Below are 47,386 nucleotides of genomic sequence, written 5' to 3' on the forward strand. Positions count from 1 at the left end.
ACTCGACCCAACTATGGAGTCAACCGCTGGGTTGATCCTGCTGGCTTGACTGAGACAGCACCGCTGTATTACTCGCTGGATTTTTGGCGTAAGCAGCGGACTCGCCCGCTGGTCATGGTGGAAAAGGCAGGTCAGATCCCTTTTTATCTCCACCACGCTCATGAACGATGCCTTCAGCTTTTTGAAGGTGGCCTGGATGCTGTCGATTGGATCGAGCTGTACGGGCAGCAGTAGTGGCAGGCAGGCAATCAAAAACCCCACTCACGAGAGCGGGGCATTGTCTTCTGACTCTACCGATGGTCAATACCAGACATTCGGACCAGGATTTTCTTCACCAGGAGGCTGGTGGACGTTGCCACCATTGCCACCACCAGAGCCAGCAACGATCGTAATGACCTTGATGACTTCATCGACATAGTCAGAGCCTTCATGCTCCCCGTCGCCATCGCCGAAAGTTTTTTCAATCCACTTTCCTACTTTTGTCTTGGCTTTTTTGCCACCACCGCACACAGTCGTGAGATCAGTGAGTTGAAGCTCTTGGTCAATGGTTTCGTTGATAAAAGAAGTATTCGTCATGGTTTTGTTTAAGTGAGGAAGTGGAGGTCATCCCTCCAACACACTCACCATCTCTGAATTCACGGGATGACTCGATGACCTGCCTCAGTCGTCGCTGTGATGTTGCTCACAGGGTCAGATCGTCGGTGGTGAACAGCATCGCCAACCAATCTTCTGGAGGTTGATCCACATCTAGATCCCGAGGTAAGTAAGCATCCGCTGCCGACGGATGGGCTGGCCCAGTCGGGAGGATCGCCGGTAAGTGCTCACCAGAACGAATTGCGCGTGCTGCGTTGGTGAGTCGGGCCGGATCTGGACCAGCAATCCCTCCTGCTGATTCACCAGCCAACCCTCACCATGGGGCTTCTCCTGGAACTGCTTGTAATACGGATGTTCCTTAAACATCGGAGGAGTCTGGTCATCGCCCTCGGCAAACTGAGAGCCGCAATAAGTTACTCATGCCAGAGACCACCAAGACCTGCGTTGAGATGACGTGTTTGCAAGGGTTGGCGGATCTGGAACGACTCTAGGGACCATCGCTGGATTTCTTACCCACCAACGACCCTGAGGCAGCACCGCCGCCGCTCCCTCAGGGTCGCTGGCTCATATGGCCGTGACGAGCAAGCGGCTGCCAGGAGCGATGGTGCTCGATCGGCTGGATGTGGAAGCCAATGCTGTGGACCGAGCAACTGCCTTTCAGGCAATCAATCATGGAGGGATTGCAAGGTGCTGCACAGGGGTGAAGACCTGTTGCAAAAGGGTGAGAGCACTGCTCTCAGTTTTACTTCAAATCACTTTTGCAGAGGATTGCGGACGCAAGCACCGATTAACAAGAATCAATTCCCTCACACAAAAAAGCCCATCACCACTGGGCTTAATTACTGCCTTCTAAGCAGTCGGTCGATGGTTCGAATCCATCAGGGGGCGTGCAGCCAGAGAAAACGAGTTAAGGAATTCTCCAACCGCACCTCGGCCTTTTACACTGCGCGAGCTTAATTTTTACTTTAGGCAAAAGCTATGCGTCATTTAGTAGATAATTTTTACTATATCGTTTCAGCACTAATTAGCCCCGCAGCGGTGCAATTTAAAGAGGTTCTATACTTCAGCGGACAATGACCAGAGGAGCTGTTCTTTTGAGTCAGGGAAAGCCTTGCAGGCATGCTCCTTTATTCTGTTCGCAACAATTAAAATTACTTGGCCAAATAAATTCATTCATCCTCTTACGCTCGCCAGGGATGTTAGCCATCAATCCAAAATTAAAGAATCAATAGTAAGTCAAGTAAAAAAATTCCCACAAGTGAGTTCATGGGCAGCAGGTATCGCACAAAATCACAAAGGAATACCAATAAAAGGCCAAGGTATTTCCGGAGAGATCAACATGAAATTGTTGCTGAGTTGATTAAAGAGTAGCCGCATAAGAACGCATTACAATCTATACAAAAATAGCTTTCAATTCTTGAACACATTAATCTAACTGACCATTGCTAAGACTGATCATTATTGCCTGCGTCTTCAACAATGCATTCATCAATGGCGGCTTCGTCGATTTCGCTGACTACTGCAACAGAAGTCACGTCTTCAACTTTTGCAGCTTCATCAATTCCCTCTGGTTCACGCCGAACTAGCTCTTTAATAAACGCCTCAAGAAGATTATATAATCTTACAAATCGAACTGAAAGATCTTTAAGATCAATCCACATGCCCTCAAGGAGGGCTTTTATCTCCTCAGCCTTTTCACCTTTATTGAGCAGCAGGATTAAAGCTCCAACTCCTAAAACAATTCCCCCAAAAGAAAGAAGAATAAGCACAAAAACAACTAGAGCAGCCATGAACCTCCTTTTGACGCACTTAGACGATCACGCACACATCCATTAACGACAAGCAGCCTTCAATAAAATTCAGGAATCAAAAGCGCTAAGCATTAATGGAGAAATGACTGTGCCATTCGATTCACTCGGCTTGGGCACGTAATGATGGCTCATTGAAGAGTCCTCAAAGCTCTGTCCATATTTCAGAAGCCAGAGGTGATCGCAAAGACTGACTTGCATATGAACCAATATTCAGCGACAAAATAGCTATGCAGCTAATTTCATCACTGACAAGGTTTGGCCCCATGCCTACTGATGAGATCAACACTCTCGAGCTGAATAAGGGTCTCATCACGGTGATGACCGAAGGACCATTGGCCTTTCATCGCATCAGCGAGCCCCTGCAGCAACTTATCGAGAACCACGGTTACAGAGATGGTGCTGTGGTGCTGGCCGGTCTGCACACCACCACAGCCCTGATCGTGAATGAATGGGAAGAACGCCTGCTTGAAGACATCAAGCATTGGCTCAATCAATTGGCCCCAGCAAATCTGACCTGGAAACACAACGACCTTCATCTTCGCCCCAATATCCCTGAGGATGAACCGCGAAATGCCCATGCACACTTACAAGCGTTGCTGCTCGGTAATCACCTCACGGTTTCTGTCCAGGATGCCCAACTCGTGCTAGGTCGATATCAAGACGTCATCCTGGTGGAGTTAGACGGTCCACGACGACGACAGGTTGGCGTGAGCTTTCTGGGTGCTTAAAAGCTTAAAACGATCCCTCAAAATCAACCAATTCCCCAAAGTCTTTACACCATCCTGATCAACACCAACGCGATGAGCTAATCGCCATGAGTTGCTCCCGACCAGTACATAACGAATGCAAGGCAAAGCATGTCAACAGGCCAATCACCTAGCCAAGACAAAAAATCAGATAGGTGCTCCAATGAAAGCGCAGCTGGAATGCCACCACAGTTTTTTGTCGAGGCCAATCACACTCATCACTCGGGCTAATCCTGAATACCCCTGATATCCAGAAGCTGAACAACTTGGCACACTTGATTTAGCAGATTTCCTGTACGCATAAATTGGTTAGCACTTAAAGCCAAACATGCCGGCATACAGACCTATCGACGATGAGGTGCTCCTAAAAACAAATCACTGCTCGCGACGACTGCTCAACCAAAACTGCTAGAAGATGGGGATTCAAATGTTGAGCAGTTCAATCAACATCGTAAAAATATATTCGCCATTGTGAATCCACTATCTACTATCAAGAATCGAGTCAGTCGGGTGATCATGAAGCTCAACAACTCCCTAACGATTGGAGAAGGAAGCCCTCACCGGCAAGGCTAGGAGTTTGCATCCCTCTTGAGGATCTTGTTAACACGAGTTTTCCATCACTGGCAATAGAGTTTGATATCCCTGCTAGAGACAGGTGCTTAGGGAGTATTTCCCCCTGCGCAAGGGGCCACCTGTATTCCTGTATCGAATGGGTTTAAGTTTTTTTCACTCCTACCACGACGAGTTTCATTTGTACGGGATATTAATTATCTAGGTCGCCTTCAGATTGGGAGCAGCCTTGCTAACTAAACCTAGGAAAATAAACACAACTAAGCTGTATCCAAGACAATATTCATTCTAATATCACTTCACTGTAAAGACTCACTATGAACTTGCTCGCCACTGCAGGGCCTTTCGGCATCTCGCCTTCAGCTGATCAGCTCATGGTGATCAACCTTTCCGCAATCTTGGTGGGCACCACATTCAATGCTCACCAGAAGGTCATCAAATGGGGCGGGCTGGTCATCGCTGTCGTGACTGCAACTTGTGCACTCTGGTGCGGACACTAAGGACTCGGCAGCTTTCGGCTTGGGGGCAATATTGACCTCTTTAAAAAGCTAGCCATCAAGCAAGGCAGCAACCTCATGGAGGCTCTCAAGGTGCTCGTCCATCTCTCTGACCCATCGCAGCAGCGAAGATGGCAAGAAGGAATGCTTTATCTGAACACCTGAATACCACCCTGCTTAACCAGGACCACCAAGACTGTGAATGCTCTTGGTGGTCCCTAAAGGTTGGTTTGATCTAGTGCTCATAGCACACACATCTGCTGTTGAAGCCCCAGGTTTAACTGACATCAGCCTGATAGACAGTGAAAGCACTAGAAGCATGTTGAGCAATCAGCCATATGATCAAACTCACCCCTTCACCACTGGCATTAAGCCAGCCCAATACCTCTCTGATGCATGTGCAAAAACCTGCCAAAAGCGGTCGATCACGATGACAAAAAGTCGACACCGCTATAGGGGAAAAACAATAAAAAAAGCCCCGCTTTAAAAGCGGAGCTTTTTAGTGATATCAATGCTAACTAAATCCAGTGATGATACTTCTGAGAGATCGATTGATCAAATCAGCACAAATGAACACAGTGCCAATCAATTTAGATCTAACTGCTCATGCGAGCGGAAAAGAGGAAGATTGGCGAGCAATCAACCACCAGACCTAGAGAGTTGCCGACCCAACTGGTCTAGGACGAGCAATCCAAGGATGAGCATAAATAGGCCAACAGCCAACGAGGGACCAACCAAGCCGCGAGCCACCTCTACCACCGTCACAACGCTAGCCAGTAGCACAATGCCCACCAGCCATGGAGTACCTGTGCCCCAGCCTCTCAGAGAGCCATACACCCCGGAAGAGGGCAAGATATAACCAGTGAGGATAAGGCCAACGATCACGATGACACATACCAAATAGAACTGCCAACCGAGAGTCCCGGTAAGGACGATGACAGGGGAGCCGAAACTGCCAAGAACTGGAGGCATAATTTTTTAGCAGCCTTTACTTGAAGACGCCGAACCTTACCACATTTAGAAAGAATGAAGCTGGGCTCCGCTAAAAATTACAACAGGCGCCATTCCTGCCGGAATTCGTGATCGGACAATCTGATCAGTTTGATGTGATAGCAAGAGATCTACCCAGATTTTCTTTGGCCATCTCTACATCAAAGCAAAAGCCTGCAAATGCTTGACTACGAATTTAGCATGCATTTTGTATCATCAAATCACAAGGTTCGCAGATAAAAAGATATCCCTAAACGACCAAGAGAATGAAGCTGGACCTGCAGTATTCTAGAGAGAATAGATGAATTGAGCAAGAGCAGTAAATCAAACAATCATCAAAATCCCAAGACAATCTCTACTGGCTTATTCATACTTATTTCTTTTTCCAGTCGCGTTAAAAAGTCTCTTGATAAGTCGCCTAAATATTCGACTTACGAAGCAGATTTCTCGCCAATCGATTAAGTAAGAATAGTCGTCTTTACCTGTGAGGGCAGGCGTGGTCAATGGTTGGAAGTCCATTAACCACGCCTGCACCAAAATCTGATTGTTCTCAGGCAGAGCTCGCATGCCAAGCTCTATCAACGACAGATCACGACTCAACAGCATGCGACTTGAACATGATCGCCATGCAGAGCATGATCTCTTTCAAAGGAGATGGCAGCTGCCAGTTAAAAGAATTCCTACCTGCAAGACGGGTGCCTGCAGCAATCGATACCAGATCCCCGATAGGGTCAGATCTCAGAACCTGATCAGATCATGAACCTGGCAGCGACCTATTTTGGTGCCAACGGTTGGTTGCTGGAGTTTGGTGCCTGCAGGGTGTTGGTGGATCCCTGGCTCACCGGTCTTCTCTCCTTCCCACCAGGACCCTGGTTGCTGAATGGCAGGCTGCCCCGCGACTGGGCTGTGCCTGACAACCTTGATCTGCTGCTTTTAAGCCAGGGGTTACCAGATCATGCCCACCCAGAAACGCTGCAGCTTCTTCCCAAGGATCTCAAGATCGTTGGCTCCCCCTCGGCCGCAAAACTGGTTGGCCGCTTGGGGTTTACACAAGTAACGCCATTGCATCCTGGAGAGAGCACCAACATCGCTGGACTCACCATCCGCGCGACCGCTGGAGCCATGGTGCCCTCGATGGAAAACGGTTATCTCATCAGCAATGCTGACGGCAAGATCTACCTTGAACCTCATGGTTTTCTCGACAGCAAAATCGAATCACAATCCGTTGATGCGGTGATCAGCCCGGTGGTTGATCTTGGTTTGCCTCTTGCAGGGGCTTTTGTGAAAGGCCGTCAAGTCCTGCCTGAATTGCTCAAAAGATTTGAGCCAAAAACCGTCCTTGCCAGCACTGCTGGAGGGAATGTTCGCTTCGAGGGGCTGCTGAGCAGCTTTATGCAGATGGAGGGATCAGCAAAAGATGTTGCCGAAATGCTGCCTGCTCAGGTCAAGTTCATTGACCCAGAACCCGGCAAACGCTACGCCCTTAGCTCCAAGCAATCTCTGGTTTAACCATCTGGCTCATGAGCCCCGTCAGCAAGCTCAATAAAATCTCAAGCTGACGCGATTGAGGCCATGACGAAGACAAAAGAAGGTGATGCTCGCAATCAATCGTTCTTTCAGGCCAGAGGCTTCTTAAAGCTGTCTCGACTCCAGCTAAGCAAAGCAGGAATCTCTGAGCGAGTCCTGAAAACGAAGGGGTTATTTTGATCTGAGCTTTAACGCTGCGAAAACTGGCTGAAGCGGAGACTGAGCCTCGGCACAGGGGTAGACATGATTCATCTTATTCAAAATGTTCCCTGCTGTGAAGATCACAATCCACATCAGGATTATGGTGTTAATAGCAAATCATTTTCTAAAAGGATCATCTGCTGTTGCTTAAACGTCAACGCAATTTTGATAGCCCAATTTATTTTTTTGCCCGCACAAAAAAAGACCCGGATCAAAAATCCGGGTCTTGGAATACAAATTGACTATGAAAATCTAGAAACTCAGCCACCGTGGCAAGAGAATGCACCCATTAAGAAGTTGTGAACGCCTGGCACTGTGCGATCCAAGCCATAAATAAAGAGAGTCGACGCAAACAGAGTGGCCAATGTCTTCTGAGCCCAGTTGAGGCCTGAACTTCTTGAGAGTGCAGAATTCATTAATCGCAAAAGCAAGCGTAAATCGACAATAGCGCCTTTTCATGCTCTCGCTGTTGCAAGCATGAATTTGTACAAAAGCCTCATTGCTGAGCCCAGCCCCGCAAAGCGCCAAGGAAACGCAAGGGAACGACTCGACTCAATCCGAGCCAAGCATGGTTGGCGCGATTAGCAAGCAGCGAAGGATCACAAGGCTTAAACGGCGACACTCTCAGCACTTGCATGGAAATACAACAGCTGTGGCTTATTCATTCAGATTGAAAGACCAGTGTTTTCTCCACAAGACTGGTATCCATAAGAGGGATTGAGCTGCTTGCTATTCCGAAAAATTCCAGGTAATCAGCCCAATCGCTGTCAAGAACCAAAGCGCTACCACAAATGCCCCAAAAGCCCAACTCCCTCCCCTGCCGACGGCCCACAGCCAAACAAAGAGGCCGATGAACGCCAACACAATTTGAATCAAAATGTCTTGCTCAACAGGCAACGCAAGGAGCAGATCTCTGAACATGGATCAACAAATAGATCACAGCTTCCATCATTAACAAGTGTCGACGATGGAAGGAGGCAGGAAAAGAGTTTTAACCCTTAAAAACCATTATAGCATCAGCTCGCCAGACTTGAAAGGTCAGAACATTAAGGGGGCTAATGATTATCAGCGGGCCCCGCATGCAAATAGCTTGGAGTTTGCAGGCATACTTTAAGTTATTAATCAACAAAATCATAGTTTTTCATAGAGCTAATCGCGGGCAAGAAGCTCAATACTGAAAGTCAATAGACAAGCGGGAAAGGTTCTTTAAAGCCACTGGCAAACTAGATTAGACGCTGTGAACCAATGCATTGTCTCGATACAGGTCGATTAAAATCCACAAACTTAGACATTAGTCAAGCAGCAGCAAAAGATGTGATTACTCCAAAAGCTGTGTATGAACTGCTTCCTATCTGCAACGAAATAAAAAACAAAGTCTCATGAATTAGAGCTGCAAGAATAGGAATCCCAATGTTTCTATGGCCAGCTTTGCCAAGCCCTGCTGCAAGAATCAGTGAGCAAGGCTTGTGCTGCATCCGCCCTGGGCTATAAAGAAGCATACGAGGGTCAAGACAATATTTACGCTGACGGTCAGGGTTAACGGGGCAACAATAAAGACGATTAAAAGCAATGCAAGAGATCACTAGTTCTGCTCTCTTAGATCACAAACCTCGACAACTGTTGCTGACCTCCTCCAGCATGATCAAAGCATCATCCCCACGTCCAGCTCGAAGCTGACTCATAATCACATCGGATTGCAAACCAAGCAGCAAGGTCTGACAGGGATAGTTGCTCTGAGCTCCTGCTCGTCTCTGCAGGGCTTCGGCCCGCAGCAACGCGGCTTGGCATGCGTTGAACTGACCAGATTGAAAGCATGCGAGTGCTAGCGGCGTGAGGCCTGGAAGCTGAGCCGCTCTTACAGGAATCATCCCTAGTAGTGGAAGAGAACCACAGAGCACAAGCTGCAGCAAGAGGCACCATCTCTGCGACTCCTGCCTTAGAAGCGACATGATTCCTTTGCAAGAACAGTGCTTCTTATTTCAACGCAAATGAATGGTTCTATCGCAAATACTCAAAAGTAATTTGCATGCCGCTCATCCCAAAAATTCACTTTACTGCAGTTGATGTGACCAAAGCACAGACTGATGCAAACGCAAAGGCGCTGCCTGCAGCGCAGAAATGAGGGCCAACATTGCCAACCCAACGACTGCCTCAAGCCCTGCTCGGCAATCCAGTTTTCAAAGGATGCTGAGCTGAGAATTTAGTCAATCCCATGCAGCGTTCCCTTCGCCTTCCTTTATCCGTCGCTAGTGCGGCTGCTCTAGCCCTTGCCAGCACTCCCATCCAACCAGTCGCTGCTCAAGAAGAAGACGGCAGTGCATCAGATCTGGGGGTGATGGAGATCAACCTCAAAGATGCCGTTCAGTTCAACTGGGGTTTTCAAGGCGCATTGCAAGGTGCAGGCACACCCAATCAAGCCGGTATTGGCGCGTTTCTGCCGATTGCCGTTGGTGAGAACAGCGTTTGGTTTATTGATGCTTTAGCCAATGCCAACTTTGCTGATCGCGAGGGCGACAGCAGCATCATCAACACCGATGTGGCTGGCACCACCGTCAGCACCTCAACAAGGCTTGGATACCGCTGGCTCAATGGTGATCGCAGCTGGATGTTCGGGGTGAATGCTGGTTATGACAGCCGCCCGATGAATACCGGTAATGCCGATACCGGGGTGGATGTCACAGACAAGCGTGATGTCTTCTTTCAGCAAGTTGCAGCAGGTCTAGAGGCTGTCAGTAATACATGGAACTTCAATGCCTATGCGTTAGTTCCAGTTGGTGATACAGAACAGCGCTTGAACAACTTTTATCTAGGTGGTGCTTTAGATACCTACGGCTTAGATGTTGGTTACAGCATCACACCAGATCTCAATGCCTCCGTTGGTTATTACTATCAGCAAGGCGATCTAGATGATGCAGATAGCTCTGGTGTTAAAGGAAGACTGGCCTACAACATCAGCAATGGTTTAACTCTTAGCGCCGATCTTTCTTACGACGAAGCTTTTGATACACGTTGTACGGCAGATATTAAATATCGCTTTGGCAATAATGGCTATGGTTCACCAAGCAAGAAGGAGCCAGCCGTAATGTCTGCAATTCAAGCGTTATCTGCAACACCAGCTAATCGTGATGTAAGGGTGCACGATGGCTGGTGCGTCGAGGTTACAAACTATGAGGGGGACACCTTCCATGAGATAAAACATTGCATGCCTTGGTGGTGCGAGTTAGTTTTGGTGTGCACGAGTAATAAGTGTGAAGCACAGTGTGACGGCGGTATGTACACCGGTGGGAAGTACGGGTCGGGGTGGCACCACTTTAACTGGGCTAATGTAGATTAAGGGGTAGCTGAATTACAAGGCCCCCATATCTTTTTATTTGGCAAGCCAATTTTTGCACTGCAATACGAGGCTTGATACCTATATTGTTACAGCCTAGGCAAAACCCTGCAATGAAAGGGGGCTTTTCTTCCTCAAGCACGCACAGAATATCTATAACTAGCTTTCAGCCCCTGACACATTCTTGCCTCTTTAATATTCAAGATTACGTGGATTAGGTCAGCATAGAAACTGATGATGGTTACGTACCGCTACAAATCAAGTCATCAACTTCTTGACTTTAAATAATATCGTTATCCGCTTAAGCAATCCTCGATTTAGGAGAATATCTTAACCCCAAGGAAGACGTTCTTGGCCTGGTGAAGCCCTCTTCTTCTTGCTTCTAGTTCTTGCACTACTCACCAGTCGCTTGAGCATGCGACTACCCCTGTGGCACTTGGAGCCGCCTTTGCTCTTATGGCGACAGTGCTGGCAGAAATGCTCATAGCACTTGGAACATCAATCCAATATTGACGAAAGATTTAAGCAGACTGAGCAACATTAACTGATTCTATCTGTTCTCAGCCTGACGCATCAACTTTATTCAATTCAGTCGATTCTTAAACTCATCAACTTTAGATTGAACGATAGAAGATTTACGAGTCAAAGTATGATAACAAAAAATGAACATGCTTCATACAATCTATTTCTCATTGATTAAGGCCCCAATAGAGGAGTAGCATCGAGACACGACACTCCTCACACAAGTTTGTCGTTATAGGGCGCTGCTCGATGAGGGCGCCTTTTTCATGGTTTTGCCATGCCTAGCCATGTGCCTTAGACGAGGGAGTGGCGTCAGCTGTGTGTTTAGTCTTGCTCTTCCTCTACAGCATCAAGTACACGCGATGCCCATATCGCATCAATAATCGCTAGCAGGGAACCGGATGCATAGAACACACGCCAGAACTGTTCATCAGACATGACCGAGAGGGTGAGCATGAGCACGCACAGAACGACATCGATCACAACCGCGCGCCAGATCATCTTTGGTTCCCAAAAGGGCTTTTTGTCCACTTAGTTCCTGTATTTGTTATCTGGGCTTACGGGGTTAACCACCTTGGCATCACAGGTGAAGCCTCCATCCGCGTTGGCAGTGCAGTTTTCTGGATCAATGCTGGTCTTTTCATTGACCAGCGGCTGGTTGCTCTTGCGCCGAAAGTACACCTCACTCTCTTGAGACTGTGAAACCAATTGCTCAGACTGATTGCTGCATGCCATCGCAGGGGTGCACATCAGAACTGCTGCCGCTGCAGCTGTTGTCAACGAGCGAACCATGTCTTGGTGATTGCGTCAGGCGCAGCCTAGTGACGATTCAACGGAGACGGAAAGGGGTCACAGTGTCAATTTTGGTCAGACAAAAGAACCAAAATCCTGTTAAAGGTCGTGAACCAACAGGCTGCCCCTTTGTTAACGGTGGAGTGCACCCCCCTAATCGCTACGCATCTCAGGGAAACAGCTGGTAATTCGGATCAGTTCCCTTACTTGCTCTTGATCGTATGAAGACAAGGTTGTCCCAGGTACCCCACTGCCTTCTACTAGCCCTGCCGCTTTCATTTTTTTCCTGATCAAAGCTTTCCTCTCAGAGCTCGTCATCGCTTTGAAGCGTGCTCTTCTTTCTTGTTTACCCATAGGGTGTAGACCTCAGCAGTGATGGGAGACAGGTCTTCTCTCTGTATACGGTGGCATTCAAATCAAAAGGCGTCTCCTTCAGGCATCCCACACCAAGCCAGTACCCCCGATAACGAATCGAGCGGGTAAGGGCTGGATTCAGCAGACAGAAGGCAATTGCATTGCTATATCTAGAAGTGCTGTTTAAGCATGAGTGAGCTGGATGATTCTCCACTACATTCTTTTTGATATCCCTCCTTTCTTTTGGAACGTTCTTCTTGCAGGCTCAATAGTGTTATTTGGTGCAACGTGTTCCCGCATCCTGTATGTGAAGACAGCACACCTCTACCCACCAAAAAAGCAAAGGGCTTAAAGCCATTAGAAGAGTAATCGCTGAATACTAAGGTGGGTTGATGCCTAAATCAGGCTTAGCAGCCCACTGCAGCAAAACGAATTTCAAGAAAACACACTAGAGCAGTTCCTTCGGCGCAACGTTTTTGCTTATACGCTGGTGTTCAAAACACATAGAGGACCGTTGCCGGACCTCCTAAGTCACTTTTAACAAGAATGTCGCATCCATCTGAATCATCTGCTGCTCCCTGCATAACGACAGTCGATGAGTTTGAGAAGCTGGCCGATTATTCTCTGATGGATAGCTTAAATACTGACCCTGATGCCAGGGTAGATGGTGATGATCACCTTGCCCGGCAAGTCTTTTCTGGTCATTTCGTACCTGTAACACCAACGCCGCTTAAAAACCCAGAATATGTAACTCATAGCAGCACATTTTTTAATGAACTTGGTTTGAACAACGAGCTGGCGTTTAATGAAAAATTTTGCAAGTTATTTTCAGGTGATCTCTCTACTACGCGTGAGCCTATGCGACAGGTTGGCTGGGCAACTGGTTATGCACTATCGATTTATGGCAGAGAATACACCCAACAATGTCCATTTGGCACTGGTAATGGATATGGCGATGGCCGAGCGATATCTGTATTTGAAGGAATCATTAATGGCAAACGCTGGGAAATGCAATTAAAAGGTGGCGGCCCAACGCCTTACTGCCGTGGCGCCGACGGACGCGCAGTACTACGTTCAAGTGTGCGGGAATTTCTAGCGCAAGAATATATGCAGGCCTTAGGTGTTCCAACATCGCGTTCGTTAACACTCTATGTTTCTAAATCTGAGACAATCACCCGCCCTTGGTATTCTCAAGACTCCCAATCCACCGACCCTGATATTTTGGTGGAGAATCCGGTTGCAATTTCAACTCGCGTAGCACCATCCTTTTTACGAGTTGGTCAACTAGAATTATTTTCGCGTCGTGCTCGCAGCAATACTCATCCAAGAGCATTAGAAGAGTTGCGCATGATTGTGTCGCATTTAATTGAACGAGAGTACAAAAATAACATCAATCAAAACCTTGCTTTTGCAGTTCAATTGGTGGAGTTGGCGCGGCTATTTCGTGATCGCCTTACTTTATTAGTAGCAAATTGGCAACGCGTTGGTTACTGCCAAGGCAATTTCAACAGTGACAATTGCGCCGCTGGTGGCTTCACCCTCGACTATGGACCATTTGGATTTTGTGAAATCTTTGATCCAGCATTTCAGCCTTGGACTGGCGGCGGTGAACACTTTTCATACTTCAATCAACCAATCGCGGCGGAAGCAAATTATCATATGTTTTGGAAAGCTTTAAGGCCGCTACTCGAAGAAGACGCTAAAGCCTTAAAAGAGTTTGACCAAGTGCGTGATGGCTTTGAACAAGCCATGGATAAACAAATCCAAAAAATGTGGGCAGCAAAGCTTGGCTTGAAAGAATACAATTCCAATCTATTGGAGGAATTGTCGCAGTTAATGATCAATTCAAAAGTGGATTACACGATCTTCTTTCGCGAGCTATCTCATATACCCAATGATTTGTCAGCATTAAAAAAGAGCTTCTACATCCAAACTTCACAACAAATCGATGAGCAATGGCAATCTTGGCTGCAAAGCTGGCGCGACATCGTACTTAACAACGGCAATTCAACAGAGACATCAAAAAAAATGAAACTGACCAATCCAAAATATACTTGGCGAGAGTGGTTAATTGCCCCTGCCTATCAGCAGGCCGAAGAGGGCAACTATTCCTTAGTGAAAGAGCTGCAAGAAGTGCTAAGCCATCCTTATGATGAGCAATCAAAAGAAATAGAAGATAAATATTATCGCCTAAAACCTAAGGTATTCTTTAATGCTGGTGGGATATCGCACTATAGCTGTTCATCTTGAGGTGAAATAAAAACTGAACCATTGGAATCATAAATTTCATGCGAGAAAAAGCTTTAGTCATTGACTCACAAAAAAGCAGTGAATTCATTATCAGTGAGCTGATGGATCTCGACCCAGAATTGAAAGTCTATTCAAGTCATTGATAGCTAGCCGCCCACGAGCAGAACATGAAATCTCCTGATCAGTGAATCATCTAGCAGTAATCGGGCCAATCAAGTTGCTATTAGTTCGATTCACATTTCCATCACTTGTAGAAACAGTCAGGACGGCCATCAGAGAACGTCCTAGATCGTCGCTTCCAAGCTGATAGGTGGTTTCAGAAGTGTTCGCTACAAGCTGCCAATGTCCGTTACCTTTGCGGCGATACCAGTGAATGTGAACCGATTCAATGGCGTCACCATCCAGCATCAGGTCCGCCTTCAGCAGTTGTCCTTCAAGAGCATCTCCTTCCAAAACAAAACGACTTAAGCCTTCGATGTTTTGTTCGACCTGCTCTTCAGACTTTTGATCCTCTGAAATGCGACCTTCTAAAACATGAATCTGTTCCTGAGGGGAAGCAGTTAGCCCAGGAACGCACTGAAGACTGCCATTCTCAAGTCGGCATCCGGGCAGCATGCCTTGTGCCTGAGCTCCCTGCCATCCCAGGCTTAAAGCCACCACAGACATAAGGGAAACACACTTGCTTCGAGAGGTTGGGCTCATTGATTCCAACTGAATGTCACTTCACGTTGGCAGCCCCAAGCCGATGGTCAATGCCTTCTCATCAACTGATGCGAGGTGATTGCCTCGTAGCCGCATCACACCAACCAACGCCCTCTGATTGAGCGAAGATCGAAATTCCAATGCCATTGAGACTCGCCTGGCGAGGAACTCTTCTTCTTGCTTCTAGTTCTTTCTTGCAATTACTCACAAGCGTTTTAAAAATCCGGCCAACCTAGTGTCAATTAGAAACACCCTTGGCGTGCATAGAGATACGACTGGCGAAAGCATTTCAAGTGCTTGATAGCTCCACTGAGCGTTGTCGATAACATCAAGGAACTAGAGCTCCATTGACTTCAACTCTCAACTCATACTTGTCTTAATGCACAACATTGATGTATTGATCAACCTTCCTCTTTCTTAAGGGAGCTGCATAGTCTTAATCGCTTGCAAAAGCTTAAATACTCTCGATCAGCTCGCCACAGGAGCAGCAATAGGAGTCTTGATCGTCTGCTCTGCTTGAAGATCTCCACCTGGAGACTGCAACGGGTAACGAGTGTTCAGCTCTTCTATGACGCTCCCCTGGCCAAGACAGTCCAAGCAGGTACGAAACCTCAGGTGACTGATGCGTTGAATGCCACTACCTCCGCAGTTAGGGCAGATCGACATTGATTGTGTGCATTAAGTGACCATTTATTTTCATACATTTTTGCGATTACGATCCCGAAGGATTCGTTAAGAATTAGAGCCGTTGCGCCTTTAAGGTTTCAGCACGCTTTTCAGAACCCCCTCCTTCTTCTTCAACTCACTCAACAACTCCCCTGCCGTGAGTTCAGCACCAAAAGGAACAAGGCTCTGGCTAGCAGCAAGCCAGCCCACCACATGGGAAGGACCAAGTCCCTCGGAACGCAGGCTGTCCAAACCAACATCTCCCTCTCGCTTGGCCAACTTTCTGCCTTGGTCATCACACAACAACGGCACGTGGCGATAGATCACAGGCCGCTCTGAAATCGCATTGATCAAAGCGAGCTGTGCATTCATGGCCTCAAGCAAGTCTTCACCGCGTACCACCTCGCTAATCCCGAGAGTCAGTTCATCAACAACCGTCGCCAAGTGATAAGCGATAAAACCATCAGCGCGCCGCAAAATCACGTCCCCACTGGTATGGGAGAACTCTTTGCTCACCCTTAAACGCCAACTGGGCAGCCTGCCCTCATGCCACCCCCAAAACAGCTCCAGATCTCGACACGTGCCTGGGTAAACCAAGTGCCGCCCAGCTGGTGCTGAGATGTCAGCCAACATTCGCCGGCTACATCGACAGGCATACAACTTCCCCTGGCGCCGCAGAGCCGAGAGGAAAGAGTTGTAAAGCCCACGGCGGCGGCTCTGAAACACCACGGGGCCATCCCAATCAAGGCCTAGCCAGTGCAAATCCTGCTGCAAGCTCTCAACCGCTCCAACGCGATTGCGAGGCTGATCCAGGTCATCCACCCGCAACAGCCAAGCCCCATTAGCCAAGCGCGCTTGCAACCAAGACACCAGAGCCGTACGCAGATTGCCCAGGTGTAATGGTCCCGTCGGAGACGGGGCAAACCGACCCCGATAGCCCTGATCCCTAAGGCGCTGCCCCGCTTCCATCTGCTCATACAGATGATCAGGCAGTTCAGAGGACGTGGCCATTGAATCAATGGGAGGAGCCCTGACTCAGTAGGCCCACAAATAAAAGGCGGCCTTGACGACCGCCCGTCTGCAAACAAGGGCTAAAAAATCAGCCCTGAACGCGATCTTTGAACATCTTGCCTGCGGTAAAGGCAGGAACACGCTTGGCAGGGATCTTGATCTTCTGCCCTGTCTTGGGGTTTAGACCCTGACGAGCGGAACGATCACGAGGCTCGAAGGATCCGAAGCCAAGGATGGAGACCTTCTTCCCCTCCACTACGGAATCGATGATGGTATCGATGGCAGCATCCACCACCAAGGAGACATCTGTTTTCGTTAGCTCAGTGCGGGCTGCGACGAGGTTGACCAGGTCAGCTTTGTTCATAGGAAAGGGGTGATGGTACGGAAACTGTTCAGTGACAGAGCAGAAGACGAAATCCGTCCCTGCTATCCCGATTCGCGCTAATCGTATGGACTCAAGCCGCTGCCGGCAACCGAAAGGGACCGTGGCGCAACGCTTTATACGAAAATTGAACAATTTGATTCACTGATTTGCCTGCAATTTCCAGGCATCCCATGGGGCCAACCTCTCTCCTCGGAGGGCACCAAGGGGAGCACCAGAAGCCAGTACAGGCCTTGAATCTGAAGGAATCCATTGGCGCAATTTTTGCAAGCTTTTGAGCTGGCGAGGCCAATGAAAAGTCCGCCGATGTGCCAATGGAGCCAATTGAACAAACGCGACAGGAATCAACAAACGTCCACAGAAAAGTACGTTCCAAGGATCAGGAGCAAAAACCACACAGCTCCCTGGTGTTGGCCCAGGCGTCCAAAGCAGCCGCAGCCCCGCAGCGGTGGTGTGTTGGTCAATAAAGCTGTCCAGCGAAGTCAGCCCAGGCAGGAGATAAACCTCCTGCTACTGCACCAATACAGGCCATCCAAGTGCATCCTGAAACGCACGCACCCTGCCATGCCCCTCTCGATTAGTCAGCAAGATCCGGGCCGTGCGCCCCGAGGCGAGTTGTTTTAGTGCCTCAAGAGTGGTTGTCGTTAAAGGCGGACAGTCGATTAAGACGGGTTCGGGGTCACATCCCAGCCACCAGGCTGTCCCCCCGTCACAGTCTCGATTGGGTGGGAAAACCCAGAGGGGCCCGCTCAGCTGCTCTGGAGGATTGCCCGACTCCAATGCTTGGGACAACGTCATGACATTGTGAAACGGGCTGAACTTCTTCGCTTGTGCCCAATGCTTTCTGCCTCGCCGCAGGCACAGCTGTAAGCAAGATGCATCTCGGCACTCCTTGGCCCCTGGGCAGCACGATCACGACCAGAGGCGTCAATTTCTCTGTGGCCGCCCCAACTGCAAAGCGCGTGGAGCTGCTGCTGTTTGCCGATGCAAATGACACGCAGCCAGAGCACATCCTCGAGCTCCAGCCTTGCCATCGATCCGGCGACTACTGGCATGTTGAGGTGGAAGGATTGCAAAGTGGCTGCTGTTATGGCTATCGGATCTTCGGCCCCCAAAACCCTGGCAGCCATAGCTTTCACCCCTCCAAGGTGCTTCTTGATCCCTGCACAAGAGCCATCAGTGGCTGGGACATCTATCAAAGAGAACAGGCCAAGGGATCGTCGCCAAATATCCAAGCCTGCCTAAAGGGAGTGGTGTGCGAACGAGAACATTTTGACTTCGCATCCCATCCACGCCCCAGGACCCCATGGAACCGCAGCGTGATCTACGAACTGCATGTAGGGGGATTCAGCAGCGGCCCGAAATCAGAGGTAACACCTCAGCGCCAAGGCACCTTCCTGGGACTCATTGACAAACTTTCCTATCTGCGACAACTGGGTATCACAGCCATAGAGCTGCTACCTATTTTTGCTTTCGATCCCTCTGATGCTCCAACGGGGCGGGACAACTACTGGGGCTACAGCCCTCTGAACTGGTTCACTCCCCATCCCAAATATGTTCATGGTGACGATCCATTGCAGGCTCGCCAACAAGTCCGCGAGCTGGTTGCGGCCTGTCATGACGAGGGTATTGAAGTCATCCTTGACGTGGTCTACAACCACACCACAGAAGGCAGCCTTGATGGCCCCACACTCAGCTGGCGAGGCTTCAGCGATGCTCTTTATTACCACCAAAACGACCGTGGCGAATACCTGGATGTAAGTGGTTGTGGCAACAGCATCGCCGCCAATCGTTCAATCGTGAGGCAGCTGATTCTCGAATCGATGCGTTGCTGGGCCATCGAACTAGGAGTCGATGGCTTCCGCTTCGATCTAGGGATCGCCCTGAGCCGAGGCGAAGGCCTAAAGCCACTCGAACACCCTCCCCTCTTTGAAGAGATTGAAGCTGATCCAGAGCTCAGCGATTTAAAACTGTTTAGCGAGCCATGGGATTGCGGTGGCCTCTATCGACTCAGCGATTTCCCAGCACAACGAATCGGAACATGGAATGGCCATTACCGAGATGATCTACGTGCCTTCTGGAAAGGAGACGAGGACAGCGCCTGGAGGATGGGACAACGCCTAAGAGGAAGTGCTGATCTCTACAAAGGTGAACCAGCTCCGCTGGGACGTTCCCTGAACTTCATCACTGCACACGATGGCTTCACCCTCAATGACTTGGTGAGTTTCAACCGCAAACACAACCTCGCCAATGGAGAGAGCAACCGCGACGGTGAAAATCACAACAACAGCTGGAACAACGGCATTGAAGGCCCCTGCAGTGACCATGCCGTGCAGGCCCTCCGCCATCGCCAGATGCGCAATCTGATCGCCACCCTGCTGCTTTCAAGAGGAGTGCCAATGCTGTTGATGGGAGATGAAGTGGGCCGCAGCCAGGGGGGTAACAACAACAGCTGGTGTCAGGACAACCCTCTCGGCTGGATGCTCTGGAACCCTGAACAATGCGACATGGATTTGCACCTCTTCGTCAGCAGGCTGCTCATGATTCGCCAGCAACTTTCGGAACTCTTTTGTCCCATCAATCACCCCCCTGAAGAGATGCCCGTAGGTCTTCAGCAGAGTCCAGAGGATCTCTGGCTGCAATGGCATGGCGTTGAGATCGACAAGCCCGACTGGGGCAGCTGGTCCCATACCATCTGCTACAGCCTGAATCGAGGCTCCAGCGGTGCCGTGATGTGGATGGGCTTCAACGCCTACAGCAAAGCCATGCACTTTGATCTGCCTGAACCGACTTCTGCGTGGCATCTCCTCCTGGACACAGCATGTCCCAGCCCAGATGATCTACCCGCAAGAGCTAATGCATGGACTCCAGGGGACATTGATCTGCAGGACCGCAGCATGTTGATCTTGCTGGCAGGGGAATACGCCTCAAAGCTCAAGCTCTGAAAGGCAAAATCAAAAAAGCGGGCGGCGGGAATCGAACCCGCGTCATCAGCTTGGAAGGCTGAGGTCTTACCACTACACAACGCCCGCACTAGTACAACAGAACCATCACAATAAGCGAAGTGGGTCTGCGGTTCAGTGCCCCTGCATTATGACCTTGCGCATCCCCCTTTTTGCAGCTTGACGACATCCACAGCGCTTCAAGGGGGATCACGCCGTCGGCTGATGATCTCCTATGGCCTTGGCGATGCAGGAACCGGGCTGGCAGCAACTCTGCTCGGGTTCTACCTATTCGTCTTCTTCACCGGGACCGCCGGGCTGCCTGCAATTGTTGCCGGCTCACTGCTGATGGTGATCAAGCTCTGGGATGGGATCAATGACCCAATGATCGGCTGGCTGAGCGATCACACCCAAACTCGTTGGGGCCCAAGGATTCCCTGGATGCTTGGCGCAGCACTGCCCCTCGGCATCAGCCTGGCCGCCATGTGGTGGGTTCCTCCCGGAGACGTTGCCCAGAAAACGACGTACTACATCGTGATGGCGATTCTGCTGATGACCGCCTACACCGGCGTCAATCTGCCTTACTCCGCCCTTTCCACAGAGCTCACAGAAGACACATCTGTGCGCAACCGTCTTAACGCCGCCAGATTCACCGGATCAATCATCGCTGGTGCAAGCGGCTTAATTGTGACTCCTCTACTGCTGGTCAACGGTGCCAACGGTTACTTGGCCATGGGCCGCATCACCGGCACAATCGCGGCTTTAGCCACCCTCGCCTGCTGCTGGGGGCTGGCCCCTTTCACAAAAACCGCCAGGCGCCCCCGTTGCCATCACGAGCCCCTAAGTCGACAGCTTGTGAGGATCATCAGCAACAGACGCTTCCTCCAAGTTCTGGGGCTTTACCTGTTGCTCTGGTGCGCTTTGCAGTTGATGCAGCCAGTTGCTCTGATCTACCTGGTCCAGTTGATGCGCGTACCCGCAGAACTGGCCACCTGGATGTTGCTGCCCTTCCAGCTCTGCGCCCTGATCGGCCTTCAGGTCTGGAGCATGTATGCCAATCGTCATGGGCGTCTCCGGGCCCTGTTCTGGGGTGGGTGTCTATGGATCGCTGCTTGTGTTGTTTCGATGCTGCTCCACCCCCTCTCCGCTGATGCATCCCTCGCCAACCTCTGGTCTACAGCAGGCACTGATGGTCTGAGATTGATGGCTCTGTTGGCCACCATTGGCACGGTGGGATTTGGAGCCGCAACTGCTTATCTGATCCCTTGGTGTCTGCTACCAGATGCAATTGATGCTGACCCTGACAAGCCAGCAGGCCTCTACACCGCCTGGATGGTGCTGGTTCAGAAAATCGGTATTGGCCTGAGCATCCAACTGCTCGGCGTACTGCTTTCACTATCTGGCTATCGCTCAGTAGCAGAAGCAGGCGGAGCACTGAGCTACACGGTTCAACCAGAATCCGCTCTGATCACCATTCGCATGTGCATGGGATTCATTCCCGCCGTGCTTGTGGCTCTGGGTCTTGTGGTGATGCGAGGCTGGCCCGAAAGGAACTCTCACAACCAAGCAGCCACGTCATGACGACACCTCGCTGGCTGAAGCGACTGGGCAGCAGCCTCATCATCGGAGGCCAGGCAGTTGCCGCCACCGCCCGAGGTCGTATCAACAAGGTCGACCTCTTCGATCAGCTAATGGAGGCCGGTCCAGGCAGCTTCCTGATTGTGCTGATCACAGGCTTAGCTGCAGGAACGGTCTTCAACATCCAGGTCGCCGCAGAACTGAGTAGACAAGGTGCTGGATCCACGGTGGGAGGGATTCTCGCCATTGGTATGGCAAGGGAAATCGCCCCTCTCCTCACCGCAACGCTGCTCACCGGCAAGGTAGCCACGGCCTATGCAGCTCAGCTGGGCACCATGAAGGTCACCGAGCAGATCGATGCCATCACCATGCTGCGAACCGAACCTGTTGAGTACTTGGTGGTTCCAAGAGTGATCGCCATGGTGGTCATGGCACCGGTGCAATGCCTTCTGTTCTTCGGTATAGCCCTCTGGAGCGGCCAGGTCAGCAGCACCAATCTCTATCAAATCCCACCAGAGGTCTTCTGGAATTCCGTACGCACCTGGCTGACTCCGGATGATCTGCCATTCATGCTGATCAAATCATTGGTGTTCGGCCTTCAGATTGCTGTTCTCTCTTGCGGGTGGGGTCTCACAACGCGTGGCGGTCCAAAAGAAGTTGGAACCAGCACCACTGGCGCCGTTGTGATGACTCTGGTCACTGTGTCTTTGATGGATGTGTTGCTCACCCAGATTCTTTTCAGCTGATGTCTTCAAGGTCCACACACAAACGCGCAGCTATTGACAAATCCTGCTTGCCCCCATATCGCTCCAAAATCAGTGATGGGTCCAAACCGGCCCTCTCTCATCAACTCCCCAAACAGACCCAACATCTCTCCTGAGAGCAATAGCACCACTGCCTGCCTGGTTCATGCCTGAAGCCGACCTCCCCCTACGCAAACAGCCTCCCCCTAGGCAGCCTTCTCCTGAACAGCCTGCGCCTGAACAGCTTTCTCCTGAACAGCCTTCCAGAGAACAGCCTTCCAGAGGACAGCCTGCGCCTGAACAACCTTCACCTGGACAACCTTCACCTGGACAGCCCTCGCAAAGACAGCCCTCAAGCAATTCAGCGGACTCTCAATCCGATGACCTAGCTGCTGCTCAAGACAAACCAGATCTTGATCCACTCCTGCAAGTGGCCTTGACGGAGCTGCAGCAACGTCGCGATCAACTCGAAGAAGAAATCAAAGACCTCTCCAACCGCAAATCCCAACTGGAAAAGGAGCTCAGCAGTTCCTTCGCTGGCCAGTCCGATGCTATTGCCAGACGGGTCAAAGGCTTCCAGGACTACCTCACAGGCGCTCTGCAAGATCTGGCCCAATCAGTGGAGCAACTTGAACTGGTTGTGCAGCCTGTTGTGGTCCAACCTTCTCCCCTAGACCAACCCAAGTCAACGCCCGAGGCCGCAGCTCAAGACAACGCCCTAGCTGTTGCTGACACCTTTAAACCAGACGAAAACCTGATCCGTGAATGTCTGGAGCAATTTCTAAGTCAGCCAGACTTCTACGCCGATCCTTGGAAACTGCGACGCAGCCTTGATCCCAGGGATAAAGAACTTCTAGAAGACTGGTTTTTCAATCAGGGTGGGCGAGGAGCACAGCCAAGCCGGAACAGCCGAACACGCAACATCCTTGTGGCTGCAGCCCTGATTGCCATCGTCGGTGAACTCTATGGCGACCGATTCCAAAGCCTGGTGCTTGCCGGCGAACCAGAGCGGCTTGGCGAATGGCGACGTGGCCTTCAAGATGCCCTTGGCCTCGCTCGAGAAGACTTCGGCCCAAGCAGCGGCATTGTTCTTTTTGAACGCGGCGAAGCTCTTGTAGAGCGCGCCGACCGACTTGAGGAACGAGGGGAAGTCCCGCTCATCCTGATTGATGCGGCCCAACGCAGCGTAGAGATCCCCGTGCTTCAGTTCCCGCTCTGGCTAGCCTTTGCAGCTGGGCCGCAAGAACGGTTCGAAGACGAAGAACTGCTCTAATGATTTTCAACTCTGTATTTGGGAGTCTTCTCTCCCTAGTCATGGGATATCTGCTGGGTTCACTGCCCAGCGGATATCTTGCAGCCCATTGGTTGGCAGGAATCGACCTGCGTGAGAAGGGTTCTGGATCAACCGGTGCCACCAATGTGCTGCGCCAGGTGGGTAAAGGTCCTGCCCTGGCCGTTTTCCTTGTCGATGTTGGCAAAGGCACAACCGCCGTACTGGTTGCTAGGGCACTTGAACTTGATGATGGCTGGCAAGTTGCAGCAGGTCTAGCAGCCTTGGCCGGTCACATCTGGCCTGTGTGGCTGAGATGGAAAGGTGGCAAAGCTGTAGCAACAGGTCTGGGGATGCTGCTAGGCATCTCCTGGCCTGTAGGGCTGGCCTGTTTCGGCATCTTCCTCACCGTGCTGAGCTTCAGCAGGATCGTGTCGTTATCGAGCATCATCGCCGCCCTCAGTTTGCCGTTGCTGATGATCTTGCGCTTTCAAGGCAACTCACCACCGGCTTATCTGGCGGTGGCCTTTGCAGCCATGGCAATGGTGGTGTGGCGACACCGCTCCAATCTGCAACGCTTGCTGGCGGGCACCGAACCTCGCATCGGTCAGTCCAGCTAACGCTGACGCTGTTCAAGCTCAAAGCAGCAGCGTGCAAACGCCTCTGCAGGATCAACAGCACGGGTAATCGGCCTGCCAATCACCAAACGTGAAGCTCCTGCATTCAGCGCCGCTGCAGGACTCATGACCCTGACCTGATCCGCCAATTCTGCCCCCGAGGGTCGAATACCAGGAGTCACCAACTCAAATGGCAAGGGATGAAGTCGGCGTAAGCCGCTGACTTCCCAGGGAGAACACACGCAGCCACCCAAACCTGACTCCGCTGCCAACTCAGCCAACCACTCCACCCTGGCCTGAAGAGGCTGAGGAATGCACAGCTCATTCGCTAGACGCTTCTCATCCCAACTGGTGAGCACAGTGACGGCCAACAGCGTGGGTGCTGGCAAGCCAACCTCCGCAGCCCCCTCGCAAGCAGCAGCCTGGGCTTCAGCCAGGGCAGCACGGCCAGCACAGGCATGCACCGTGATCAACTCAGCACCAAAGCTCGCCGCTCGGCGACACGCTCCTGCCATCGTGGCAGGGATATCGTGAAACTTGAGATCAAGAAAAATCCGCAACCCTTGCTCCCGTAGATCAGCCAAAACCTCTGGCCCCGCACTGACAAACAGTTCCAGGCCCACCTTGACCCAACTGACCTCTGGCATCTTTGAGCTGAATGCAAGGGCCTCAGCCCGCTCCATGCCATCAAGGGCAATGATCAGTTGATCGGCAGGAGTCAATGGCAAGGTCATCGCAGCAGGGGTTGGTCCTTCACTCAACGCGTCAAACGACGAAAGGTTTTCTTGCCCACTTGCAGCACCTTGCCCATCAGCATGCTGGAGTCAGTGAATTCCAAATTGGGATCGGTAATTTTTTCGCCATCCAGGCGTACCGCACCACCCTTGATTTGACGCCGAGCCTCGCTACTGCTCGCACAAAGGCCAATCGCACTTAGCAGATAAAAGGCCTTGGCCGGAAAATTCACATCCGCAAGCAACGCTTCTGGCACAGATGCAGCCTCATCTTGAGAGCCGGAAACCAATATGGCTGCATCATTCTGGGCTGCTTCAGCCGCCGCGATGCCATGACGGTTGGCCGTTACCGCAAGGGCCATGGCCTTCTGTCGTTCACGCGGATTGACAGGTAAAACTTCAGGGTCGAGATCGGTAAGCAAAACCACGTAACTGCTTACAAGGGCATCAGGGACCTTCTCCAATTTGGAATACATGGAAAGGGGGTCCTCATTCAGTCCGACTGTGTTAGCGAGGCTCTTGCTCATCTTTTGAACCCCATCCAGGCCAGCCAGAATTGGGAGTAGCAGCCCAAACTGAGGGCGCTGATCGAAATGACGCTGAAGATCCCGCCCCATGGCGACATTGAATTTCTGATCAGTCCCCCCAAGTTCCACATCTGCCTGCACCGCTACCGAGTCGTAACCCTGCAAGAGGGGATAAAGAAACTCATGCAGAGCTATCGGAATACCTGAGCCATAACGATTGCCAAAATCTTCTTTAGCAAGCATTTGCCCAACCGTGGCAGTGCCCAACAAAGCAATCACCTCGGGCAAATCCAAGTCAGCCAACCACTCAGTATTACGACGCACTTCCAGGCGCCCAGGGGTTGTGAAATCGAGCAGGGCCCTTTCCGCTGACTGCCCCTGACCCAGCTGTGCGAGATAGGTCTTCGCATTGGCCTCAACTTGCTCAGAGGTGAGCTGCACTCTGGTGCTGCTCTTGCCTGTGGGGTCACCGATTCGTGCAGTGAAATCGCCAATAATCAACACTGCTGTATGCCCCGCATCCTGAAAAGCTCTGAGTTTGCGAAACAGGATGCTGTGTCCCAGATGGAGATCACTACCAGTGGGATCAATCCCAAGCTTGATCCTCAGGGGTCGGTTTTGTTCTCGAGCCTCATCAAGACGAGTCGCAAGTTGCTGATCAGCATCCCCCCATTGGCCTGAAGGGAATAAGTCAGCCATGCCGCGCTTCAACCAGGCCGGCATGGTGATCGGCGTCTCCGGCATCGGTAGAGGATCTCTAGCTGAGCGGATCGTACGGGTAGCGAGTCAGCGAGTCATCACCTTCATCCAGAGTCTTGCTCAAGCTCTGCCTTCATCCGGGTCAAGGTCTGATTCATCTGCTCAAACATCTGCTCAGGCGTAATCCCGAACTGGCCCAACTGGGTGCGCAGCTGTTCAACAGTCATCTTTGCTTGAAAATCCTCGGAGAGCTCAAAACGCTTCATAAACACTCGATAGCGCTGCATCAACTCCTCCATGGTGTCGATGAACTTTTTTTTACCCTCCCGATCAAACTTTCCATATTCAGAACCGAGCTGCATCAGCTGTTGATAGTCGGTGAACAGCCGCTTGGCCTCCTCCTGAACAATCTCCGATTCAAAGAAGGCCATGAACGCCCTGGGCTTGTTGGTTGGAATTGTGCAAAATTATCGACGTCATAAACAGTGCGGATCAACGTAATCTCCACGATGAGGCTCTAACCGCTCCTGTTACCTGGTTGCAACCAGTGGACATCACTCCCCGGATCTCTTCTCTCCAGAGAACCAGTCAACAAAGCCATCCCCTTCTCCGTCGCAGTCGCACTGTTGTCGCCACAGCCGATCGCGTCTTAATCACAAGTTGGGTGGGCTGGTTTGATTGTCTGGGCCCCCTGGTGGGCGCTGCAACCGGTGAAAACGAGACCCTCAGTTGCTTGAAAAGCTCTGATGCAGATCTCCTGATTTGCACCGATCTACTGGAGAGCGGAAATGGCCCAAGCCTGGTCCGTAAAGCAAAACAGCTCAAGCCTGATCTCAAGGCCCTGATGCTGATTCAACGGCCTGTATTACGCACCCTGCTGGATGCAATCGAAGCCCATTGCGATGGCCTCTGTGCCCATGAGCTCGTAGGCAGTGGCACCCTGCTGGCGGCTCTAAGTGCAATCGAAAGCGATGGGACCTACTTAGACCGTGTGGTTGCAGGAGTTTTACGTCACGGTCGTCTCGGCAATGGCAAGACCAGCAGCCAAATCGACAGCCTCAGCTTGCGAGAGGGAGATGTGCTGCGAGGAATCTGTAAAGGGATGAGCAATCAGAACATTGCTGATGAGCTCTATCTCTCAATCGATACGGTGAAGAGCCATGTGCACAACCTGCTGCAAAAATTGCCAGCACGAGATCGCACCCATGCTGTGGTGGTGGCTTTTCGTGATGGGCTGGTGGAGTTACCTCAAAGACTGCCACGTTGGCAATAACGCTGCCTTCACTGACTCGGTAACGTCCGCCTGAATGAGCGATCTCCAAAGGTTGATTGGCCTCTTGCACTTTGAGCCACCAATCGCAACTCCAAAGCTTCCGCAAGGGTGATCAATCGATGGAAACCACGCGGGGTCAGGGCCACCTATTCCCAAACCAAGTTCTATCCGCAGGGCACGCCCCACGCCAGGAGCTCACTCTTAGTCGCGACCTTTTACAAAGCTGGCAGAGGCGCATTCAAGGTCATCAAGCCGATCTATTCCAAGGAGAGCCAGACATAGCTCGGCAGAACTCGCTGTTTTGTAGCGATCACGAAACAGTCATCGACCAATTGAAGCCCCTGCAGCTCACCCCCCTCCCCCTGAGCTTCTGGCGCTGGCCTAACAGCCCTCACCATGGCCCAGCCGTTTATCTGGTTATGGACCGTCCAGCAGACCTCAACACCCCCTTGTTGCTTTATGTGGGCGAAACGATTGCTGCAGATCGCCGCTGGAAGGGTGAGCATGATTGCAAGGCCTACCTGGCGGCCTATGCCGAAGCGCTTGCCAGGGCAGAACTAACAAGCCAACTCAGTATTCGTTTTTGGAGCGATGTTCCCGAGAGCACCAAAGCACGTCGACAGCTCGAGCAACAACTGATCCAGCGCTGGCTGCCACCGTTCAACAAAGAAACAAGAGCTCGCTGGAGTACCCCGTTCACAGCTGAATGCAGCTAAACGGCACGGCTAACATCGCGCCACCTCATCAACATCCCATGGAGATTTGCCTTTTTCCAGCAACCTTGCAGAGCTGGACTGGCGATGTGCTCATGGTGGGCATGTTTGAGGGAAAGATGGAGGACGGTTTAAACGAGCTGGAAACACTCTGCAAAGGCTCTCTTGTGCAGAGCCTTGAGAAGCAGATGTTCAAAGGTAAATCCGGAGAAATCGCCACCATCCAACTGCTCCAAAACAAGCCAAACCTGCTGGTGCTCGTAGGGCTCGGAGAACCCCAGAAATTGATGCTGGATGACCTTCGTAAGGCGGCTGCCCTGGGAGCGAAAGCAAGCCTCGGATGCAGTGGAACCCTGGGCATGATGCTCCCCTGGGAGCCCTTGGATTCGGCATCTGCCGCAAGGGCCGTCGCAGAAGCCGTTCGCCTTTCCCTTTACAAAGACCTCCGCTTTCGCAGTGCACCTGAGCCCCGCTCTATCCCAACAAAACTGGAGCTCATTGGTCTACCCGACTCAGCCGGCAAAGATCTTCAAGCCGTTCACCCCATCTGTGCGGGAGTGGAGCTAGCGAGGGAGCTGGTTGCGGCTCCCCCCAACAGTCTCACCCCTGCGGCCCTCGCCCAAACGGCGATTCAACTTGCCCACGAACACGGCCTCGAGTGCACTGTGCTGGAGCGGTCCGACTGCGCCGAACGGGGAATGGGTGCCTACTTAGCAGTCTCTCAGGGTTCCGATCTGGAGCCAAAATTCATTCACCTCACCTATCGGCCTCAAGGACCAGTTCAACGACGACTGGCCCTTGTAGGCAAGGGACTGACCTTCGATTCCGGTGGATACAATCTTAAGGTTGGGGCTGCCCAGATCGATCTGATGAAGTTCGACATGGGCGGCAGCGCAGCTGTACTTGGAGCCGCCCGAGCGATTGCAGAACTGCGACCCAAAGGAGTGGAAGTGCATGTGATCGTGGCAGCATGCGAAAACATGGTGAATGGATCCGCTGTCCATCCAGGAGACATCGTGCGTGCTTCGAACGGCACGACCATCGAGATCAACAACACCGATGCCGAAGGCCGTCTGACCCTTGCCGATGCACTGGTGTACGCCTGCGAACTCGAACCAGACGCAATCGTGGATTTAGCCACGCTTACAGGGGCTTGCGTTATCGCACTTGGCGATGAGATTGCTGGCCTTTGGACAGGCAATGATCACCTGGCTGAAGGCCTCACCGCTGCCGCCGAGGCGGCCGGCGAAGGCCTTTGGCGCATGCCGTTGCGTAGCTCCTATCGAGAGGGTCTCAAGTCGATCCTCGCTGACCTCAAAAACACAGGGCCTCGTCCTGGCGGATCAATTACCGCGGCCCTTTTCCTCAAAGAGTTTGTTGAGGCTTCCATCCCATGGGCCCACATCGACATCGCCGGAACGGTCTGGTCTGAAAAGGGCCGTGGCCTCGATCCCTCTGGTGCCACCGGCTATGGGGTTCGCACTTTGGTGAATTGGATTTGTAGTCAGTCTTGAGTCAAGAGGCTTTGCATTCAACTCAGCGAAAAACGAGTTGAGGAAGTCATCACAACACGAGCACAAAGCTGATCGCTAAAGGTCGCGCAGGGTTAGCAATGCTCATGCCTAGCGCTAGCAACCTATGCAGAAAATTGATCAGCAAAGAGTTTTCGCTTGCTTGATCAAAATTGGGCCCCTTGATTTTGATGCGGGACCTTGAACTGGCTTGAATCACTACAGACAGTTACCTGATCTTGGACAGCGATCTCATCAAGGAAGCCGTGGGCATCAAAGCCAGAGGGAAAGACCGCCTAAGTCATGAGGCTGCAACATTCATCGCCCGACTCCTGGCATGAATCCGCACAGGGAGTGAAAGGGTATTGGGGCATTCCAACGCATGAATCTGCCAACGTGCCCGTTCAGAGAAAGACTCCAAAACCCTTTCCAAGTCATCGGAAGCCTGCTTCGGAGAGGGGTACGGGCCAACATGACGAGTCACTAGTCCATCCTTAACCGTCAGCAGATACATACATCACCTACTTAAATCACGAATAGATGGTAAGCAACTTTTTCAGGAGGAGGGATGGGTGGAAACCCGCATCTTCACTGCGAACTACCCAATTCCAAAGGCCATGCTGATTTTATTTTTTCCTTAGATTTGCTTGATCTGTGCGCTGCCATGGCAGGTCGGTTCGTGCGTTGTCTCCCCATAGCTGATCTAGGCGACGGTCGCGGCCACAGCTATATCGATAGAAGTTGTATTTGATGCTATTGAGCTCAGCGTAATTCTGGTGGTAGTCCTCAGCCAACCAGAATTCGCTTAAAGGTTTGATCTCAACTCTCAGATTGCTAATCGGCTGGGCCAGCTCCAAAGCCGCAGCATCAGCACTCTCACGAGCCTCGCTGTCCTGCTGATCATCTCGAGTGAAGATCACAGGTCGATAGGAGTCGCCTTGATCACAAAATTGGCCATCACCATCAAGAGGGTCAACATTGCGCCAATAGCTGCGTAGAAGCTCGGCATAGCTGATTTGAGCGGCATCAAATCGAACCCGTACGGCCTCTTGATGACCTGTGGTCTTAGAACTCACTTGGCGGTAGGTGGGGCGAGGTAAATCACCACCTGTGTAACCACTCTCAGCAGAAATCACACCGGTTAATCCCTCCAGATCATGCTCAAGACACCAGAAGCAGCCCCCGGCAAAAACGGCTTCCTCGACTGACGCCAAAACTTGAAGCGGTAAGCCAAGTAAGGCAACACAAAGAAGGATGGCAATCCACCATCTCCGCAAAGGTCGAAACGTTGTCTTCATGTCTTGGTTAAATCAAGGATTTCCTTGGCTGCCCTATCGGTAACACCTGGAACGCCAAGCGTCTGCCGCAATCGCCGATAGCCCTCGAGCATCTCATTACGCTGGGCAGGATCCTCCAATAAAGGGATAGCTGCCTGCACAAGTGCTTCTGCAGTCAACTCATCCTGCAGTAATTCCGGCACAAGCCGTTCCCTCAGCAACAGATTCACTGGCGAGATATGGTCCACCCGAAAGCGCAAAAAGTGTCGAGCCACAAATGCTGTGATCCGACTCACCTTGTAGCCCACCACCTGGGGAACGCCACGCAAGGCCAGCTCCATATTGACGGTGCCTGATTTGCTGAGGGCAAGATCAGCCGCCGCATAAAGCATTGGTTTGAGCTCATCGGCCTGCTGAGCAGAAAGGACGCGCCCTCGGACTGCCGCTGCCTCAAGAGCCTCCTGCAAAGACTTCTCAAAACTGGCTAATCCTGTAGGAACAATCACCTCAAGGGATGGGTCACGCTGCTGAAGCAGAGCTGCTGCCTTGGCGAGAGTGGGCATCAAGTAACGAAGTTCCTGTTGCCGAGAAGCCGGTAAAAGCAACAACAATCGTTGACCAGGCTTCAAGCCAAGCCGCTCACGCGCCTGCTGACGATCAGGCAGCACGCTCACCGTATCGAGTAACGGATGACCGACCCAAGTCACCTTGGCACCCCGCTGGGAATAGAACTCAGCTTCAACGGGAAAGATCGCCAAAATTCTGTCGGTGAAACTCAACAGCTGAGTGGTGCCGCCATCGCCAAAACGCCAAGCCCATTCCTGAGGAGCGATGTAGTAAATGATCGGCACCTTGGGAAACCAACGCCGCAACTTGTGCCCCAGACGAATGTTGGCCCCCATGTAATCGATCAGCACCACGGCATCGGGTGGTCGCTGCTTGAGCACGTGATCCACTCGAGACTGAAGTCGCAAGGTGGGTAGCACCAGAGGAAGGGCCTCCCAAAGTCCAATCGCCCCCATCGGAGCCGTATCAGCAAGCAGTTCTGCACCAGAAGCCTGCATGCGAGGACCTCCAAGGGCCATCAACTCAAGCGGTAAGCCTCTTGATTCAACCTCCCTTTGGAGAGCTTGAATCAAGAGACTTCCCTGCAAATCACCAGAGACCTCGCCAGTGCTGATCAGCAGGCGCACCATCAGCGACTTAAAGGCGTCGCGGGCATAGGGCCGCGACGTCCCTTCTCAATCGAGGCCTCCAGAAAGGCACAGAGGTGTTCAGCCGCTGGCATCAACTGCTCTTGTCGAGCAAGCCGCAAACCCTCAACAAAGACATGGTCAGATCGAAACAGCAGGTTCCAAATCTCCTGCAACTGGCCAAGGTCTCCTCCCTCTTGAGTCTTAAGACCACTGCGCCGCAGGCCAACGCGATTAAGACCCCTCAATCGGCCTGGATGCCCTTCGGCGAGGCAGTACGGGGGTACATCGCGATCAACCCTTGTCATGCCTCCAACCATGGCAAGACTGCCAATGTGAACGAATTGGTGAATTCCCAAGCAGCCGCCGATCACGGCCCGGTCTTCGACCACGACATGACCAGCTACTTGAATTCCATTCGACATCACAATCCCACTGCCCAGCTCACAGTTGTGACCAAGGTGGCAATAGGCCATCAACAAGTTTTGATCACCGATCCTGGTCTGTTCCCCTTCCTCCGTGGCCCGGTTGATGGTGACGTATTCCCGAATTGTGTTGGCATCGCCAATCACCACCTCTGTGGGTGCGCCGCGATATTTGAGATCCTGTGGCTCAAGACCAAGGCAGGCGCCGGGGAAAACCCGGTTATTGGCGCCAAGGGTCAAACGGCCATCGAGCACCACATGGGGACCAATCCAGGTGTCAGGACCAATCTTGACGTCAGGTCCAATCACTGCTCCCGGCCCAACAATGACACCGGAAGCGAGCTCAGCACGAGGATCCACCACAGCCGCAGGGTGAACCTGAGCCTTTGTTTCGGCAGTGATCGCTGAGAGTTTGCGCACCTCGCTCATGATCCTCAGTCCACCAAGGAAAACATCAACTCACCAGAGCAAACCAGCTGGCCCTCAACCCTGGCTTCCCCCCTGACCTTGCCAAAGCGCTGCCGCTTCAAGCTGAGCAGTTCGCAGCTAATCGTGAGCTGATCTCCTGGCACCACCGGACGGCGGAAACGAACTGCATCGATACCTGCAAACACGAATAACCCCTTGGGCAGATCTGGCATCTGGGCCACGATCAAACCACCCACCTGGGCCATCGCCTCAACAATCAAAACCCCAGGCATCAGAGGACGGCCAGGGAAATGACCCTGGAACTGAGGTTCATTGAGGGTGACATTTTTGATCGCAACAGCCCGCTGGCCAGGTTCATGGAGCACCACACGATCAACCAAAGCAAACGGGTAACGATGAGGCAGCAGCCCCATAATCTGCTCACTTGTCAACACGGCAGCATTAGGAGAGGGATCGGTCAAGAGACAGTGACAGGACAGACGGCAAGGAGAGCATTCGCCAGATCGTTATGGAGTCCATGGGACCCCCGATAGACGAGAACCTGAGCCTGAGGGAATCCCACAAGTGCAAGGTCTCCAATCAAGTCCAAGAGCTTATGGCGCACTGGTTCATCAGCAAATCGCAGTGGAGGATTCAACCAGTGATCACCATCACAAACCAAGGCATTGTCTAGGGCACCCCCCTGGATGAGTCCCGCCGCCAGGAGCTGATCCACCTGTTCGCGAAACCCAAATGTTCTCGCCGGAGCAATCTGTTCAGTAAACCCCTGTGGAGTGAGCTCAATCGCCAGCATCTGATGACCAATAGCAGCTTGTGGGAAATCAATCACGCCAACAACATTGAAGCGCTCGGCAGGTGTCGCTGTGATCACACTGCTACCGCGATGACACACCAAAGCACGCTCAAGCACGAGCGGATCTGGACGAGGGGTTGCAGCAGGAGTAAGGCCCACCTCTGCTATCGCCTCCACCCAGCCCAGAGCTGAACCATCAAGAAGCGGTATTTCCTCACCACCAACCTGGATCTCCACATGGGTCAAACCACAGCCCGCCAAGGCCGCAAGTAGATGTTCCACCGTGCCTAAATGGCGATCGCCCAGTTCCAAAGTGGTGCAAAGCGGACTATCGCGAACCTGATGTGGCCCCAAAGTGACTGGTGGGTCGCTGTTGTCTAGCCAGGAGACATGGAAGCCAACTTGCGCCGAAGGCTGTAAACGCACTTCGGCGACCTCCCCACCATGAAGCCCAATCCCTCGTCTTGAGACAGCTCCGCCTAGGGTCCAAGCACGGTCATAACTCGTGGGCCAAAAAGCCACTAGAACTTCCAGCCGACCCCGAGATTAAAGCGCCACTCATCGGTGAAATCCTGTGTTGCCACCTCAAGGCGCAATGGCCCTACTGGAGTGGTAACAATCAGACCAGAACCGATCGAGAAACCAGAACCAGGCTTGTCGAGAAGTTTGCCTGGCTTACCAGGAACATTCTCTTGGGAACCTAAATCAGTACCGCCATCAATGAAAACCTCACCAGAGACGATATTCCAAATCGGGAATCGATATTCAATCGTCGCTTCAACAAAGCTTCGTCCCACAGATAAATCACAATCACTCCAACCTCTTACGGAATTAGATCCACCAAGACAGAAAGCCTCATAAGGAGGCAGCTCGCCTAAAACTGTGCCTGCCTTAACCTGAAAAGCAAGAGCTTGAGGACAATTTTCTGGTTCCCCTGGCTTTGGACGGCAGCCCTTGGCAAGCTTCAACCAATTGACTGGGATGAAATGTGTATAGCTAGTCCGAAGCCGGTTAAAGGTCGGTGAATGCTCCCCAATAGATACAAATTGCTCTGTGCCAAAACTAAAGAAGTTGCCAGAGGTTGGATTACGAGGGTCATTCAAATTATTGTAAGTAGCCGCGACTCTTACACCAAGAAGATTGTTTTCATCTGCACAATCAAAGGCGATACAAATCACATCATCATCAGGCACACGGCCATGCTTAATGTCATCACTTGCGACGCCATAAGGACGGCTATCACCGGAGAAGTTGATCGGCCGAACCTTTTGAATATTCAAACCAGCCAAGACATTCCATGGCGCCTTCTTGTAAGGGTCGCCTCCATTTAGAGGCCTTGCAAAAACTATATTGCCGCCAATTCTTTGCAAGGCAACAGAATTACCCTCATAGTCAAACCAGCTGTCCTGTGGATATTCACTCTCAGCCTTTGAAACGGAATCAAATTTGCGCCCAGCAGGATTATTGTGCTTATTGATTTGATAAGCGTGGCTTGAATTGCCATCATAGTAATCTTTAACGGTGCGAATATTGCCATTATTTTGGCTCTGAAAAACCTGCGGCACCTCACGACTTAAGAATAAAGAGGTGCGGAATGACGTGCGGTGAGCATCGCCCTTAATCCATGGATCGGTAAATGTAATGCTCCCCAAGCCTCCATACTGACCGTAGGTAATGTTCAATGCCATATTCCAGGCACGACCAAGAAGATTGCTGTCCTGAAGTTGTATCTGGCCAAAAACACCCTGGCTCTGGCTATAACCCAGACCACCTGACAACGAACCGGTGGACTGCTCAACAATGCCAAGAATGATTGTCACATTGCCAGGTTCACCAGCAACCGGTTTCAGGGTGACTTTGACATCACTAAAAAGAGATGTGCCATAGAGACGCTTAATATCAGCCTCAAGCTGATTTCGATTAAACACCTCGCCAGGCTTGATTGATATCTCTCGTGTAATCACCCAGGGCTTGGTCTTGCCATTAATCGGCTCACCCTTGTCATCAGTGGTATCACCTTCCTTATTGAGGAACTGCACTTCCACCCCTGCCACAGTGCCCTGGATCACCTTGAGCTGCACTACTCCCTCTGGAGAAACGCGCGTGGGCCCGGTGACCCGAGCCAGGGAATAGCCCTCGTTTGCGTACCACTGCTGCAACTCCTTCATACGAGCCTGCAGTTCATTGAGATTGAGAGTTCTGCCGTAGTCGGGGCTGAATGTTTCCTCGATGACAGATTCAGAAAGCTCAACATCAGGTGGATCAAGTTCCACTTTGGTGAGCAATGGATTGGGTTGCACTTGCACCACGAGCTGAACCCCCAAAGGGCCGTCACTCGGCTCAATGCGCACATCAGAAAACCAGCCCGTGGAGTAAATCGCATCGAGATCACGTTTGAGCTCATCTCGAGTCACACGACTGCCGGGACGCACAACCATGGCGTCATAAGCGGCGAGTTCTACACGCTCTTGCTCTGGATGGCCTGTGATCCCTTCGATGATCACCTCGGTGATCAAGACACGAGGTTCCTCAGGCAGCTGATCAGATGCGTTGAGAGGCTGCTCTTGCTGCTCAACAGGTGTGACCTGAATCTGCTCCACTTCCAGGCTTTCCTCTACGACACCTTCAGGAGTGGCCTCCACCTGCACATCATCGTTAACCAAGATCTCCGTAGCTGGGGGCTGAGTGTCCTGCTCGGGTGTCTGAGCACGGGCAGGAGCAGCAAGAAGCGGCAAGGCCAGAACCAGGCCAAATGCACCTCGCCGCAATGCATCCGAGGGTCCGCTAGATAGGAAGCTGGCCATGGGAGATAGGAATCCGGCTACAAAGCCGCCAAATGTGCGCTGACATTACCTGCAGTTGAAGGGATTAGCTCACACCCCTTGGACCCGTTTGAGGATCTCCCCGTAGGCTTCAATCACTCCACCAAGGTCCTGGCGGAAGCGATCCTTATCCAGGATGCGGGCCTGGGGATCGCTATTTCGATGGTCCCAAAGCCTGCAGGTATCAGGACTGATTTCATCAGCTACCAGCAGTTGGCCTGCACTGTTAAGTCCAAGTTCGAGCTTGAAGTCCACCAACAAAAGATCCAAGCTCTCAAAAAAAGACAGCAACAGCTGATTCACCCGACGTGCCAACTGTTCGATCTCTAAACGCTGCTGCGAACTGATCAATCCAAGCAGCTGCAGCCTTGATTCGCTCAGCAGGGGATCTCCCAAATTGTCGTCCTTGTAGTAAAGATCCAACAAAGCGGGCGAAAGCTCAGTACCGGCCGCAATCGGCGTTTGTTTACAAAGCGATCCAGTCGCCACGTTGCGAATCACAACCTCCAGGGGAATCACATCAACATGCTGAACAAGCATCCAGGTTTCGGCGGCCAGGCCGAGGTAGTGGGTGGGCACACCCTCTCGCTCAAGCATCTCGAACAGTCGTGCCGAGATCTGACAGTTCAGTCGCCCCTTGCCCTCGAGTTCAGCCCGTTTGAGTGCATTAAACGCCGTGGCGTCATTCTTGAACTCCACCAACACACGATCGGGCTGATCCGCAGCGAAGACCCTTTTGGCCTTGCCCTCATAGAGCAGAGGGCCGTGATCTGGCGTCATTTGAATTCTGATGGAACTGAAACAGCAGGCGCACTTTGATGCGCTTCAACAGCAGCATGGCCGCCAGGCTGACGCGGCGAGCGCAGCTCCTGCTCTAGAAGAGTTGCAGCCTCCTGCTGATCCAGATCACCCCGAACCAACTCCCACAGGGTGTAGCGGTCATCGAGGCGATTAGCGAGACGCTCTAGACGCTGTCGGGGCCTTAAGCCGTCACCACCCGCTGCTAAATCGAGCTTCAATTGCAATCGCAGCAAGTCTTCTGCCAGCCCCCAAGCTTGATCTGCAGCCGCCTGGTCAAGGGCTGATTCCAACAGTGTTGAGTGCTGATCGTTGCCTAGACCCTGAAGCAACTCAGCGGCCAGAGCAAGACGGCGGGCCCCCAATGCGCCACGCTCACGGCCAGCCAACAACACCATGACCGCCTCAGCCGAACGATCCAGGGAAAGCTCATGTTCCACCAAGAGATCAAGAGCAGCGCGGGTCAGCGGGAGGCCATCATCTCCATAGCCAACGGTGAGCTGCTCAAAATTCAAGGCCGTGAGATCACCATTTGCCAGGCGTCGTAGAGCAAGGGCCGCCTGGGCATGATCCAAAGATGCGTTGGCCGCCTGCCAGGAGAGCAGCAACCAAGCGCGGCGCTGACTGCCTGGCGCTGGGCTGATACGACTGAGCACTATCTGCGTGCTATCTGGAGACTTGCAGACCATCAACGCTTCAGCATTGGCGATCACAACCTCAAATGGTTGAGGTGCAGGAGCAATGTCGATCAGGCGATTACGAAGTTCCTGCAGACGCAAGTTCAAGCCAAACAGGGCTGCATCAGTACAAGCTGCCTTGAGCTCTGGTATCGCCCCATCGAGCAACACTTGCCGATAGACCACTTCAGCCATGGGCTCCCTAGCGGGAGCAAGGGGGTCAGTCGCAGAATTAAGAGGCGCAGCCTGACTGACGGCAGCCAGCAGCAGCACAGTCAGCGGCAGGGAGTGAATCCCCATGGAGTTGAGTCGTTCAACAAAGATGGAAGAGGCAACGGATTCCTCTGACGAGACCCGGCCTGCTCAAACCTAGGGGTCTTCCCCGTCCCTGCTTGTTCCTATGGCCATGTCCACCACCCGTCCCCATCCCCTCCCCCCTTTAGAGCGGCTGCTTGTGGTTGGCAGTGGTGGGCGTGAAAACGCCCTTGCATGGGCACTACGACGCTGTTCCGGCATAGAAGACGTCTGGGTCACACCAGGCAATGGGGGCACAAAAGAGCATCAGGGCTGTGGGTGCCTGGCGATCGCAGAAACCGACGTCAATGGCCTGATTGATGCCTGCCAATCGCTTCAAATCGATCTAGTGGTGGTTGGACCGGAAGCTCCACTGGCCGCTGGCGTGGCTGACGGACTTCGCGAGGCCGGGCTAGCCGTATTTGGGCCAGGGGCTCAGGGTGCCCAGCTGGAAGCCAGCAAAGCCTGGTCCAAAACCCTGATGGCTGAAGCCGGCGTGCCAACGGCAAAACACTGGACAGTGAGCACAGCAGCAGAAGCTCTGAGCGTGCTGAATCAAGTGCAACAACCCTTGGTTGTTAAGGCCGATGGTTTAGCAGCAGGCAAAGGGGTCTGCGTAGCCGACAGCATCGAAGCAACAGCTGAAGCGATCCAGGAGGTCTTCAGTGGCCGATTCGGGGCTGCCGGTTGCCAATTGGTGCTTGAAGAGCGACTAGAGGGGCCAGAAGTGTCTGTATTCGCACTCTGCGATGGCGAGCGATTGTTATTGCTGCCCCCTGCTCAGGATCACAAACGTCTAGAGGACGGCGACAGGGGGCCTAACACCGGGGGCATGGGGGCTTACGCCCCTGCTCCCCTGCTCGATGCAGCAGGACTCGAGCTTGTGCGCAGGGTTGTACTTGAGCCAACCCTGGCCACCCTGAAGCAGCGAGGCATCGACTATCGAGGTGTCATCTATGCCGGATTGATGCTCACCCCGTCTGGTCCGCAGGTGATTGAATTCAACTGTCGCTTCGGCGATCCCGAATGCCAGACCCTCATGCCACTGATGGGTCCAGAGCTTGCAAAGGTTCTGCAGGCTTGTGCACTTGGTTGTCTCGATCAAGCACCAGAGCTATTGATCCTGGACCGCTGCAGTGCATGTGTCGTGGCTGCAGCAGCGGGCTACCCCAATGCACCCCGCAAGGGTGACCGCCTCAACATTCAGCTAAAGCCAGGCCCATCGCTACAGCTTTTCCATGCTGGCACCCGCTGCACTGAAGAGGGAGATCAACTGACCAATGGCGGCAGAGTATTGGCGGTTGTGGCTCAAGCAAACGATTTTGATCAGGCCTTCGCCAACGCCTACAAAGGCCTTGATCAGGTGTATTTCGAAGGGATCACTTACCGCAGGGACATCGGTCACCAAGTGCGCCAGTCCTAGGGTGAAGAGACGCTGAATGGGTTGATGGCCAGCAGTACTTCGCAAGCCATCGCAGAGTGGGCTCCCCCAGGAGATGGCCAACCCCCACCAGAGCCACCCGGCTGGGGGGAACGCATCTATCTCTGGTGGGCAGAATTCAGCCTGCAAACCAAGTTGTTGGCAATCGCCACACTGGTGGTAAGCCTGCTGATGACAGGCGTTACCTTCTTCGTCCTCAACGGCATCCAAAGGGATGCAGGCATGAATGACACGCGTTACGCCAGGGATCTAGGCCTCCTCCTTTCCGGAAACGTCACTGAACTTGTCGCCCAAGGACGTGACAGGGAACTGGCAACTGTTGCCGAACAATTCTGGCGCTCGCGCAGCCTTCGTTACATCTTCTTCGCCGACCCAGATGGCTTGATCTATCTGGGAATCCCCATTAGCGCTTCCCCTGTCAGCGGCGATAACGATCTGCAGCTCAACCATCGCTTGGAACTGCCAGCAGACCTGCCATCACGACCAGAAAACGCACTGATTCGCCAGCACCTCACCCCTCAAGGTCAACTCACCGATGTCTTCGTTCCACTGGTGTGGAAAGGCGATTATCTGGGGACACTGGCTCTGGGGGTCAACCCCAACGACACAGCTCTTGCCAGCGCGGCTCTCACGCGACAGGTGACGATTGCCGTCTTCATCTCCATCTGGGTGCTTGTGATTCTCGGCGCCGTCTTCAATGCTCTAACGATCACGCAGCCTGTCAAGGAGCTTCTGCGCGGCGTAAGGGCCATTGCTTCCGGCAATTTCGAAGCTCGAATCGCTCTACCAATGGGAGGAGAACTGGGAGAACTCCTGAATGGCTTCAACGCCATGGCCTCCCAACTGGAGGCCTATGACGCCGCCAATATTGAAGAGCTCACTGCCGCCCAAGTGAAGCAGCAATCGCTGATTGCCACGATGGCCGATGGCGCTTTACTTCTCGATGAAGTGGGAAAAATCGTACTGGCCAACCCAACAGCACGGCGGCTATTTCGCTGGGAAGGTCGCAATCTTGAGGGTCAGGAACTGCTCAATGAGTTGCCGGAGATCATCGCAAACGAACTGCATGATCCCCTTCAATCTCTGTTGCGCAATATCGGTGAAAGCAACGATCTGCGTTGCAGTCTTGAAGAACCATCACGCACACTTCGCATCGTGTTGCAGTCAGTGCGCGATCAAAGCGGTGAAACCCTTAAAGGCATCGCAATCACAGTGCAGGACCTCACCAGAGAAGTGGAGCTCAATGCAGCCCAAAGCCGCTTCATCAGCAACGTTTCACATGAACTTAGAACACCACTATTCAACATCAAAAGTTATGTAGAAACACTGCATGATCTCGGTGATCAACTCAGCGAAGAAGAGAAGAAAGAATTTTTAGGTGTTGCTAATTCCGAAACCGATAGACTGGCTCGACTTGTCAATGATGTACTCGACCTTTCGCGCTTGGAATCCGGAAGGAGCGTGCAGTTCGAGCCCATGGATCTTCGCCCTGCCATCGAGCAAACCCTGCGCAACTATCGGCTTAATGCAGATGACAAGCAGATTCATATTGAGCTCAATACGGATGATGAACTACCAACAATCCTTGGAAATTGGGATCTACTACTCCAGGTGCTCGACAATTTAGTCGGCAATGGGCTCAAGTTTAGTCGTGCTGGTGGAAGCCTAATGGTGCGAGCCTACACATGGCCTGATAGCTGCAAGATGTCTCCAATCGAGAGCAGCCAATCAGCACCACATTGCGAATTTTTCTCACCACTCCCCAAGCTCCGCGTAGAAGTTGCGGACACCGGCCATGGCATCAATCAGGATGACCAACAGCATATTTTTGACCGCTTCTATCGCGTAGAAAATGCCGTGCATACAGAAGCTGGCACCGGTCTTGGGCTATCAATCGTGCGTGGCATCATCGAAAAGCATGGCGGCCAAATACGAATGGCCAGTGAGGTTGAGCTGGGCACAACCTTTTGGTTTGATCTACCGCTTGAACAAACAGATGCAGACGAGCTTATCGTTCAATCAGTACGAACAACTCGACAACAGGAACAAGGTTTAGACCTCTAATTCAGCTAACAACCTGAATCAGCCAGTGTTTTCAAGACCCTTGGCATGGAAGGATACATTAAGCTCGATCGTCGTTACTAATACGATGAGGAGCACCACTGAAGATCCGTTCAAAGTTGGAGAATGAGTCTTTAATCTGTGGGCCATTATCAGTAATAACATACTCACGAATTCTTTTGTCGTGCCATGAGCCACGCATCTTGAATACATTCACCGCTCTAGCCATCTCACCGCGAATCTCCACATACTGAAGCAACAGAATAGTATCCGTGATTGTAGAGATATGGGAGTCGGTAATCGAATGACTTCCCATGAACTCTTCAGCAGTATTGGTAAAGAATCCAGCTATTTCTTCCTGCTTTGCATAACCAGTTACTCCGATCACAAACTGCCTAAAGGCGTTGAGGCTCACGCCACGTGCAAGGGCCGAAAGTGAATCAATGGCCATCCTCGATGGCTTGAACTGTCCAATCTCGGCTTTAATAATCTGCAGATGATCTTCTAGACCGGTCGACTCGGGATAAGCACAAATAATCTTCAACAGGCCTGTGCTTTCCATCTCTTCAAAATCAATCCCCCAACTGGTGGCATTACGCAGCAGCTGAGCTCGTGACTCCTCATAGGCAAACAGAATCGCGCGTTCCTTATTTCGGAAAGCATCCTCAATAAACTTCGACACCAAAAGGGTTTTACCAGTCCCCGTTGCCCCAGTAACAAGAATGATCGAATCCTTGAAGAAACCTCCACCACACATCTCATCTAGATGAGGGACACCAGAACTAATCCGTACGTTGGAGGAACGCTGTGTAAGCCGCATTGCGCCTAAAGGAAAGACGCTGACGCCGTGGGTGCCCATGGTGAATGGAAACTCACCCTTCATGTGAGTTGTGCCACGTAACTTGAGAATCTCAACGGTACGTCGACGCTTCTCAGTCTCAAGAACATTGCGTAGGATTACGACGTTGTCGGAGACAAACTCCTCTACCCCATAGCGTGCAATTGGGCCATATTCATCGACACGTTCTGTGGTCATTACGGTGGTAACACCAATCACCTTAAGACGTGCAATCAAGCGAAAGATTTCCCTACGCACCACAGAAATAGCGTCGTACTGTTGGAAAACAGCTGTCATCGAATCAATTGATACCCGCTTGGCCTTATATTTAACAATGGCGTAATTAATCCTTTCAATCAAACCTGAAAGATCAAAGTTGCCTGCAACATCCTGACCATCAGGATCAGGTGAAGCATCGAGTATGAATAATTTATCCTGGTCCACCATCTCCTGAAGATTCCAACCAAAGCTGGCGGAATTTCGCAAAATATCTGATGGCGACTCCTCGAAGGTGACGAATATTCCCGGCTCATCGAACTGGGTAATGCCGTTGTGCAAAAAATGAAGTGAAAAGACTGTCTTGCCTGTACCCGACGTGCCACTGATCAGCGTGCTACGCCCCGTCGGCAAGCCACCATGACAGATGTCATCAAACCCTTCGATCCCAGTAGGCAGCTTCTGCACCTGAATCTGGGAGGAGCCACCGGCACTAGAAGACTGCATAGCTAGGACGTTCTACTCAAACGCTAGAGAGAATCAGCCATGGAACAAAGCGCTGCACCGCGAGCCTTAAGAATCTGGTGGTGCAATGTCATCGTCTGCCAACGTATCGAGCGTCGATGAGCCAAGAATCTCCTCTGAGATCTCGTCATAGAGGAGGTCAAGACCAATCAAAACCCGTTCGCGATCTGAGAGGTCGCCAATGATCCTGCGCACCGGTGGCGGCAGGATCTTGGCCAAAGTTGGTGTGGCCAAGATCTTGTCTTCCTCAGCAAGCTGAGGATTCTTGAGAACATCGATCACCTTGAGCGCATACACGCCACGGAACTCGTTCTCGAGGATGTTGCGCAGAGTTTTAAGCGCACGCATCGAATTAGGGGTATTCCCTGCTACGTACAACTTGAGGATGTAGGTTTTTTTTGGACTCATAACTGCATCTCAGAAGCATCTTCTAAATCGGAACTGATTTGATATCGACGAAAGAGGTACTTCTGCGAAAAGCGAGCGTTGAAGCATCACACAAAGGTGATTTGACAGATCGAGCAAGGAAAGCAGATCGCCCTGCAATGAATCGCTCTCATGCAGCTCAAGTCTGAACTGCTGCCAGCAAGCGTCAATGAGATCCATATGGATCTCCACAACCTAGGTGATCGATAAATCAGCAAACAATGCCGATCAGCTAGCGATCTAGAGCCGGATGAACAGCGCCTGAATCACGGAAGTCACTCATGCATCGATCTCTGCAGCAACGAAATCCTCTCCTCAAGACAACTAAGGCTGCAACAAGCTGATCAGAGCATCTTTAGGTCTGCAATCACAAGATCCACAGGTAGATCAGGGCTGGCAAAAGACCAATGACAGCAAACAACAAAAAATGCTGGTGTGCTGAGCCGCAAGACAAGGCAATGATCAGAGTCGACTTGACTCCAGCGTTTTGACGCTCAGGGATCAGCGTTCAATCTTGACTAAAGGCGCCTAAACGCGGGAAGATCTTTGTTTGTCTCTCGATTGCGAGTCAGGCCAAATCGGTCAAAGTGGTGCGGCGCTTAACAGCCCGTCTCTGCAGATTCCGAGCCTGAACGCGTCTTAACCACCCATGGCCGAGAAACCCGCTGCAAAGCCAAAAGCCGCTGCAGCCAAAGCTGAAGCTAAAGACCAAAGCGATTCATACGCCATCGTTGAGGCATCTGGCCAGCAGTTTTGGTTGCAACCCAACCGTTACTACGACCTAGACCGTCTGCAGGCGGCTGTTGATGACACCGTCACCCTTGAGAACGTACTGCTGATCAAGGACGGCAAGAATGACACCACAGTTGGCCAGCCATACGTGAAGGGCGCCAGCGTGGAACTCAAGGTGATGGACCACCGCCGTGGCCCCAAGATAATCGTCTATAAAATGCGCCCCAAGAAGAAGACAAGACGCAAAAATGGACACCGCCAAGAACTCACACGAGTGATGGTTCAATCCATTTCAATAGACGGCAAAGCACTCAGCTAACCACCCCCTCCATACACTGCTCTTAATACCCCTTAGCTCACCATGGCTCATAAGAAAGGCACAGGCTCCACACGTAACGGTCGCGATTCAAATTCCAAGCGGCTTGGCGTGAAGGCCTATGGCGGCGAAACCGTCACAGCAGGGTCGATCCTGATTCGCCAACGCGGCACCTCAGTGTTGCCAGGGGTGAACGTTGGCCAGGGCAAAGACGACACCCTCTTCGCTCTAACCGATGGTGTAGTGACCTTTGAAAGCATTCGCCGCAGCCTGCGCAACCGCAAGCGCATCAGTGTGGTTGCCTCCAGCTGAGCAATCTCAGCCTTTGCAGACAATGCGGGCAGCAGCAGCAGTCACAAACTGAGCGCTGCTGATCAGGTGACTGTGCCCTTCGGCTTTGTGGTGATCGACAAGCCTGCTGGGCTCACCTCCCATGACTGTGTGAGCCGCATGCGGCGCGTGTTTGGCATCAAGCGCGTGGGCCACGGAGGCACGCTTGATCCTGCCGTAACAGGAGTCTTGCCCATCGCCCTAGGGCATGCCACCAGGCTGCTGCCCTATCTACCCGGCGCCAAGAGCTATCGCGGCAGCATCCAACTGGGCCAACGCACCAGTAGCGACGATCAACAAGGAGATCTGATCTCCAAGCAAGCCTGGCCCGAATTGAACACAGCAGAGATCGAGGCCTACCTCGAGCCGTTTCGCGGCAGGATTCAGCAACGGCCACCGCAAGTTTCAGCCGTGCATGTGCAAGGGGAACGCGCCCATGCACGTGCCCGCAGGGGAGAAACGATGGAGATTCCAGCGCGAACGATCACGATTGATCGCTTGCAGCTACTCAGCTGGAACCAACAACTGGGCCAAATCGACTTCAACGTACATTGCTCATCAGGCACATACATTCGCTCTCTCGCACGAGATATAGGCGAATTAATTGGCTGCGGCGCTTGCCTGGGGTGGTTAAAGCGAACCCAGGCACTAGGGTTTCACGAGCAACAAGCCGTACCACTACCCGATCGAGACAATCCAGCCCTAACGACTCCGCCTGCTGTATTAGCGCCACTCACGGCCCTTGCACACCTGCCAAGACTGCAACTCAACGAAGAGGAACAGGAGAGCTGGAGCTGCGGGCGCCGAATTACCGCCCATCAAGATCAATGCCAACCAGCACCCAAACCTCTGGCCTCTGATCAGCAAGAATCTGATCCAAGTCAAACTGATCCAAGCGAAAACAAGCCCATGCTCGTGGTGATCGACTGCAGAGGCGAAGTCGCCGGAATGGCCTACTGGGAAGACAACGCAACAGTGAAGCCAAAAGTTGTGTTCAACGCACGGGGATGATCGCAACACTGTCGTTCAACGCGAACGCCCCTAGCGTTGATCGTCAAACAACAACCTAATCAGCCTCCGCCATGGCCGGCCATAGCAAATGGTCTCAAATCAAACGCAGCAAAGCTGTGGTGGATGCCAAGCGAGGAGCTGTCTTCACCCGACTGGCACGAGAAATTTCTGTAGCAGCGAGATCCGGCGGCGACCCCAACGGCAATTTTCAACTGCGCACCGCAATCAACAAAGCCAAAGCCGCAAGAATGCCTGCGGCCAATATTGAGCGCGCGATTGCAAAAGGCTCCGGCCACGACCAAAACGGCGCATGCCAACTGGAAGCCATCCGTTATGAAGGCTATGGCCCTGGAGGCGTTGCGGTACTGATCGAAGCGCTCACCGACAACCGCAATCGCACAGCCGCAGACCTACGCCTAACCTTCAGTAAACACAGCGGCAAGCTCGGAGAAAGCGGCTGTGTTGCTTACTTGTTTGAGCAACGCAGCGAAGTGTATTTGAGTGCGCAGTCTGCGCAAGACGGGGGCAACGTTTCAGAAGATGCACTGCTGGAAAATCTGCTGGAGCTTGAAGCTGATGGCTATCAATTGATCGACGATGGCGCTGTGGTGTATGGCCCTTTTAAAGCTCTAGAAGGCCTGCAGGCTGGGCTCAGAGATCAAGGCTGGATTGTTGAGGGATGGGAACACTGCTGGCGACCACTGACCACGATCAGCCAAGCAGATAAAAAAAGCGAAGACCAATGCCTGCAATTACTGGAGGCACTTGATGAGCTCGACGACGTGCATCACATCAGCTCCAACTTAAAGCCAATCCAAGCAGAGCAGTAGCTGTTGCTGTTGCTGTTGCTGTTGCTTAAGGCTTAGCGATACAGCCTACTTAAAGAATGAACGAATCAAACGATCAATAACAAAAAATCCGCCAGGCTCTTGATTGCAAGCCCAACGGATTTGATGATCAACTCAGATCTCTGCTTTTAGAACTGGAAGGTGACACCACCAGAGGCACGCCAATCGGTGCCGCGGTTTGAAGTATCCCAGAACTCAAGACCTCCACGGCCATACACCTTGAATGAAGTGGTTCCGAAATTGTTGATCGTGTAATCAACTCCAGCTTCAAGCAAAAGTCCATCCTGGCTGTCTTGATTGGAATCAACAGAGATGGTGCGATCCGTAAAGGTGTAGCCGATCTTCTGCGCTTCGTTGTTTTGATCCCAATCCCTCAACCAG

51 protein-coding genes, 2 tRNA genes and 1 pseudogene (1 of these 54 running past the window's edge) are annotated in these 47,386 nt (G+C 52.1%); 23 read left to right on the top strand and 31 right to left on the bottom strand.

Annotated elements, in window-relative coordinates; genetic code table 11:
* Window positions 1–234, top strand: the 3' portion of a protein-coding gene (locus EV12_RS07785) for a hypothetical protein (RefSeq protein WP_036914192.1). It extends 27 nt beyond the left edge of the window; the window shows 234 of its 261 coding nt (coding positions 28–261); its start codon lies off the left edge, out of view; the stop codon is at window positions 232–234.
* Window positions 235–300: 66 nt separating this feature from the next.
* On the opposite strand, the gene EV12_RS07790 is transcribed toward EV12_RS07785, so the two are convergent.
* Both EV12_RS07790 and EV12_RS07795 read right to left on the bottom strand, forming a co-directional pair.
* Window positions 301–576, bottom strand: coding sequence for a hypothetical protein (locus EV12_RS07790; protein ID WP_036914194.1), 276 nt, complete (start codon window positions 574–576; stop codon window positions 301–303).
* Window positions 577–682: 106 nt separating this feature from the next.
* The gene (locus tag EV12_RS07795; RefSeq protein WP_036914196.1) at window positions 683–904 is read right to left on the bottom strand and encodes a hypothetical protein; all 222 of its coding nucleotides are present in this window, start codon (window positions 902–904) and stop codon (window positions 683–685) included.
* A gap of 508 nt (window positions 905–1,412) precedes the next feature.
* Between EV12_RS07795 and EV12_RS13710 the strand changes: the two genes are divergently transcribed.
* Both EV12_RS13710 and EV12_RS13715 read left to right on the top strand, forming a co-directional pair.
* Window positions 1,413–1,482, top strand: a tRNA-Arg gene (locus EV12_RS13710).
* Between the two features lie 223 nt (window positions 1,483–1,705).
* Complete coding sequence (locus tag EV12_RS13715; protein WP_036931247.1) at window positions 1,706–1,954, top strand: hypothetical protein; 249 nt, start codon at window positions 1,706–1,708, stop codon at window positions 1,952–1,954.
* Between the two features lie 85 nt (window positions 1,955–2,039).
* Here the strand turns inward: EV12_RS13715 and EV12_RS07805 are convergent, their stop codons facing one another.
* Complete coding sequence (locus EV12_RS07805; RefSeq protein WP_036914199.1) at window positions 2,040–2,384, bottom strand: hypothetical protein; 345 nt, start codon at window positions 2,382–2,384, stop codon at window positions 2,040–2,042.
* Window positions 2,385–2,668: 284 nt separating this feature from the next.
* Here EV12_RS07805 and EV12_RS07810 point away from each other — a divergent pair, with 284 nt between their 5' ends.
* Window positions 2,669–3,133, top strand: coding sequence for a secondary thiamine-phosphate synthase enzyme YjbQ (locus EV12_RS07810; protein WP_052039459.1), 465 nt, complete (start codon window positions 2,669–2,671; stop codon window positions 3,131–3,133).
* A gap of 905 nt (window positions 3,134–4,038) precedes the next feature.
* Window positions 4,039–4,221 carry a hypothetical protein gene (locus EV12_RS07815; RefSeq protein WP_036914202.1) on the top strand — a complete coding sequence of 61 codons (183 nt, stop codon included), beginning with the start codon at window positions 4,039–4,041 and terminating at the stop codon, window positions 4,219–4,221.
* A gap of 636 nt (window positions 4,222–4,857) precedes the next feature.
* On the opposite strand, the gene EV12_RS07820 is transcribed toward EV12_RS07815, so the two are convergent.
* Window positions 4,858–5,190: a hypothetical protein gene (locus EV12_RS07820; RefSeq protein ID WP_036914204.1), complete on the bottom strand. Its 333-nt coding sequence runs from the start codon at window positions 5,188–5,190 to the stop codon at window positions 4,858–4,860.
* A gap of 774 nt (window positions 5,191–5,964) precedes the next feature.
* Here EV12_RS07820 and EV12_RS07830 point away from each other — a divergent pair.
* The gene (locus tag EV12_RS07830) at window positions 5,965–6,717 is read left to right on the top strand and encodes an MBL fold metallo-hydrolase (protein ID WP_036914208.1); all 753 of its coding nucleotides are present in this window, start codon (window positions 5,965–5,967) and stop codon (window positions 6,715–6,717) included.
* A 63-nt stretch (window positions 6,718–6,780) separates the two neighbouring features.
* A complete protein-coding gene (locus EV12_RS14835) occupies window positions 6,781–6,915 on the top strand; it encodes a hypothetical protein (protein WP_255327602.1) in 135 nt (44 codons plus the stop codon).
* Between the two features lie 517 nt (window positions 6,916–7,432).
* Here EV12_RS14835 and EV12_RS14195 read toward each other — a convergent pair.
* From EV12_RS14195 to EV12_RS07855, 3 genes are all read right to left on the bottom strand, one after another.
* On the bottom strand, window positions 7,433–7,573 hold the full coding sequence (locus tag EV12_RS14195) for a hypothetical protein (protein ID WP_193742182.1): 141 nt from the start codon (window positions 7,571–7,573) through the stop codon (window positions 7,433–7,435).
* A gap of 92 nt (window positions 7,574–7,665) precedes the next feature.
* On the bottom strand, window positions 7,666–7,857 hold the full coding sequence (locus EV12_RS07845; protein ID WP_036914216.1) for a hypothetical protein: 192 nt from the start codon (window positions 7,855–7,857) through the stop codon (window positions 7,666–7,668).
* Window positions 7,858–8,537: 680 nt separating this feature from the next.
* Window positions 8,538–8,885, bottom strand: a complete 348-nt coding sequence (locus EV12_RS07855) for a hypothetical protein (RefSeq protein WP_036914221.1) — start codon at window positions 8,883–8,885, stop codon at window positions 8,538–8,540.
* A gap of 263 nt (window positions 8,886–9,148) precedes the next feature.
* On the opposite strand from EV12_RS07855, the gene EV12_RS07860 reads away from it, so the two are divergent.
* The gene (locus EV12_RS07860) at window positions 9,149–10,270 is read left to right on the top strand and encodes a carbamoyl-phosphate synthase (protein ID WP_241466492.1); all 1,122 of its coding nucleotides are present in this window, start codon (window positions 9,149–9,151) and stop codon (window positions 10,268–10,270) included.
* Window positions 10,271–11,113: 843 nt separating this feature from the next.
* Here EV12_RS07860 and EV12_RS07865 read toward each other — a convergent pair.
* Together EV12_RS07865 and EV12_RS07870 are read right to left on the bottom strand one after the other, a co-directional pair.
* A complete protein-coding gene (locus tag EV12_RS07865; RefSeq protein ID WP_236072629.1) occupies window positions 11,114–11,290 on the bottom strand; it encodes a hypothetical protein in 177 nt (58 codons plus the stop codon).
* 30 nt (window positions 11,291–11,320) lie between these two features.
* A complete protein-coding gene (locus EV12_RS07870; protein WP_036914225.1) occupies window positions 11,321–11,581 on the bottom strand; it encodes a hypothetical protein in 261 nt (86 codons plus the stop codon).
* A gap of 900 nt (window positions 11,582–12,481) precedes the next feature.
* Here EV12_RS07870 and EV12_RS07880 point away from each other — a divergent pair.
* Complete coding sequence (locus EV12_RS07880) at window positions 12,482–14,185, top strand: protein adenylyltransferase SelO (RefSeq protein WP_036914228.1); 1,704 nt, start codon at window positions 12,482–12,484, stop codon at window positions 14,183–14,185.
* Between the two features lie 189 nt (window positions 14,186–14,374).
* On the opposite strand, the gene EV12_RS07885 is transcribed toward EV12_RS07880, so the two are convergent.
* The 5 genes and pseudogenes from EV12_RS07885 to EV12_RS07905 all read right to left on the bottom strand — a co-directional run bounded on the left by EV12_RS07885 (window position 14,375) and on the right by EV12_RS07905 (window position 17,744).
* Complete coding sequence (locus EV12_RS07885; protein ID WP_036914231.1) at window positions 14,375–14,887, bottom strand: hypothetical protein; 513 nt, start codon at window positions 14,885–14,887, stop codon at window positions 14,375–14,377.
* A 468-nt stretch (window positions 14,888–15,355) separates the two neighbouring features.
* Window positions 15,356–15,553, bottom strand: a complete 198-nt coding sequence (locus tag EV12_RS07890) for a hypothetical protein (protein ID WP_011825245.1) — start codon at window positions 15,551–15,553, stop codon at window positions 15,356–15,358.
* Between the two features lie 90 nt (window positions 15,554–15,643).
* Complete coding sequence (gluQRS, locus tag EV12_RS07895; RefSeq protein WP_036914233.1) at window positions 15,644–16,564, bottom strand: tRNA glutamyl-Q(34) synthetase GluQRS; 921 nt, start codon at window positions 16,562–16,564, stop codon at window positions 15,644–15,646.
* Window positions 16,565–16,652: 88 nt separating this feature from the next.
* Window positions 16,653–16,928: an HU family DNA-binding protein gene (locus EV12_RS07900; RefSeq protein WP_011130763.1), complete on the bottom strand. Its 276-nt coding sequence runs from the start codon at window positions 16,926–16,928 to the stop codon at window positions 16,653–16,655.
* 159 nt (window positions 16,929–17,087) lie between these two features.
* Window positions 17,088–17,744: pseudogene (locus EV12_RS07905) on the bottom strand (MBL fold metallo-hydrolase).
* Window positions 17,745–17,821: 77 nt separating this feature from the next.
* On the opposite strand from EV12_RS07905, the gene EV12_RS07910 reads away from it, so the two are divergent.
* The gene (locus tag EV12_RS07910; protein ID WP_052039458.1) at window positions 17,822–19,891 is read left to right on the top strand and encodes a glycogen debranching protein; all 2,070 of its coding nucleotides are present in this window, start codon (window positions 17,822–17,824) and stop codon (window positions 19,889–19,891) included.
* Window positions 19,892–19,907: 16 nt separating this feature from the next.
* Here the strand turns inward: EV12_RS07910 and EV12_RS07915 are convergent.
* A tRNA-Gly gene (locus EV12_RS07915) sits at window positions 19,908–19,978 on the bottom strand.
* Window positions 19,979–20,113: 135 nt separating this feature from the next.
* Between EV12_RS07915 and EV12_RS07920 the strand changes: the two genes are divergently transcribed.
* The 4 genes from EV12_RS07920 to plsY all read left to right on the top strand — a co-directional run bounded on the left by EV12_RS07920 (window position 20,114) and on the right by plsY (window position 24,099).
* On the top strand, window positions 20,114–21,469 hold the full coding sequence (locus tag EV12_RS07920) for an MFS transporter (protein WP_152562308.1): 1,356 nt from the start codon (window positions 20,114–20,116) through the stop codon (window positions 21,467–21,469).
* Window positions 21,466–22,212, top strand: coding sequence for an MlaE family ABC transporter permease (locus EV12_RS07925; protein ID WP_036914238.1), 747 nt, complete (start codon window positions 21,466–21,468; stop codon window positions 22,210–22,212). Before EV12_RS07920 ends, EV12_RS07925 begins: the two co-directional genes overlap by 4 nt.
* A gap of 163 nt (window positions 22,213–22,375) precedes the next feature.
* Window positions 22,376–23,482, top strand: coding sequence for a DUF3086 domain-containing protein (locus EV12_RS07930; RefSeq protein WP_036914241.1), 1,107 nt, complete (start codon window positions 22,376–22,378; stop codon window positions 23,480–23,482).
* A complete protein-coding gene (gene plsY, locus EV12_RS07935; protein ID WP_036914243.1) occupies window positions 23,482–24,099 on the top strand; it encodes a glycerol-3-phosphate 1-O-acyltransferase PlsY in 618 nt (205 codons plus the stop codon). The genes EV12_RS07930 and plsY overlap by 1 nt, the downstream gene beginning before the upstream one ends.
* Here the strand turns inward: plsY and pyrF are convergent.
* The 3 genes from pyrF to EV12_RS07950 are packed head-to-tail and all read right to left on the bottom strand — an operon-like array spanning window position 24,096 to window position 26,487.
* Window positions 24,096–24,830, bottom strand: a complete 735-nt coding sequence (gene pyrF / locus EV12_RS07940) for an orotidine-5'-phosphate decarboxylase (RefSeq protein WP_036914310.1) — start codon at window positions 24,828–24,830, stop codon at window positions 24,096–24,098. The two genes, plsY and pyrF, sit on opposite strands and share 4 nt — an antisense overlap.
* A 23-nt stretch (window positions 24,831–24,853) precedes the next feature.
* Complete coding sequence (gene tyrS, locus EV12_RS07945; protein ID WP_036914245.1) at window positions 24,854–26,101, bottom strand: tyrosine--tRNA ligase; 1,248 nt, start codon at window positions 26,099–26,101, stop codon at window positions 24,854–24,856.
* A gap of 59 nt (window positions 26,102–26,160) precedes the next feature.
* Window positions 26,161–26,487 (bottom strand): DUF1825 family protein, encoded by a 327-nt coding sequence (locus EV12_RS07950; RefSeq protein ID WP_036914246.1) that lies wholly within the window; start codon window positions 26,485–26,487, stop codon window positions 26,161–26,163.
* A 116-nt stretch (window positions 26,488–26,603) separates the two neighbouring features.
* On the opposite strand from EV12_RS07950, the gene EV12_RS07955 reads away from it, so the two are divergent.
* The 3 genes from EV12_RS07955 to EV12_RS07965 all read left to right on the top strand — a co-directional run bounded on the left by EV12_RS07955 (window position 26,604) and on the right by EV12_RS07965 (window position 29,556).
* Complete coding sequence (locus EV12_RS07955) at window positions 26,604–27,329, top strand: response regulator transcription factor (protein ID WP_036914313.1); 726 nt, start codon at window positions 26,604–26,606, stop codon at window positions 27,327–27,329.
* Window positions 27,330–27,448: 119 nt separating this feature from the next.
* Window positions 27,449–28,045 carry a hypothetical protein gene (locus EV12_RS07960; RefSeq protein WP_036914316.1) on the top strand — a complete coding sequence of 199 codons (597 nt, stop codon included), beginning with the start codon at window positions 27,449–27,451 and terminating at the stop codon, window positions 28,043–28,045.
* Between the two features lie 38 nt (window positions 28,046–28,083).
* The gene (locus EV12_RS07965; RefSeq protein ID WP_036914320.1) at window positions 28,084–29,556 is read left to right on the top strand and encodes a leucyl aminopeptidase; all 1,473 of its coding nucleotides are present in this window, start codon (window positions 28,084–28,086) and stop codon (window positions 29,554–29,556) included.
* Window positions 29,557–29,854: 298 nt separating this feature from the next.
* On the opposite strand, the gene EV12_RS13230 is transcribed toward EV12_RS07965, so the two are convergent.
* From EV12_RS13230 to EV12_RS08005, 9 genes are all read right to left on the bottom strand, one after another.
* A complete protein-coding gene (locus EV12_RS13230) occupies window positions 29,855–30,067 on the bottom strand; it encodes a hypothetical protein (RefSeq protein WP_072014297.1) in 213 nt (70 codons plus the stop codon).
* Between the two features lie 112 nt (window positions 30,068–30,179).
* Entirely contained in the window at window positions 30,180–30,851 is a 672-nt protein-coding gene (gene msrA / locus EV12_RS07970; RefSeq protein WP_036914249.1) for a peptide-methionine (S)-S-oxide reductase MsrA, read from the bottom strand.
* The gene (gene lpxB / locus EV12_RS07975; protein ID WP_036914252.1) at window positions 30,848–32,026 is read right to left on the bottom strand and encodes a lipid-A-disaccharide synthase; all 1,179 of its coding nucleotides are present in this window, start codon (window positions 32,024–32,026) and stop codon (window positions 30,848–30,850) included. The genes msrA and lpxB overlap by 4 nt, the downstream gene beginning before the upstream one ends.
* On the bottom strand, window positions 32,026–32,877 hold the full coding sequence (lpxA, locus tag EV12_RS07980; RefSeq protein ID WP_036914254.1) for an acyl-ACP--UDP-N-acetylglucosamine O-acyltransferase: 852 nt from the start codon (window positions 32,875–32,877) through the stop codon (window positions 32,026–32,028). The genes lpxB and lpxA overlap by 1 nt, the downstream gene beginning before the upstream one ends.
* Before the next feature lie 5 nt (window positions 32,878–32,882).
* A complete protein-coding gene (gene fabZ, locus EV12_RS07985; protein ID WP_193742183.1) occupies window positions 32,883–33,338 on the bottom strand; it encodes a 3-hydroxyacyl-ACP dehydratase FabZ in 456 nt (151 codons plus the stop codon).
* On the bottom strand, window positions 33,335–34,192 hold the full coding sequence (lpxC, locus tag EV12_RS07990; protein ID WP_036914257.1) for a UDP-3-O-acyl-N-acetylglucosamine deacetylase: 858 nt from the start codon (window positions 34,190–34,192) through the stop codon (window positions 33,335–33,337). Before lpxC ends, fabZ begins: the two co-directional genes overlap by 4 nt.
* The gene (locus tag EV12_RS07995; protein ID WP_036914260.1) at window positions 34,192–36,474 is read right to left on the bottom strand and encodes a BamA/TamA family outer membrane protein; all 2,283 of its coding nucleotides are present in this window, start codon (window positions 36,472–36,474) and stop codon (window positions 34,192–34,194) included. Before EV12_RS07995 ends, lpxC begins: the two co-directional genes overlap by 1 nt.
* A gap of 69 nt (window positions 36,475–36,543) precedes the next feature.
* Window positions 36,544–37,272: a phosphoribosylaminoimidazolesuccinocarboxamide synthase gene (purC, locus tag EV12_RS08000; RefSeq protein ID WP_036914263.1), complete on the bottom strand. Its 729-nt coding sequence runs from the start codon at window positions 37,270–37,272 to the stop codon at window positions 36,544–36,546.
* Window positions 37,269–38,267 (bottom strand): hypothetical protein, encoded by a 999-nt coding sequence (locus EV12_RS08005; protein WP_036914266.1) that lies wholly within the window; start codon window positions 38,265–38,267, stop codon window positions 37,269–37,271. Before EV12_RS08005 ends, purC begins: the two co-directional genes overlap by 4 nt.
* 100 nt (window positions 38,268–38,367) lie before the next feature.
* On the opposite strand from EV12_RS08005, the gene purD reads away from it, so the two are divergent.
* Window positions 38,368–39,684 carry a phosphoribosylamine--glycine ligase gene (purD, locus tag EV12_RS08010; RefSeq protein ID WP_036914268.1) on the top strand — a complete coding sequence of 439 codons (1,317 nt, stop codon included), beginning with the start codon at window positions 38,368–38,370 and terminating at the stop codon, window positions 39,682–39,684.
* A gap of 24 nt (window positions 39,685–39,708) precedes the next feature.
* On the top strand, window positions 39,709–41,766 hold the full coding sequence (locus tag EV12_RS08015) for a HAMP domain-containing sensor histidine kinase (RefSeq protein ID WP_036914270.1): 2,058 nt from the start codon (window positions 39,709–39,711) through the stop codon (window positions 41,764–41,766).
* 58 nt (window positions 41,767–41,824) lie between these two features.
* Here the strand turns inward: EV12_RS08015 and kaiC are convergent, their stop codons facing one another.
* The 3 genes from kaiC to EV12_RS14950 all read right to left on the bottom strand — a co-directional run bounded on the left by kaiC (window position 41,825) and on the right by EV12_RS14950 (window position 43,960).
* Window positions 41,825–43,324 (bottom strand): circadian clock protein KaiC, encoded by a 1,500-nt coding sequence (kaiC, locus tag EV12_RS08020; protein ID WP_036914272.1) that lies wholly within the window; start codon window positions 43,322–43,324, stop codon window positions 41,825–41,827.
* 66 nt (window positions 43,325–43,390) lie between these two features.
* Window positions 43,391–43,750 carry a circadian clock protein KaiB gene (kaiB, locus tag EV12_RS08025; protein WP_036914274.1) on the bottom strand — a complete coding sequence of 120 codons (360 nt, stop codon included), beginning with the start codon at window positions 43,748–43,750 and terminating at the stop codon, window positions 43,391–43,393.
* Window positions 43,751–43,759: 9 nt separating this feature from the next.
* Window positions 43,760–43,960 (bottom strand): hypothetical protein, encoded by a 201-nt coding sequence (locus EV12_RS14950; protein ID WP_413350035.1) that lies wholly within the window; start codon window positions 43,958–43,960, stop codon window positions 43,760–43,762.
* 457 nt (window positions 43,961–44,417) lie between these two features.
* Here EV12_RS14950 and rplU point away from each other — a divergent pair, with 457 nt between their 5' ends.
* From rplU to EV12_RS08050, 4 genes are all read left to right on the top strand, one after another.
* Entirely contained in the window at window positions 44,418–44,819 is a 402-nt protein-coding gene (rplU, locus tag EV12_RS08035; RefSeq protein WP_011825215.1) for a 50S ribosomal protein L21, read from the top strand.
* Between the two features lie 42 nt (window positions 44,820–44,861).
* Window positions 44,862–45,128 (top strand): 50S ribosomal protein L27, encoded by a 267-nt coding sequence (gene rpmA / locus EV12_RS08040; RefSeq protein WP_011825214.1) that lies wholly within the window; start codon window positions 44,862–44,864, stop codon window positions 45,126–45,128.
* Window positions 45,129–45,194: 66 nt separating this feature from the next.
* Window positions 45,195–46,157, top strand: a complete 963-nt coding sequence (truB, locus tag EV12_RS08045) for a tRNA pseudouridine(55) synthase TruB (protein WP_036914280.1) — start codon at window positions 45,195–45,197, stop codon at window positions 46,155–46,157.
* Window positions 46,158–46,228: 71 nt separating this feature from the next.
* The gene (locus EV12_RS08050; RefSeq protein WP_036914283.1) at window positions 46,229–46,987 is read left to right on the top strand and encodes a YebC/PmpR family DNA-binding transcriptional regulator; all 759 of its coding nucleotides are present in this window, start codon (window positions 46,229–46,231) and stop codon (window positions 46,985–46,987) included.
* Between the two features lie 146 nt (window positions 46,988–47,133).
* Here the strand turns inward: EV12_RS08050 and EV12_RS14200 are convergent.
* A partial coding sequence (locus tag EV12_RS14200) for a hypothetical protein (protein WP_193742184.1) occupies window positions 47,134–47,386 on the bottom strand: 253 nt, incomplete at its 5' end.

The organism is Prochlorococcus sp. MIT 0701, assembly GCF_000760295.1.
Classification (GTDB): Bacteria; Cyanobacteriota; Cyanobacteriia; order PCC-6307; family Cyanobiaceae; genus Prochlorococcus.

Excerpts from the sequence above, each read along its gene's own strand:
- EV12_RS07790 (WP_036914194.1), bottom strand. The coding sequence starts at position 576 with ATGACGAATACTTCTTTTATCAACGAAACCATTGACCAAGAGCTTCAA.
- EV12_RS07805 (WP_036914199.1), bottom strand. The coding sequence starts at position 2,384 with ATGGCTGCTCTAGTTGTTTTTGTGCTTATTCTTCTTTCTTTTGGGGGA.
- EV12_RS07810 (WP_052039459.1), top strand. The coding sequence starts at position 2,669 with ATGCCTACTGATGAGATCAACACTCTCGAGCTGAATAAGGGTCTCATC.
- EV12_RS07815 (WP_036914202.1), top strand. The coding sequence starts at position 4,039 with ATGAACTTGCTCGCCACTGCAGGGCCTTTCGGCATCTCGCCTTCAGCT.
- EV12_RS07820 (WP_036914204.1), bottom strand. The coding sequence starts at position 5,190 with ATGCCTCCAGTTCTTGGCAGTTTCGGCTCCCCTGTCATCGTCCTTACC.
- EV12_RS07830 (WP_036914208.1), top strand. The coding sequence starts at position 5,965 with ATGAACCTGGCAGCGACCTATTTTGGTGCCAACGGTTGGTTGCTGGAG.
- EV12_RS14835 (WP_255327602.1), top strand. The coding sequence starts at position 6,781 with ATGACGAAGACAAAAGAAGGTGATGCTCGCAATCAATCGTTCTTTCAG.
- EV12_RS14195 (WP_193742182.1), bottom strand. The coding sequence starts at position 7,573 with ATGCAAGTGCTGAGAGTGTCGCCGTTTAAGCCTTGTGATCCTTCGCTG.
- EV12_RS07845 (WP_036914216.1), bottom strand. The coding sequence starts at position 7,857 with ATGTTCAGAGATCTGCTCCTTGCGTTGCCTGTTGAGCAAGACATTTTG.
- EV12_RS07855 (WP_036914221.1), bottom strand. The coding sequence starts at position 8,885 with ATGTCGCTTCTAAGGCAGGAGTCGCAGAGATGGTGCCTCTTGCTGCAG.
- EV12_RS07860 (WP_241466492.1), top strand. The coding sequence starts at position 9,149 with ATGCAGCGTTCCCTTCGCCTTCCTTTATCCGTCGCTAGTGCGGCTGCT.
- EV12_RS07865 (WP_236072629.1), bottom strand. The coding sequence starts at position 11,290 with ATGATCTGGCGCGCGGTTGTGATCGATGTCGTTCTGTGCGTGCTCATG.
- EV12_RS07870 (WP_036914225.1), bottom strand. The coding sequence starts at position 11,581 with ATGGTTCGCTCGTTGACAACAGCTGCAGCGGCAGCAGTTCTGATGTGC.
- EV12_RS07880 (WP_036914228.1), top strand. The coding sequence starts at position 12,482 with ATGTCGCATCCATCTGAATCATCTGCTGCTCCCTGCATAACGACAGTC.
- EV12_RS07885 (WP_036914231.1), bottom strand. The coding sequence starts at position 14,887 with ATGAGCCCAACCTCTCGAAGCAAGTGTGTTTCCCTTATGTCTGTGGTG.
- EV12_RS07890 (WP_011825245.1), bottom strand. The coding sequence starts at position 15,553 with ATGTCGATCTGCCCTAACTGCGGAGGTAGTGGCATTCAACGCATCAGT.
- gluQRS (WP_036914233.1), bottom strand. The coding sequence starts at position 16,564 with ATGGCCACGTCCTCTGAACTGCCTGATCATCTGTATGAGCAGATGGAA.
- EV12_RS07900 (WP_011130763.1), bottom strand. The coding sequence starts at position 16,928 with ATGAACAAAGCTGACCTGGTCAACCTCGTCGCAGCCCGCACTGAGCTA.
- EV12_RS07910 (WP_052039458.1), top strand. The coding sequence starts at position 17,822 with ATGCATCTCGGCACTCCTTGGCCCCTGGGCAGCACGATCACGACCAGA.
- EV12_RS07920 (WP_152562308.1), top strand. The coding sequence starts at position 20,114 with ATGATCTCCTATGGCCTTGGCGATGCAGGAACCGGGCTGGCAGCAACT.
- EV12_RS07925 (WP_036914238.1), top strand. The coding sequence starts at position 21,466 with ATGACGACACCTCGCTGGCTGAAGCGACTGGGCAGCAGCCTCATCATC.
- EV12_RS07930 (WP_036914241.1), top strand. The coding sequence starts at position 22,376 with ATGCCTGAAGCCGACCTCCCCCTACGCAAACAGCCTCCCCCTAGGCAG.
- plsY (WP_036914243.1), top strand. The coding sequence starts at position 23,482 with ATGATTTTCAACTCTGTATTTGGGAGTCTTCTCTCCCTAGTCATGGGA.
- pyrF (WP_036914310.1), bottom strand. The coding sequence starts at position 24,830 with ATGACCTTGCCATTGACTCCTGCCGATCAACTGATCATTGCCCTTGAT.
- tyrS (WP_036914245.1), bottom strand. The coding sequence starts at position 26,101 with ATGCCGGAGACGCCGATCACCATGCCGGCCTGGTTGAAGCGCGGCATG.
- EV12_RS07950 (WP_036914246.1), bottom strand. The coding sequence starts at position 26,487 with ATGGCCTTCTTTGAATCGGAGATTGTTCAGGAGGAGGCCAAGCGGCTG.
- EV12_RS07960 (WP_036914316.1), top strand. The coding sequence starts at position 27,449 with ATGGAAACCACGCGGGGTCAGGGCCACCTATTCCCAAACCAAGTTCTA.
- EV12_RS07965 (WP_036914320.1), top strand. The coding sequence starts at position 28,084 with ATGGAGATTTGCCTTTTTCCAGCAACCTTGCAGAGCTGGACTGGCGAT.
- EV12_RS13230 (WP_072014297.1), bottom strand. The coding sequence starts at position 30,067 with ATGTATCTGCTGACGGTTAAGGATGGACTAGTGACTCGTCATGTTGGC.
- msrA (WP_036914249.1), bottom strand. The coding sequence starts at position 30,851 with ATGAAGACAACGTTTCGACCTTTGCGGAGATGGTGGATTGCCATCCTT.
- lpxB (WP_036914252.1), bottom strand. The coding sequence starts at position 32,026 with ATGGTGCGCCTGCTGATCAGCACTGGCGAGGTCTCTGGTGATTTGCAG.
- lpxA (WP_036914254.1), bottom strand. The coding sequence starts at position 32,877 with ATGAGCGAGGTGCGCAAACTCTCAGCGATCACTGCCGAAACAAAGGCT.
- EV12_RS07995 (WP_036914260.1), bottom strand. The coding sequence starts at position 36,474 with ATGGCCAGCTTCCTATCTAGCGGACCCTCGGATGCATTGCGGCGAGGT.
- purC (WP_036914263.1), bottom strand. The coding sequence starts at position 37,272 with ATGACGCCAGATCACGGCCCTCTGCTCTATGAGGGCAAGGCCAAAAGG.
- EV12_RS08005 (WP_036914266.1), bottom strand. The coding sequence starts at position 38,267 with ATGGGGATTCACTCCCTGCCGCTGACTGTGCTGCTGCTGGCTGCCGTC.
- purD (WP_036914268.1), top strand. The coding sequence starts at position 38,368 with ATGGCCATGTCCACCACCCGTCCCCATCCCCTCCCCCCTTTAGAGCGG.
- EV12_RS08015 (WP_036914270.1), top strand. The coding sequence starts at position 39,709 with ATGGCCAGCAGTACTTCGCAAGCCATCGCAGAGTGGGCTCCCCCAGGA.
- kaiC (WP_036914272.1), bottom strand. The coding sequence starts at position 43,324 with ATGCAGTCTTCTAGTGCCGGTGGCTCCTCCCAGATTCAGGTGCAGAAG.
- kaiB (WP_036914274.1), bottom strand. The coding sequence starts at position 43,750 with ATGAGTCCAAAAAAAACCTACATCCTCAAGTTGTACGTAGCAGGGAAT.
- rplU (WP_011825215.1), top strand. The coding sequence starts at position 44,418 with ATGGCCGAGAAACCCGCTGCAAAGCCAAAAGCCGCTGCAGCCAAAGCT.
- rpmA (WP_011825214.1), top strand. The coding sequence starts at position 44,862 with ATGGCTCATAAGAAAGGCACAGGCTCCACACGTAACGGTCGCGATTCA.
- EV12_RS08050 (WP_036914283.1), top strand. The coding sequence starts at position 46,229 with ATGGCCGGCCATAGCAAATGGTCTCAAATCAAACGCAGCAAAGCTGTG.